The organism is Staphylococcus sp. HMSC070D05, from assembly GCF_001815595.1.
Lineage (GTDB): Bacteria > Bacillota > Bacilli > Staphylococcales > Staphylococcaceae > Staphylococcus > Staphylococcus hominis.
Map to the genome: position 1 here is coordinate 57,672 of NZ_KV821148.1, position 40,713 is coordinate 98,384.

Genomic DNA, 40,713 nt, shown 5'->3' on the forward strand with positions numbered 1-40,713 from the left:
TCGCAAAGTATACAATTAACCCTGCGATTACACATGGTATTTCTGACTATGTTGGTTCAATCGAAAAAGGTAAATTAGCTGACTTAGTTCTATGGAATCCAGCTTTCTTCGGTGTAAAACCTGAACTTGTTGTTAAAGGTGGATTGATTAATTCAGCTGTTAACGGTGATGCTAATGCCTCTATTCCAACATCAGAGCCTATGAAATATCGTAAAATGTACGGTCAATATGGTACTAACAAACAACACACTGCGATTACATTCGTTTCTAAAACAGCATACGAAAATGGTATTTATAACCAACTAAACTTAGAACGTATGGTTCGACCAGTCCATGGTATCCGTAATCTTACTAAAAAAGATATGAAAAATAACGATGCAACACCTAAATTAGATGTTGATCCACAAACATATGAAGTATTTGTAGATGGTGAAAAAATCACAAGTGAACCAGCAACTGAATTACCATTAGCACAAAGATACTTCTTATTCTAGGAGGTACTCAGATGATAGTAGAAGACATTCAAGGCAATATCGCTAACCTTTCTGCAGAAGAAAAACAAAAGCATGTAGAAAAAGTATATCTTGAAAACTCTGATCTGGTTAAACGTATTCAACGTGTCACAACAGATCACGGTAATGAAATCGGTATTCGTTTAAAACAACCTATCGATTTACAATATGGCGATATTTTATATCAAGATGACAACAATATGATTGTAGTAGATGTAAACTCGGAAGATTTACTTGTCATTAAGCCGCGTAACATACAAGAAATGGGAGATATTGCGCATCAATTAGGTAATCGTCATTTACCTGCGCAATTCACAGAAACTGAAATGCTTGTACAATATGACTACCTAGTAGAAGATTTATTAAAAACGCTAGGTATTCCCTATAGCCATGAAGATCGAAAAGTGAATAAAGCCTTCAGACATATAGGTCATTCACATGATTGATCATTCACATTTACGACTATTTCAGTTCTGTGATTCACAATTCCCTACTGGCGCATTTAGTCATTCATTTGGACTAGAAACATATATTCAACGTCAAGCTGTTCACGATGCAAATTCATTTAAAGAATGGTTAGAACTCTTTTTAAATGAACAATTAACGTATTCAGATGGACTTGCAATGCGTTTAGTTTATAACGCTTTAAATAATGGTGATACAGAAAAAGTATTACAACTTGATCAATTAATTTATGTCCAAAGTTTACCAAGAGAAACACGTATAGGTGCAAAACAAATGGGTACACGTATGGTAAAACTGGCCATGGAACTTTATGATAGTCCATGGATTAAATGGTACCATCAACAGATGAAAGATAAACGTGCAAAACTGCATCCAGCTATTTGTTTTACAATGCTAGGACATTATTTAGGCGTCAATATTGAAACGATTATTGATTACTATCTATATCAAAACGTTGCCAGTTTAACGCAAAATGCAGTACGTGCGATTCCCTTAGGTCAAACGACAGGACAACAAGTTGTAACGGAAATGATTCCATATATCGAGCGTACACGACAACATATTCTCACATTAAACGAAGAAGACTTTGGTTTAACAGCTCCTGGTTTAGAGCTTAATCAAATGGAACATGAAAATATCAACGTGAGAATCTTTATTTCATAGGAGGTAGTAAACATGACAAATCCAATTAAAATTGGTGTGGGCGGTCCTGTAGGTGCAGGTAAAACTCAATTAATTGAAAAACTTGTACGTCGTCTATCAAAAGATATGAGCATTGGTGTGATTACAAATGATATTTACACAAAAGAAGATCAAAAAATCTTAGTGAATACTGGTGTTTTACCAGAAAATAGAATTATCGGTGTTGAAACGGGTGGCTGTCCACATACAGCAATTCGTGAAGATGCATCAATGAACTTTGCTGCAATCGATGAATTATTAGATCGTCATGAGGATATTGAACTTATTTTCATCGAATCAGGTGGCGATAATTTAGCTGCTACTTTCAGTCCTGAATTAGTAGATTTCTCTATTTATATCATCGATGTAGCTCAAGGTGAAAAAATTCCACGTAAAGGTGGACAAGGTATGATTAAATCTGATTACTTTATCATTAATAAAACTGATTTAGCAGAATTTGTCGGCGCATCACTTGACCAAATGGCAGAAGATACTAAAACATTTCGTGGCAATCGTCCCTTCACATTTACAAATTTAAAAACCGACGATGGTTTAGATAATGTCATTGAATGGATTGAACGTGATGCATTACTTAAAGGATTAGCTTAATGATGCAACATCAATTCGATTCGGAACCTTCTTGGACTGGACAATTGGATCTCACTGTTTTTAATAATGGTGAGCGTTCTGTTGCCCGTAATATCTTTTTCGAAAAAGCGTTAAAGGTTATTCGTCCAGTTTATTTAAATTTCTCTACGATTCCAACATTTTATATCGTCAATGTTGGCGGTGGTTATTTAGATGGCGATCGTTATCGTATGAATATTAATGTCGAAGAAGAGGCTAAAGTCACTTTGACCTCTCAAGGTGCAACTAAAATTTATAAGACGTTAAACGATTGCGTGAAACAATACCAAACATTCAATATAGCAAAAGATGGTTATATGGAATATGTAGGAGACCCTATTATTGCTTATGAAAGAGCAAAGTTTTTCCAACATAACATCTTTAATTTAGATAAATGTGCATCCATGTTCTATACCGATATTTTAACCCCAGGCTATTCTGAAAAAGACACACCATTCACTTACGACTACATGCATTTAATTAATGAAATTTATGTAGACGATGCGCTTATCACTTATGATAATTTACGCATGCATCCAAGTGAAACAAAAATGAGTTCGGTTGGCTATATGGAAAATTATACCCATCTTGGTTCAGCTTATTGTATACACCCTGATATAACGCAAAAATTCATTGAAGATGTGTATGATGAAATTAAAGATTATACAAAACAATACGATTGCCGTATTGGTATTACACAATTACCTACACATGGTTTTACAGTACGTATATTATCTAATCTGACACAAGAAATTGAAGAAGTGCTTACACGCGTCCAAGCTTATATTGCTGATAAATTGTATCATCGCCAACTCGACTTTTTAAGAAAATATTAATAAATTAATTAAAATACACCTTATATCATGAGTATAAAGACTCGATATAAGGTGTTATTCTTTTACACTTATTTTTCTATTTTTATTTATTATCATTAAATATATATTGATAGATATCATGCGATACTTGTTCAAAATCGTCAACGTTAAGTGATAAATAGAATTTGAGTTTAGGCTCTGTTCCTGAGGGACGTAATGCGACAAATCCCTTATCAAAAATTAACCGAATCACATTTGACTTTGGCAGAGATATCACTTCAACTTTATCATTCCGTTTATTGATTCTCTTTTGACTTTGATAGTCTTCAACTGCGATCACTTTTAATCCGCCCAACGTATCTGGAATGTGTTGACGAAGGTGTTCCATTAACGTTGCAATTTCTTGTTGCCCCTTTTTTCCTTCAAATATTTTAGATGTAGGTTGATCGCGATAATATCCTACTTCCTCATATATATCCGTTAAGGCATCGTGTAATGTTTTACCTTCATTTTTTAAAATAGACGCATATTTAATGACTAACGGAACAACTTGAATCGCATCTTTATCTCTTACAAATTCACCTGCAAGGTAACCATAACTTTCTTCATAAGCGAAAATAAATGTTTCATCCTCACGTAATTCACGAATCGCCTTGGCAATAAATTTAAAACCAATTAAGACTTCCTTCACAGTAACCCCATGTTGCTTTGCGAAACGTTTCCCTAGTTCACCACTTACAATGGATTGAATCATGATTGGATGTTTAGGAAGCGTCGTATGATCGACTAAATATTTAATCATTAACGCACCAATCTCACTGCCATTAAAATAGTGAATATGACCATCATGATCTCGTTCAACGAATCCCATTCGATCCACATCAGGGTCTGTCGCAATGATTAAATCCGCTTTAGAGTATTGGGCTTGTTTGATAGCTAAATCAAACGCTTCATGTTCTTCTGGATTGGCGCTTTTTACAGAACTAAAATCAGGATCAATTTTACATTGTGAGTCAACAAGTTCAATCTTATTAAAGTGAAGATGGCTTAGCACCTTCGGAATAATAGGTGTTCCTGTACCATGTAAACTCGTATACACCACATTTAAGTTTGATGGAGGTATGTCACCAATCAATTGGTTAATTTCCGCAAAATAGTACTGATTAATATCTTTTGGTAAAGGTAAAATATTTTCTTTAATTAACGTCTCATTTAATTCAATGTCTAAATGAAGTGGATCATCTAATTGTTCAATATACTTAGCCACTTCAAGTGAGGCGACATCGTCGAGCTGTGCTCCATCAGCACCATATACTTTAATGCCATTATAATCTTTAGGATTGTGACTAGCTGTAATCATAATGCCTGCAGATGTTTGAAGAAACCTCACTGCATAAGATAACTGCGGAGTCGTTTGATATGTATCCGATACATATACTTTAATATGATGAGACGCTAAAATATGCGCGATAATGTCTGCAAATTCTGCTGATAAATGACGAATGTCATAATGAATGACAATGGAAGGTTGTGCCATATTATCTTGTAAATAATATGCAATTCCTAAAGCTAGACGTTGAATGGTATATCGATTTAAACGTCCTGGACCTAAACCAAATTGACCACGAATACCTGCTGTTCCAAAGGAAAGTATCGTTTCAAACCCTTCTTGTTGAAATTGAGATGATTGTCGGTCATAGAATGATCCTACGAGACTATCTGCTTTGTGTGTTATCCAATTGTCTTTCATCCAATACTCCTCTCATACATGATGTATGTCATATTCTTTTCTTTAGTATAATCGATATCTATTTATGTTTCACATGATACTTATCTTTTTTTTAATTAAAATTCTATCTTCAATAATACAATGCAAAAACACCCTCACTACGATAAGTAAGGATGTTTTTAATTGTAATTTATAGCTATTTACGATTGAAATTGATAGCTTTCATGTCCTTTAGCGAAACCTTCTACTGTATAAATCATTGATCCACCTTCTGAATTATTCTCAATATCATTGGTACATATTAACAATTGATTTGTACCTGGAATAAATTGCGGATGCGTAGAACGCAACATTTTCCCTTCATCACGACCTGGCATCAAGATTTGACCAATAGGATACCCTCTTTTATTAAAGACAAGAACTCGGCCTTGTCCATACATTGCAACATATAAGTTGTCATCACTATCAATACAAACAGAATCAGGTCCTTCATGACCAGTGAAATAATACGGTATGGTTGCTCCAAACGGTGCAATAGTCACACCATCATCTTCTAATTGAATACGGTGAAGTCGATTCGTCGTTGTTTCAGTTATCCACAGTACTTTTTCATCAGTACTAAGTGCGATACCATTAGCAACAGAAATATTTTGTATCACGGGTGTCACCGTTTTAAAATCAGGAGAAACGTAGTAGACGCCACCTTTAGGATTCGTTGAATACCCTCTAAAGTCGGTGAAATAAAAACCACCTTTACTATCAAATACCATATCATCAATACAATAATCTGTATTGATGTCTGAAATAATGTCTTCAAAGTATTCTCCATGTTCATCTGTTGCGAAAATACCACCTGTAGATTCAAAGTCACCTAAGTAACATGTAAACAGTCGTCCATCTTTATGAATTTTTACTGCGGCTGGATTTTGTTTTTTTGATTGAAACGCTACAGAAATATCTTTACTTGGCAGATTAACTTTAAAAATCTTTCCACCAAATACTTCACATAAAAATAAGTTATGTGCTTTATCAAAAATAAGTCCTTCAAGTTGAAGTCCTTCATCTGAAATTTTTAACCATGGTTCAGCTGTAACTGTTTGTAATTTACTTTCAGAAACAATAGGAACCGCACTTTTAGACTTACCACTATACGTTAATTTAGGTAATTTATTATTTGACATATTAAATCAGCCTCCTTATTCCATTCTTTTACATATTTTATTATACGCTTGAAACATTCTAAACTTAATCTTACTATATGTAATCGTTTTCAATAAGTAAAATGATTATCCTTGTATAGGTCAATTGACTGATTTATGAGCGCAAATATTGAAAGAAGTTATAATTTTGATAAAATATTATAATGTCGATTTTTATATAAATAACAATTTAGATACGTTTAACATACAGATAAATTAACTTTTAGAGGAGAATCAGAAAATGGATTATAGAGTGTTATTATATTATAAATATACAACAATTGATGACCCTGACACATTTGCTACTGAACATTTAGCATTTTGTAAAGAACATAACTTAAAAGGTAGAATCTTAGTATCTACAGAAGGTATCAACGGTACATTATCAGGTACAAAAGAAGATACTGATAAATATATTGAACATATGCATGCAGATGAACGTTTTAAAGATATAACATTCAAAATTGATGAAGCTGAGGACCATGCATTCAAAAAAATGCACGTACGTTCTAGAAAAGAAATTGTTGCTTTAGGTTTAGAAGATGATGTAGATCCACGTGTGACAACTGGTAAATATTACTCACCTAGTGAGTTTAAAGCTGCATTAGAAGATGACGATACTGTTATTTTAGATGCACGTAATGATTATGAATTTGACTTAGGTCATTTCCGCGGTGCCATTCGTCCAGATATTACACGCTTCAGAGATCTACCAGATTGGATTCGTGACAATAAAGAAAAATTAGATGGTAAAAACATTGTGACGTATTGTACGGGTGGTATCCGTTGTGAAAAATTCTCAGGCTGGCTTGTAAAAGAAGGCTTTGAAAATGTAGGACAATTACATGGCGGTATTGCTACGTATGGTAAAGACCCAGAAACAAAAGGTGAGTATTGGGATGGCAAAATGTATGTCTTCGATGAACGCATTAGTGTCGATGTGAACCATGTAGATAAAACAGTGATTGGTAAAGAACACTTTGATGGCACCCCATGCGAACGTTATATTAACTGTGCAAATCCAGAATGTAATAAACAAATTTTAGTATCCGAAGAAAATGAAGCAAAATATCTTGGCGCATGTTCATATGACTGTGCCAAACATGAACGTAATCGCTACGTTGCAAAACACCATATTAGTGATGAGGAATGGAATCGTCGTTTAGAAAACTTTAAAGATGTCCCTGAACATATTCACGCATAATGACATGTACCCTTTATAAGTATCAACCTACTTTTAAAGGGTACTTTTACATACCCACTGTGCTATAATAACTTAAATTGAAACTTACCTAAGGTGATTGTTATGAAGAAGCACAGTAAAGATTACTTCCATCTTTTTTATAGTCAGCTATTCGCAAATACTGGAGACGTGTTAACCGTTGTCGGCTTAATTTCGGTAGTGTATAGTATGACCTCAAAAACGACTGCCGCTTCTATGATTCCAATTATTTTTACTTCCGGTCTCTTTGTTAGTAGCTTTATTTCAAATTATATTTATCAGTATTTTACTCAAAAACAAGTATTATGGATTTTCCAAGGACTTAAACTTGTGAGTCTATCCATCATCGCAAATCTACTTATATTCGAACAATCTCCAATATTTATTTTTATTCTACTATTTATAAATGCTCTATTTGATGGATTTACTAATCCAATTAAGAATACGATGATTCCTTTTATTGAAAAGAAAGAATACTTAACGTCAGCGAACGCCTTAATGAATATGATGAGTAGTATGGTTCAATTGTCGACATGGGCATTAGGTGGATTTCTGATGAGTCTGATTGGCGCTAAATATTTATTTTTATTTGCGCTTGTACTAGAAATTCTATCTTATTTCTTTGTTATTCAACTTTCAGAACGACATATTTATAATAGTGAAAAAGAAAATATATTAAATAGCTTTAAAACTGTATTACGTCATAACTATTCCAATAAACTGAGTTTATATCTAAATCTATCTACAATTTTCGAATCTGTCGCAATATCTATTTGGGTTGCTGCCATTATTCTTACATATACGAGAACCTTTTTACATGTCGATGATTTTTGGTTTGGACTCATCAATGCTGCCTTCTTTAGTGGGACGATTATTGCTGGATTATGGATGAATGATAAAGATCAATTTTTCACAAAAATAAGTTACCCTGTTATTATTTACATTCCGCTCATATTAGCTTTGATTAATGTCAGCTTTATCCTACATCAATCTGTGTTACTTGCTTTACTCATGTCATTATTAATGGGAATGTTCGAAGATTCACGCTATATTTCTTTAAACTCAGTTGTACAACGTGAAGTACCAAAAGAAGTCCTAACATCCACCTATATACTGAATAATTTATTAAGCAGTGTATTTTTCTCACTTGGTACTTTAGGTATTTCACTTATTGTAGATAATCAAGGAGTAATATGGGCCTATGTAATTAGTGGCGTTGCTTATGTGTTAACATTTGTTTTAGGTTTATTTTTTAAAACAGCGATTAAAAATTAATATACGAGGAGACGACGATATGTGTACAGGCATTACATTTCAAGCCAATAATGGAGATGTTATTTTTGGAAGAACGATGGATTACGATTATCCTTTGAACGGCTTTCCTGCAGTTCAACCTCGAGGATACTCCTTTAAATCGCATGTCGACTATAAAGGAGAAACATTATATGCCTTTGCAGGTGCTGGTTCTGATATGGAGGGGTTTGTTTTTGGAGATGGCGTCAATGAACATGGACTTGCCATGTCCAATCAATACGATCGTGGATATGCGTCATATGCGACAGACATTCGTGACGGCTATATCAATATTTCTCAAACAGAAGTGCTTGTCTGGGCGCTTGGCTATAACAGAAATATTGAAGAACTTATTGAAAATGCGAAACAAATTAACGTTGTAGCCTATTCATATAGTGATATTAACGAAGTTCCTCCATTACATTATCATTTATCTGATGCGACAGGCAGAACTGTGGAAGTGACATTTGTTGATGGTCGCATCGTCGTGATAGATAATCCAATTGGCGTGCTCACAAATAACCCAAATTTAAATTGGCATTATGAAAATTTGAAACACTTTATGCATGTGACACCATATAACATTGACAATACATTTTCAAAACAATTGAACTTAGGGAATATGAATGGCACATTCGGTTTACCTGGAGGTTATACATCTGGCGAACGTTTTGTTCGAGCAGCTTATCTTGTTCATCACTTATTACCAGATAGCGATGTTCATCCTATCTTAGATGCATTTAGAATTTTAGACCATGTGAGTATACCAAAAGGCGCTGTTCGCCCTTCAGACAATGGATTTTATTATACGTTATATCAAACTGTTTTTAATTTAACGACAAAAACACTCTATATTAAATATTATGACTCGAATACCATTATAGAATTGCAACTCACCAATGACTTAATACATAGTGACGATTTGATAGTCTTTTCAAGAAAGAATAGAGGGTTGTATACTGAAAAAGTGAATGACTAACATATTTTTAAATCTAATAAAGTACCTCTCTTACATCAAATTGTAAGAGAGGCTTATTATTTTTTCACTTTTATCATTCTTTATTTTATCTATAAACTAGTCCACCATCAGTTAAAATGGCTTGTCCAGTAATATAATCTGAATCTGATGATGCTAAGAATGACACTAAAGAAGCCACATCTTTTGGTTCTTGATAACGCCCGAGTTTAATTGCTGATGAGAACTGTTCAAATGCTTCACCAGGTTTTAGATTACTATCTAATTTAACCATTTCAGCATCAATACGATCCCACATTTCAGTTTTAGCAACTCCAGGACAATAAGCATTCACCGTAATACCTTTTTCAGCTAATTCTTTCGCTGCAGTTTGAGTGAGAGAACGTACTGAATGTTTAGTAGCACAGTATGTACCTAATACCTCATAAGATTCATGTCCTGCAATACTGCATGCGTTAATGATTTTACCTTTACTATTTTGCTTAATAAACTGTTTTGCTGCCGCTTGAATTCCAAATAACGTTCCATATACATTTATATGGAATAATTTATCCAATTCATCTTCTGTAATATCTAAAATAGGTGATACCGCATCTACACCAGCATTATTTACAAATACATCAATTTGACCAAATTCTGCCACTGCAAATTGAACCAATTCTTCTTGCTCTTTTTTCTTAGAAACATCACTATGAAATGCTACCACGTTATATCCATTCTCTTTAAATTCTTGTTCTGTTTTTTCTAGAGCTTTTTGATTAATATCTTGAATCACAATATTAAATCCATCATTGGCTAAACGTTGAGCAATTCCTTTTCCTAATCCTGCTGCTGAACCTGTAATGACTGCTGTTTTTGTCATAATACCACTCCTTTTACATAATTATTTTACCCCTCTAGTTTAATTTTATTCTTAATTTTAAATAATTCACAAACTGTTCATATATCTTTTACGTTGTCTTATATCATTATTTGTTTAATGATGTAAATAAGTGTTTATACCTTACTTATTAAACTGTAAAAAATTAAAGGAGATGTCTTATGAATATTTTAGTAACTGCATTTGATGCATTTGGTGGAGAAAACGTAAACCCGGCATTAGAGGCTGTAAAACAATTAGATGAGACTATTGGTGAACATACGATTACAAAACTAGAAATTCCCACTGTTTTCCATGAATCAAAAGATGTGATTCAACAAGCATTAGAACAAGATCATTATGATGCAGTCATATCTGTTGGACAAGCGGGTGGACGTTTTAATATTACACCTGAACGTGTAGGCATTAATATTGATGATGCACGTATTGCGGATAATAAAGGAAATCAACCCATTGATGTTGCCATTCATCCAGATGGCGCGCCAGCCTATTTTTCAAATCTTCCTATAAAAGCAATGACCGAAGCGATTAAAAAAGCGGGTGTTCCAGCAAGTTTATCGAATACCGCAGGCACATTTGTCTGCAATCATGTCCTTTATCAATTAGGCTACCTTGCAGATAAGTTTTATCCTAACTTACTATTTGGCTTTATCCATGTTCCCTTTATTCCAGAACAAGTCATAGATAAACCTAATACACCTTCGCTGTCTTTAGATACGATTACAAAAGGAATTACAGCAGCAATCCATGCGATTTCAGACCACCCGGATGTTAAAGTAGCTTTAGGAGAAACACATTAGAAAATAAGATAATTAGTGATATGTAAGATACAAATTCTATAATTAAAATGATTCTTTTTGTCTACAAAACATATAATTTGTAGACTTGTTTATTTTGAAAATAAAAATTACCGTGTATTATTAATAAGTGACAAATATAAATTGAAAGAGGTTTTAAATTTGAGAAAGCATCTGCTTTTGTCATTCGTGATGTGTGCGTCTCTCCTATTAACTGGATGTACACATGATCAGCATCAACACAAAGAAGTGAAAGTATCTCTTGCACGAGAATTTAACCCGAGCCAGTTAGATGCACAAGCGTTTGATGTTCCGATGCCTGTCTACAGTGCAATATATCAACCTCTTGTTACATATGGAGAAAATGGAAAGATTGAGCCTGGTTTGGCTAAATCTTGGAAAGTCTCTAATAACGGAAAAGATTATACATTCCACTTAAAACACCATATTAAATTTAATGATGGTTCAAACTTTGATGCGAAAGCAGTCAAATTTTCAATTGAACGTGCGAAAGCGACAGATAAGACAAATCCTATGGAAACATTAGATAAACTGAAGTCGGTTACTATTAAAGATAACTATACTGTAGATATTCATTTGAAAACGCCATCAAATCAAGTATTAAATGAATTATCACAAATACGTCCGCTACGTATCATGAGTCCACATGCGGTAAAAGATGGTAAAACCACTGGAAAATTTGAAAAAGCGATTGGTACAGGACCATTCAAAGTAGCAGATTCAACAAATGAGACTGTGACTTTTAAACCGAATCCTTATTATCACAACCATCATCCATTGGATTACAATTTAATTTTTCAAACAATTGAAGATAGCGATTCGAGACATCTTGCAATGGAAAGTCATTCTATTGATATTACAGGAGGTTCACTAGGACATTTGACTCCTCAACAAATCAAGGAATCATACCGTAATCAAGATTTAAAGGTAAAACAATATCCAAGTACAGAAACACAGTTCATGGCCTTTAATCCAGAGGTCTCATTACTTCAAAATAAAAAGATGCGCGAAGCGATCAGTAAAGCGATTAATACTGATCACTTATCATCAAATAAGAAACTTAAAGGATTATTCCAAGACGGCGTAGAATTCGTGAATGATACAAATCAACACACCCATTCATATAATCCTACTCAAGCGACACGCTTATTAGAACACTTAGGCTATAAAAAAAATGATCGGGGCTACTTTGAAAAAAATGGACGAGACCTTTCTTTAAAATTAGCGCTACAAACTGATGAATTTCCTGAATGGAAAACAAAAGCAGAAATTATGCAACAAGATTTGAAAACCGTAGGTATTCATTTGGATATTAACGTTTTAGATGCCCAAACGTATTATGAAACACTCACTATCCGAAAAGATTATGATCTTATTTTCTATCGTTCTTATACGAATGCGCTCATGCCATATAACTTTTTAAATGCACGCTTTAAGCAAGACGGAGATAAGCCTGGTATGTTCGCAAACGATGTTCAGCTAACAACAATGCTTAACCGCTTCTCAACCATTACCAATAAGGATGATCAACAACGTGCATTTAATCACATCTCACATCGCATCAATCAACAGTATCTTGAAGTGCCAATTGCTTATCCAAACGAAGTGTTTGTTACAAGTCCTAAAATTAAGCAATTCGAATTCTCAGGACAAACGGATGCACCCATTAATTACGATAAATTGAAGGTATCTCATCATGATTAGTATGATTAAACATTTCCTTAAACTTATATTATATTTCATTATTATTTCGTTTATCTTATTTGTGCTACTTGAACATACAACTGGAAATCCAGCGATTCAATATCTACATGAACATGGTGTGGCACAAATCACAGATGAACGAATTAAGATGGCTCAAGATAAACTTGGATTAAGCCAAGCATTGCCTATTCGTTATTTACAATGGTTAGGCCATGCATTTACAGGCGATTTAGGCACGAGCTTTAGTAACGGCGAGCCTGTCACTGACCGTATTGCTAAAGCCGTTGCTCCTACCTTGAAACTTATTTTTATCTCAGCCATCATCTTATTTCCACTTGGCTATATTATTGGCTATCTCTGTGGGAATTATCCTAAGAAAAAGTGGTCTATATTCATATTACGTGCGTCTCAAGTGGTGACATCACTACCAGAATATTGGTTAGCCATTATTTTTATTTACTATTTCGGTGTGAAATGGCATCTTCTCCCTTTTGTAGGAAGCTATAGCTTTGAATACTTTATTCTACCTATCGCTATTTTAGTTTTAGTGGAAGGAAGTCATATGATTTTACTTAGCAGCCACCTATTTGAACGTACACTTCGTAATGAAGCGTATCAACTCGCCATGTTACGTCAATTTAAATTAAAAGATCGTATTTACGTACAAGTTAAAGACATCTTAGCGCCATTACTTACGATTACAATTAATAATTTTATTCGTTTATTCAGTCGAGTCATTATTTTAGAAGTCATTTTTAGTATTTCAGGGTTAGGAAAATTGCTTATTATTAGTATTAATCTTCGGGATTATCCACTCATTCTAGGTATTCTAATGATGATGATTACAATCATTATGATATTGAATTTCCTGGGTGATATTTTACTAGAAAAAAGTGACCCTCGTTTGAATATGTCGAAAACGTTAGGAGGGCGAGTAACGTATGAAGATTAAACATTTCATATGGCCTATTGCAATAATCATTTTAACTGTACTCGCTTATGTCCTATATGATAAAGCAAATCAAATTCATCAATCTCAAGCATTACGTCCCCCAAGTTTACATCATTTACTTGGTACGGATGATTTGGGTAGAGATTTTCTAACACGACTATTTGTAGGTAGCTTGATTACACTTGGTCTTACTGCATTCATTATGATAGGGACAATCGTGCTTGGACTGATCATTGGTCTTATTTCAGCTATAGTAGGTAAATGGTTAGATTCTATCATTATGGCACTTGCAGATATGTTAATCGCTTTACCAGCTATCATTATCGCGCTTGTCGTCCTTGGTTTTGTTAACAATTCTGTAGTAGGATTATGTCTTGCACTCATCATCGGCTGGCTCGGTCGCTATTTGCGGTATTTCAGAAATTTAGCACGTGACACGATGACACAACCGTTCGTTAAATTTGCGCCACTTAGTGGGATGTCGAAGTCCCAAGTTACAATACATCACATTGTGCCACATCTCATCAGCGACATTATGGCACTTGTTACTGCAGATTTTGGTAAGTTAATGTTAAGTATTTCCGGTCTCGCCTTTATTGGTTTAGGAGTAAAACCCCCTATTCCTGAATTAGGCGCCATTTTACATGACGGTAAAAGTTATTTCTATTCTGCGCCCTGGTTATTTATCTTTCCAGGTGTCTTATTAGGAGGGTTCGCACTCATATGTCAAATACTCAATCGTCGTCACCTACATTAGATACAGTCCTTTATATCAATGATGTATCTGTTTATCACAAACATGAACCATTACTTAAACAGATACATTTAAAGATTGAAAAAGGAAGCTTTCATTGTTTAATTGGAGAAAGTGGGAGTGGTAAATCTTTACTTACACGTACTGTACTGAATATGAAAGAAGATGATTTAACCTATCGTGGTGAGATTCATCTCGATTTAACGCAAACGGATGCAATGTTCCAAGATGCGAATCGCAATTTTTTCCAAAATGTTCGTATCAAGCGACACTTTGATGCATTGTTTGACTCTATGTCATCTTCATTAACACGTGATCAACAAAAAGCATTTGTATTACGTCAATTTAAACATCTCGGATTGGACCAACCTGAATCCATTTATTATCAGTATCCTTTTGAATTGAGTGGTGGTATGGCACAACGAGTTGCACTTGTCATGGCTATTGTAAGAGAAGCACAGTTTTTAATTGCAGATGAATCGACTAGTGCGCTAGATCAACACAATCGTCATAGTTTAATGGCTCTACTGCATCATGTAGTGACAGAACATGATATGACAGTGCTATTTGTAACTCATGATTTAAACTTAGTCTTAAACTATGCAACACATATTAGTGTCATGCTAAACGGAAACATTGTAGAAACAGGGCGTGCTTCTGATATTTTACGTGATCCTCAGCATGCTTACACGAAGCAATTGATTGAACTAGCTAATAGGAGATATCAATATGTTACAGATTAAACAGTTAAATAAAGCTTTTTCTAATAAACAGATATTTAAAAATTTTAATTATACATTAGAGACACACGATCATTTATTGATAAGTGGCGTAAGTGGAAGCGGAAAGTCTACTTTGGCTCAAATTATTGCAGGATTAGATTCAAATTATCAAGGTACACTCATATATAACGATTTAGAACTTGACCATACTTCACAACACAAATGGATGAAACATATCCAATATGTGCCTCAATATCATTCGAGTACACTTGATCCAAATAAAACAGTTCATTGGATATTAAAACAACCTTTAATTCATTTTCATTATCCTAAGGCTATACATGAGGACAGAATAAAAGAAGTCATGTCGCAATGTAAGTTAGAATCACAATTACTTGGTAAAAAAGTGAGTACTTTAAGTGGTGGCCAATTCCAAAGGCTATGGATAGCAAAAGCTTTGCTTGTAGAACCAGATGTCTTGATTTTAGATGAAGCAACAACAAATTTAGATATGGTGAACGAAGATATCATCTTACAAATGTTAAGAGAATTTCAACATTTACAGTTAATTATCATTACACATGATTCATATTTATTGAAAGCTTTACCTGGTAAACATTTAAATATTGGTTAATTCAAAATAAAGAGTGGGACAACGAGTTTTGTCTCACTCTTTTCATAAATAGTTCAAATATTTTATAAAGTAAGTTGTAGGTTGAAATCAGAGTATGTTATGTTCAAGTTGCAGTATACGTAGTTCAAATAAAAACATTAGAGGTGATACAACCATGACTCAACAAGGTATTACAGAAACACGTATGCATTCAGATTCAAATCTTGACTCTCATTATCAAAAAGATAATGAACATTATCCTAAAGGGAACCGCTTCTTAAATGTTCTTATTTTTATAGGATGGATGTTACTTGCTCAGATTCCTATTGTTCTTATTTTATTTATTACTAATTTTTCTGCAAAAATGGATATTACAAGTGGAACACTAGCAACACTATTATTTATGATGTTAGCCGCTGTCGTTATTTGGCTGGTTAGACGTTATTATCAACGGCATACATATGAGCCAATTAAACCGTTTAAACGCAAAGATATTATGATTAATATCGGATGGGCACTATTACTTCGCGTTATTGTCATTGGAATGAGTTTTCTAATGATGGCAATAACAGGTCAAGCACAGACAGAAAATGATAAGGCATTACTTGGTAACTTTCAAGGCGCGAAACCTTCTCCCGATCAACTTGGACAAGCGTTTCCTGTCATTGTATTTGCACTCACCCTTACGTTTGTAGCTCCCTATTTAGAAGAATTAATTTATCGAGGTATCTTTAAAGAGACACTATTTAAACGTAGCAGTTTTTGGTTACCATTTATTTTATCCTCACTTATTTTCGCTTCTCAACATGGTATTTCAAATTGGGTAGCCGTTTTAATGTATATCACGATGGCGATGATTTTTTATCTCGCTTATCATCGTCGTCATAACGTCAGAGATAGTATGATGGTTCATATGATTCATAATGGCGTGACGGGTATTGTGATTATTGTGAGTTACTTTATCGCAATGTTTAGCTAAAAAAGTATACTAGTTAAATTAAGTCGACAACTATCTCGCCAAAAAAAGAGGAGTGGAACGGAATTCATTTTGAATTCGTCGGCTCACTCCTTTTTTAATTCATTCGATTATTCTATATCAATATGATTTGAATCCTCATTAAATGTTTCAGTTTTAATATTTTTATCTTCCAAGAAATTTGCAATATCTTGTTTTTCTTGATCATTTACAATGTCTTGATCTTTATTCACTTGCTCAATATCATTAAAAATAGATGTATCATCATCCGATTTTAACGAGATTTCTAAACTTTTTTGCTCTATGCGATTGGCTGTTGAAATATAACGACTTATTTTATCAGTATAGATCACATAATCATTATTTGGCATCTGATTATTTTGAATGTATTGTGCAAAATTTGTATCATTCTCATTCTCTAATTGAACAAGTTTTTTTAATTTATTTACTTCTGTATTGGATAATTTTTGATTGGAATATAATTTCATTTTATATGTATTCATCGTATCATTGATTTTTTTATCAATGTTACTATACGTTTTAATATCTTTTTTAATCGTTTTTTCAGAAGTCTGTACATGTCGTACTGACGTTTTTTCAAAAACATGATCCGGTATTTTTGTATCTGGTTCTAGACTGATATCTTGATCATCAGAACTCTTATTTTCTTCTGTTGAATGTTCTTCTTGTGTTTTCGCATTGTCCGAAGGGTCACTATCCTCTTTAGACAATCGATGACATCCCACTAAGCCAATAGATAATATGAGAATAAGTGTCACTATCACTATCTTTTTCATAACTTTTCTCCTTAACGACGTTTATTTATCTTTACTTTAAGTATAGAACAATTACAACTACTTTTGAATGCGTTATAAGTTGCTACCTTTATATGGCGTACGGCACATTAACAGAACAATAATCACAACGATATAGCCTATCGTAGAGACGATAGATGTTTCAAAACCAAACTGTCCTCCTGTAAGCACCATATTTTTAAAACGTAAAACATATTGAAAGACGTTATAGTCAGTTTCTTTTGTAGTGATATAAACGATTTGAAAGACATTCCAAAAGAAATGCAAGGTGATACTCGCCCAAATGGTGTTAAATCGATACGTTGCTATACCAAACATCATACCAACTAAAGTGCCACTAACTAACAATAAGAAGAAACTTGTCACATTTAGAGCACCATTCAATAAATGAATGACACCAAAGAACAGTGAAGTAACGATGATTGCTATTCGAATGTTTGTTTTCTTTTCAATATAGCCCATTAAAAGACCTCGACACACCATTTCCTCGACAATAGCACCAGCTGCAGCTTGCATAAAAATAATGTAACTCAAGTCGTGTATCGTCTTACTGATTGAGTTAAAATGATGTACCTTAAAATCTCCCGGTATAAAAATAAAATAAATCGCATATACTACGCACGGTAATGCAATCCCTAAAATCAAATAAATCGGATGAAATACAGGTTTTGTCATTCGATATGAAGATAGACCCTCTTTAAATACATGAGTAATTATCCATCTTACGACGAGAAATGTAAGTAAAATATAAGTGATACTCGATAAAATCGTTCCGATTCCATAAAATGGTATAATTGTATCAAATAATAGCGCGATTGTTTGAGAAATAACCATAATGATTATCGCTAAAAGAAACATACCAACAATTTTTATTATTTTCATTGTTATTCTCCAATATAAGTGATGTATATAAATTTATCATAGCATAGAAAAAAGAGTAAGATTGAATTGACAATGAATTCATTTTCCTACTCTCTTAATATTAAAAATCATTTTCTTTTTGTTATTTTAGATATATATGTAGAAGCTTTATTTTTGTCGTAAATCGTTAAACCAGTAATATCTTTTACATTTTTAGATGGTACAAGCAAGCTTACGATATAACCTAAAATAAAAGCAACTAAAAATGAAATAATTGATACGTAAAATGGTGAGTTTCCTCCACCTATTCCATGAAGTAAATAAGCGATAATTACTCCTGCAAATAGTCCGACAATGACACCAAATGTATTTGCACGTCTTGTGAATATCCCAACTGCAAATATTCCAGCTAACGGCACACCAAATAATCCAGTAATAAGTAAGAATAAATCCCATAAATTATTAGAATCTGCTGCAATTAAATACATCGAAATACCATAGCTTAATAAACCTGCTATCACAATAATTAATCGAGCAAATTTCACTTCTGATTTATCATCCCTTTTTCCAAAGAAGCGATGTTTAATATCTTCAGAAGTACATGCTGAAATTGAATTTAAACTTGATGAAATTGTTGATTGTGCTGCAGCGAATATTGCTGCAATAAGTAATCCACCAATAAATGGGGGCATTTCAGTCAAAATAAAATATGGAACAATTGATGAGGTATTAAAACCTTTAGGCAATGTTTCTTGATGCTGATAAAATGAATACATCATCGTACCCATGCCATAGAAAATAGGCGCTGAAATTAGTGTTAAGACACCATTTGTCCATAATGATTTTTTGGTTTCTTCCATAGATTCTGATGCTTGATAACGTTGTACTACATCTTGGCTCGCTGTATATTGATGTAAATTATTAAAAATATTTCCCAGGAAAATAATTGGGATCGCCGCTGCTGCTGAGTTAAGTTTCCAATTATCTGCGCTAAGAATTTTTTTATTCGCAATAGCATCATGTACAATTGTGCCAAATCCACCTTTTATTTCAAAAGCACCGATGATAATGATAAGCAGTGCTCCACCAAGTAAAATGACACCTTGGATAAAATCACTCCAAACGACTCCTTCGAATCCACCTAGAAATGTATATAAAATACATAAAATACCTACTAAACTTGCTACAATGTATGGATTAATATCAGATACAGCAGTTATTGCTAAAGTTGGTAAATAAATAACGATTGCAATACGTCCTAAGTGAAAAATAATAAATAATAATGATCCAATTAAACGTATACTTGGTCCAAATCGTGCTTCTAAATATTCATAAGCTGAAGTTACATGTAATTTTTTAAAGAATGGAACATAAAAAGCAATTAATATTGGAATGATTGCTACAATTGCAATATTTCCTGCTATATAGGCCCAATCAGTTAAAAAAGCTTTTTCAGGTGTAGACATAAACGTAATTGCACTTAATGTAGTCGCATAAATAGAAAAACCAATTGCCCACGATGGTAAACGTCCGCTTGCTTTAAAGAAACTATCAGTATCTTGGCTTGCACGTTTAGTAAAATAGGCACCTACCAATAACATTGCCACAAGATAGACGATAACTGCTATCCAATTCCATAACCCAAATCCTATATGTTGCATAAGGAACACCCCTTGTTTATATTCTGTCGTTTAAATTGTGTCGTAATTACAAGCTATAAGTTTCAATTAATTGATTTAATTCTTTACGATTTGCTTCATTAAATGGTGAAAATGGACGTTTAGGTACTCCACCATCTATGCCTCGTGTTTTTAATATTTCTTTTAAAGTAGGGTAAATACCCATGCTTAAAACTGTTTCAATAATATTATTAGTATCATGTTGAATTTTATAAGCTTCTTCAACTTTACCTTCACGAGCTAAATCATAAATTTGACGTGCACGACGGCCATTCACATTATATGTAGAACCAATTGCACCATCTACTCCAGAAATAACTGCTTGAACTAACATTTCATCAAATCCAGACAAAATCAACTTATCTGGAAATGCTTTTCTAATTCTTTCAAGTAAGAAGAAATTTGGCGCAGTATATTTTACTCCTACAATTTTTTCATTATTAAACAATTCTTCAAATTGGTTGATACTAATATTTACACCAGTCAAATCCGGAATGGCATAAATTATCATTTTATTTTGCGTTGCTTCAATAATATCGAAGTAATATTGCTTAATCTCTTCAAAAGAAAACGGATAATAGAATGGTGTTACTGCTGATAATGCATCATATCCTAAATTTGTGGCATACTTTCCAAGTTCAATGGCCTCATTTAAATCTAGTGAGCCTACTTGAGCAATTAATTTCACATCATTTCCAACCGCTTCTTTTACAACTTTAAAGATTTGTTTCTTTTGTTCTTTACTAATTAAGAAATTTTCTCCAGAACTTCCATTTACATATAAACCGTCTAATTGTTCAACTTCTATTGCATTCTTTGCGATTTGTTTTAATCCTTCTTCTTTAACTTGACCATTTTCATCAAATGGGACAAGTAATGCTGCATATAATCCTTTTAATTGTTCTTCCATTCGAAATCCTCCAATATATGATCTGAATTTTTTATAATTTTATTATTAATTCAACAGCAATATATTCTATTTATATTTCGAATTGTAAACGCTATCATATTTTTATACAATACTATATGAAAAATATTAACAAATAATTCTAAATTTAATGAAAATAATTTTCAAATTAAAACTAGAGGACTAAAAATGATTTATAGTAGTTATAAAGAAAACTAAGGAGGTTTTTTATATGTATAAAATTGCAGTTGATATCGGGGGCACTAATATAAAACTTGCAGTAATTAACAATGAATTAAACATTATTGATTATAAAACCATTGCTACTCCAGACAATATTCACATTTTAATAACGAACGAAATATACTTAATCATTGATGCATTTATAAAAAAATATCAGCTTAAAAATCCTCACATTGGTATCTCAAGTGCTGGCGTTGTAGATTCAACTCGTGGAGAAATTGTTTACACTGGACCAACTATTCAAAATTTTGATGGCACAAATTTTTTAAATGTTTTCAAGGAATTGTCCTCAAATATAACTGTTTACAACGATGTAGATGCAGCATTACTTGGGGAGCTTTCTTTGCATAATTATGAAGAAAATAACATCTTTTGTCTTACTTTAGGAACAGGAATTGGCGGTGCATTTTATAATAAATCTATTGGAATCTATCAAGGTGCACGTCATCGAGCAAATGAAATTGGTTATTTGCTTTATCGTTCTTCCGATGACAAAACATTTGAACAAAGAGCTTCAACTTCAGCGCTAAAAGATTTAATGCTATTACATCACTTTAAGTATGACACTAACGTACCAAAATTATTTGAATTAGCTGAAGAAAATGACACTGTAGCAATCAATATTTTAGAAGAGTGGAGCCATTCAGTAGCTGAAGGTATCGCTCAATTACAAATTATCTATGATCCTGAACTTATCTTGATTGGTGGAGGTATCTCTTCTCAAAAAGATACACTATTAAAATATATTAAGCCTAAAATTCATTATTACCTTCCGCCTCATTATGGAATAGCACGTCTTCAGACGACTCGAAGCGGTAATAATGCAGCTTTGTACGGTGCAATACAATAGTAGTTATAAACATGGAGGACTACGCATTCTAGTCCTCTTATTTATTTGCTCCCATGGTTTAGAACAACTTGACGTGTTTGTTGATAGAGTTTATGTATGTAAGGATCTCCAAGAAGAATGTAACTCACAAGATCTAATAAAAAGTGAGTTGCAATTTGTGAATTAATAAATCTTGTATCATTATTATTGGACTGTGCAGACGTAATCAGCACTAAATCTGCATTTTTAGTAATTGTGCTTCCTTCAAAATTAGTAATTACAACAACATAAGCGCCTTGATTTCGTGCTATTTTAGCCGCATCGATAAGCTCACTTGTTTCCCCACTATTTGAAATTGCTACAAACATATCATTCGATGATAATAATGACGCAGAAATCTTCATTTGATGAGCATCTGTGGATACTAAACCTTTTATACCCATACGCATGGCACGATAATAAAATTCACTTGCTGTTAAACCTGAACTCCCTAAACCTGCGAAATTCACCTGTATACATGTTTTTAAATTATGTGCTAAGCGTTTAATTTTTTCCTCAGAAATAAACTCTCCAGTTTATTGAATGATATTTTGATGATAACGATGTATAAGTTGTACTAATGGTGCATTTTCTACAGATTTCTCTGATTTTTCATGTTGCAAACTAAACTTCATATCTTGAAAATTATCGTAATTTAATTTGTTACTGAAACGCGTTATTGTAGCTGGCGATGTTTCAATTGCATAAGCCAATGAATTAATTGTTGAGAAACTATCATCAAGTGGATGCTTTTGTATATATTCTATAATTCGTTTATCTGTTTTTGTTAATAAATGACGACAACGCTGAACTCTATTTTCAAATTTCATTTTACAATCATCCTCTTTACTCAATTAAATAACTTATGTCTAATTTATTATAAATGAAAATATTTTTCAATTTATAATTTTAAATTGATAATAATTTTCTTAATGTTATGATATGAGTAAATCAATTCAACAGTATTGTATAAATAACCACAAACTCGATATATTCTATTTATAAATATAAATGTTACGGAGTGAATGATATGTTACCACAAGGATTAATCGTTTCTTGCCAAGCTTTACCTGAAGAACCTTTACATTCTTCGTTCATTATGTCAAAAATGGCTTTAGCTGCTTATCAAGGCGGTGCAGTAGGTATACGTACTAACTCTATAGAAGATATTGTAGCTATTCGCAAGGAGATCAATTTACCAGTTATCGGAATTGTTAAACGAGATTACACTAACTCAAGTGTGTTTATAACTGCAACTTCAAAAGAGGTAAATGAACTCATTGAAAGCGGTTGTGAAGTTATTGCTTTAGATGCTACTAAACAAAAACGTCCAAAAGAATCTCTTGAAGAACTTGTGAAATATATTAGAGAAAAAGCGCCTGGTATTGAAATTATGGCTGATATCTCAACGACTGAAGAAGCTATTTATGCAGATCAATTAGGTTTTGACTATATTGGAACCACTCTAAGAGGGTATACATCTTATACAAAGGGTCACATATTATATGAAAATGACTTTGAATTTTTAAAAGAAGTACTTAATCAAGTAAACACAAAAGTCATTGCAGAGGGTAATGTCATCACACCTGAAATGTATAAAAAAGTGAGCGAACTTGGTGTTCATTGTACAGTAGTTGGTGGTGCGATTACACGACCTAAACAAATTACCGAACGATTTGTCAAAGCAGTAAAAAATCATTCATAAACCTATGGAGGCGTTTAGATGATGAAATTGATCAATTTAAAAAACAAATCTATCGCAAGTGATTATGTGGCAGTTGAGTTATTAAAGTTAATACAAAGTACGCCGACAGCTACTCTTGGATTAGCGACAGGTAATACAATGACAGAGATTTATCCACGATTATCTGAATTATTAACGGCAAATCGTGTGAATTTAAATGATATTAAAACATTTAACTTAGATGAGTATGTGGGTCTTAATTCATCACACCCTCAAAGCTACTACACATATATGCATGAGCTTTTATTTAATCATAACGAATGGAATGAACATAACATCTACATTCCAAGAGGAGACGCATCTGATCTTGAAGACGAAGCACATGCTTATGAACAGCGTCTATCCTCTATAGGACAACCCGATATTCAATTATTAGGTATTGGAGAAAATGGTCATATCGGTTTCAACGAACCAGGTACATCTTTTGACAGTCAAACACGAGTTGTAGATTTAACTGATTCTACGATTAAAGCAAATAGTATTCATTTTGATACGATTGATGATGTTCCAAAACAAGCCATTTCTATGGGATTACAATCGATTATGCGTGCAAAACGCATCATCTTATTAGCTTTTGGAGAACGTAAACAAGAAGCTATTGATCGTTTAGTGAATGGTTCAAAAACTGAAACATTACCTGCCTCTATTTTACAAACGCATCCGAATGTAGATATTATTATTGATGATGTCATATTTAATTATTTAAACCACTAAAAAGGACAGAACGTTCGAGTTCTGTCCCTTTTAATATATTTAACTTTACTTCCTATGGATGTTTAAATAATTTTAAAAGCAATGAAATAATAATACAAACTATCGCAATAATTGCGAAAGTAATCAAGAAAATTAAATCAGTTTGAGTGAATTTCACACTGATATCTGACCAACTTTTAAAAGAACTATTATAAAGCGCATTGACCACCACAACTGCTAATAAAGCAATGACCGATAACCATCCTAAAGTAGTAAAGAAATTTTTTGCACTTGGAAATCTCAAATCATTTTGCATTATCTATCCCTCCTTTACTTCAACTTCATATATTATGTAGATTTACTATGTATATACACTAAATCTCATATATATAAACCTAAAAAGATAAAGAGATACTAAATTATTCATTTTTCACTATACGGGGAGTCTTAAAAATGATGAATAGCACCTGCTTTAATTGTTGTATCCACTTGTATATGGTCGTCAACAATTACGATATCTGCATCTTTCCCTATGCTTAAGCTTCCTTTTTGCTTATCAATATTAAGCGTAATGGCTTGATTTAAACTTGCCACTCGCCATAAGTGGTCTAAACTATCATGCGTAAATTGAATTAAATTATGCAGTCCTTCATTCATTTTTAAAATACTGCCTGCAAGTGCGCCATTTTCTAAACGTGCTTCTTTCCCTTTAACAATCACATTTTGTCCACCTAAATCATACTCACCATCTTTCATACCTTTGGCACGCATGGCATCTGTAATTAAATACATGTGAGTATATCCTTTTTGTTTATATGCAATATCTACAGCAGCAGGATGTGAATGAATACCATCACCAATAATTTCAGTGTTTAAACTTTGATTGGTCCAAGCGGCACCAAATACACCTGGATTACGATGCTCAAAAGGTGTTGCAGCGTTGTAAAGATGCGTTACATGTTTCGCACCTCGTTCTACTGCTTCATTTGCTTCTTCAAATGTGGCGACAGTATGGCCCATTGAAAAAATAATCTCATCACGCAATTCATTTAACGTGTCATGAGCGCCTTCGACTTCTGGCGCAAAAGTAATGATTTTAATTAATCCTTTCGCTACTTCTTGAAAATGTCGAATTTTGTCAACAGTGGGACGCTGTACATATTTAGGATTTTGAGCACCCACTTTATGTTCAGAAATAAATGGTCCTTCTAAATGTACACCACCGATTTCAGCTGCTTCACCTAACGTTTGATTTTCATAACATGCGACAATGTTTTTTAATGCTTTTTCAATATTCTCATCAGATTGCGTCATCGTTGTTGCTAAAAATGTTGTTGTCCCTTCAGACAATAATTGTTTAGCTAAATGATTTAAGCCGTTATACGATGCATCCATTGCATCTTCTCCATAGCCACCATGAATATGAATATCGATAAAACCTGGTAACACATGCTTTCCTGCTACATCTATTTGATTTAAATGACCTTTATAATCACCTTTTTGAATATCACTAATTTTGCCATTTTCTACGACAAGATACCCTTTTTCAATAACTTGTGCTTCCGTATAAATTCTTCCATTTGTAATGACATATTGAGCCATGATACCCCTTCTTTTCTATAAAATTTCTTATCATTTCAAAGATATTATATCATTTCATATTGTCATCATTAGGCAATTTCTTCTTTTGGAAAAAATTTTCAAATTTAATGTTAACCTTCTTTAAAATAATATATAAACGATTAAAATGAATTTTGAAAATATTCATAATTATATGTATAATCAAAACAACTATTTTATAAAGGGATGACTTAATTAATTCATGAATGACAAACGTAAAAGAAATAACAGACTGGTTTATATCATTTCAGTGTCTATTATTATTATTATCACTGCAATTGCTGGTATATTTCCTAAGACATTTGGTACACATGCTCAAACGATGTACGATTTTATTTCAAATACTTTTGGTTGGCTTTTCTTACTTATTATATTTATTTTAGATATTTTTCTAATTTCTTTAGCTGCTTCTAGATATGGTCGGTTCAAATTAGGAGACGATAATGAAGAACCTGAATTTTCTTTCATGTCATGGATTGGCATGTTATTCTCTGCGGGTTTAGGTGTAGGCATAGTCTTTTGGGGTGTAGCTGAACCACTCACACATTATCTTCACTCACCGTTTCCTGGAAAAGCGCCAGATCAATCTCCTGAATCCGCAAGACTTGCTATGGGTTATACCTTTTTTCATTGGGGAATCTCACAATGGTCTATTTTTGCAATGGCTGGGCTTATCGTCGCATACTTTCAATTCCGTAAAAAACGGGATGGTTTAATTTCTACTGCTATGGAACCTGTCTTTGGTGAAGCCTACAAACGTCCTTTTCGAAATATCATTGATATCTTAGCAATTATTGCTACCGTAATGGGGATAGCAACATCAATTGGACTTGGTATTATGCAAATTAGTGGTGGGTTAAATCATGTCTTCCAGGTACCAAATAACAATATCACTAAAATTTCGATTACAGTATTAATGATGATTATTTTCATTGGATCTGGTATTACAGGTCTAGGACGAGGCGTAAAATGGCTGAGTAACCTTAATATTATATTAGGCGCTTTATTACTTGTCTTCATGCTTATCTTCGGGGATTTAAAATTTATCTTTGAATCTTACACACTTGCTATCGGGGACTACATAAGACACTTTGTCGAATATAGTTTACGTATTGATCCGTATACAAATAACAATGCTTGGATTCAACAATGGACTGTCTTCTATTGGGCATGGGTTATTTCTTGGTCACCATTTATTGGAGGTTTCGTTGCACGTGTATCACGCGGTCGCACCATTCGAGAATTTATTATGTGTGTGCTTATAGTACCTCCACTCATTTCATTCGTTTGGATTTGTGGCTTCGGTGGTATGGCTGTCAAAATTGCTATGGGTGGCGATAAAATTGCTAGTCTTGTAGATAAAGATTATACGGTTGCTTTATTTGAATTATTATCAAAATTTCCATTATCTGATATTACAAGCGGTCTTGCCATTTTGTTAATCTTTTTATTCATTGTCACAAGTGCTGACTCAACAACACATATTGTTGCTGGAATGGCTACTGGAGGCAGTGAAAATCCAAAAATAAAACACAAAGTCATTTGGGGTTTACTTATTGGGGCTATTTCAGTCGCAATGACCATTGCAGGTGGATTAACAAGTCTACAAACAGCCTCTGTTGTAACTGGCTTACCATTTTCGATTATTCTATTATTGATGACGATATCTATGATGCGTGCGTTACGACGAGAACATACAAAACATTTCCAAATGTCATATGTTAAGGATGATAAAGATTACTCTATTCCACTCGAAAAACGCGAAAAGAATAGTAAAACTCTAAATAATGATCATTCGGAAAAATCATAAACATACAATTATATGTATTTAATTGACTCATTACTATGTAGTATGAAACTCTAATAACAAAAATAAAAACGTTCTCCCTATTTGTTAGTGAGAACGTTTCTTTTATCTATATATCATTACCCATCTATCTCAAATCCCATATCTTCAATCATTTGGTAATCGAGTTCATTAGGCTGTCCGCCTGTCACTAAGTAATCGCCTACAAAGATAGAGTTAGCCGCTTGAAGTGCAGTTGCTTGAAGTGAACGTAAATTGACTTCACGACCACCCGCAATTCGAATTTCTTTTGTGGGATTAATTAGTCTAAACAGAGCTAAGATACGTAAACACTTTGTTGGAGATAATAAGTCTAACCCACCAAACTTGGTACCTTTAATCGGATGTAAGAAATTTACTGGAATACTGTCTGCATCAATCTCTTTCAACGCAAATGCCATATCGATAATATCTTCATCTGTTTCTCCCATTCCACAAATCACGCCAGAACAAGGTGAAATGTGATGTGCTTTCATCATCTCAACTGTATTCACACGGTCTTCATATGTATGTGTTGTCACAACTTCATCGTGATAACGTTCACTTGTATTTAAATTATGATTATACCGATCGACACCAGCTTCTTTTAACTGTGTTGCTTGTTCATCATCAACCAAACCTAAACACGCACAAATTTTAAGTTGTGGATGAATAGCTTTAATATCTTCTACCGTATCACAAATATGATTTACTTCTTTATTCGAAGGACCACGTCCACTCATTACAATACAATACGTCCCAATTTTATGGTCTGTCGCGACTTGTGCTCCTGCTTTAATTTGTTCCTGATCTACCAAAGCATAACGCTGTTTTTCTTTCATTTTGACAGATTGCCCACAGTAACCACAATCTTCCGGACAAATGCCACTTTTCGCGTTGAGAATCATATTAAGTTTTACTTTTTTACCATAATAATGCTTTCTTACTATATAGGCTTCATTTAATAATTCAAACGTATCAATCGTCTCGTCTTGAAATAGACTTAGACACTCTTCTTTAGTTAACGCTTCTCCATTCAATACACGTTCTGCTAGATTTAATGTCATGATGTTTGTCACTCCTATCTTTTAAAATATACTAATAAAACTCATAATTGTAAACTTTATATAATTATAAGTTTACATTATTCCTTGATTAAATCAAAGGATGTTTTAAAAAGAAATGGTCTATGAATATAACCTCAGACAACCCGAAGTGTAACTTGTAACCATTAGATATTTGAATAACTCATAAAAAAACTTGAGCCTACATATGTAAAATACATATATTAGGCTCAAGCGATTTAATATAACTATTTATTTTGTAATACGTGTACCAATTTTACCTTCTAGCGCATCATTCAAACCTGATAAAGAGGTAATTAACACACTACCTTTGGGATTCTTTTCAATAAATTGAAGGGCTGCTTCTACTTTTGGCAACATACTGCCTTTCGCAAATTGATTATCGGCAATATATCCTTTCATATCATCGACTGTAACGTCACCTAGTCCTTCTTGATTGTCTTTTCCGTAATTAATATAAACATAATCAACGGCTGTTAAAATAATTAATTGATCCGATTGTAAATGAGCTGCAAGTAATGCACTTGTCTTATCTTTATCAATGACTGCATCGACACCTTGATAACGATCTTGTTTCTTAACAACTGGGATACCGCCACCACCCGCTGCAATCACAAGCGTGCCATGTTTAATGAGTGTTTCAATACTATCAAGTTCAACAATATTAATAGGTTGAGGAGAAGGTACAACGCGACGATATCCACGTCCTGCATCCTCAATAAATGCATACTCTTTTTCTTGTCTCATTTTATCTGCTTGTTCTTTTGTATAAAATAAGCCAATAGGTTTCGTTGGATGTTGAAACGCTGGATCATCGTTTGCTACTTCGACTTGTGTCACAAGTGTCACGACGTCTTTATTAATCCCTAATGCATGTAATTCATTAAGTAAGCTTTCTTGCATCTGATAACCAATATACGCCTGACTCATTGCGCCACATTCAGGGAATGGGAAAGGCGGGCCTTGTTCATGTTCCGCTGCATAATTTAACCCTAAATTAATACTTCCCACTTGTGGTCCATTCCCATGACTAATGACCACTTCATATCCTTTGTTGATTAAACCGACTAATGATTGAGCTGTTCCTTTTACAAGCTCTAATTGTTCTTTCGGTGATTCTCCTAAAGCATTACCACCTAATGCGACCACGATTTTAGACATCCATAGGTCCCCCTTTTTCTCTATTCGCCTAAAGTTGCCACCATTACTGCTTTAATCGTATGTGCTCTGTTTTCGGCTTCTTGAAAGACAACAGAACGATCACTTTCGAAAACCTCATCTGTGACTTCCATTTCATTCAAACCATATTTTTCTTTAATTTGTTTACCAATTTCTGTTTCTGTATTATGGAAAGCAGGTAAACAGTGTTCAAAAATGGTATGTGGATTGCCTGTTTTTTCTATTAATTCTTTTGTTACACGATAAGGTTCTAATAATTTAATACGTTCTTCCCAAATATCATCGGGCTCACCCATCGACACCCACACATCTGTAGCAATCACATCCGATCCTTTCACCCCTTGGTCAATATTGTCAGTCACTAAAATAGTCCCGCCATTTTTATCAGCCAATGATTGGCATGTTTCTAGTAACTCATCTTTAGGTCTTAACTCTTTCGGACACACAAGATGAAAAGTCATCCCCATAATCGCTGCGCCTTGCATCAATGCATTTGCCATATTATTACGTCCATCACCAATATATGTGAAATGAATGTCTTCATAAGGTTTTTTTAATACTTCTTTTGCAGTTAAAAAATCAGCAAGCACTTGTGTTGGATGATCTTCATTCGTTAAACCATTCCAAACCGGCACACCCGCATATTCTGCAATTTCTTCAATAGTACGTTGAGAAAATCCGCGATATTCGATACCGTCATACATACCACCTAAAACACGAGCCGTATCTTTAGCCGTTTCTTTTACTCCCATTTGTGTACCTGTCGGCCCAAGATACGTCACATGAGCACCTTGATCATAAGCTGCTGTTTCAAATGCACAACGTGTGCGTGTAGAATTTTTTTCGAAAATTAAAGCAATAGTTTTACCTTTAAGTTTTTGTTGTTCAATACCAGCATATTTTGCACGTTTTAAATCTTCAGAGAGATTAAGTAAGAATTCCATTTCTTTTTTTGAAAAATCAAGTAATGTTAAAAAATTTCTATTTCTTAAATTTTGCATCTTGATCCACTCCTTTGTCAGAAATTTAGTATTTAAAACCCAATACACATAATGGGTATTGATAGTACAATATGTGTAACTTTTTATTATATTATTACACAAAAAATATAAGATAGAAATTCAAAACATATAACAAAAAAACTTCTTTGCCATATTTTGACAAAGAAGTCACTCATATTTATGCTGTTTTAACTTTTCTTTTTGCTTCACGATCTATCATATCTTGTTTTGTAACAATTGGATATTTTTTGAATGCAAGAGAACCAAGGAAGCCTGCTAAACCACCTACAATGGCCATTACAATACCATAGATAATCACTTTCATTGGACTATTAAAGCCAAACATCACTAAGAATCCTGCAATTGGTGTTGCTGTCCCTGTTGCATCATTGATCATACCAGATAAAGCGATAATTAACCCTGCAGCAGCTCCTCCAAAGAAGTTTGTCACATACACTGGTATCGGATTAGCAGAGACAATATCAGCTTGAGATAACGGTTCAATACTTACTGAAATTGTTGATTTACGATCCCCTAATTTTAAACGATGGAAAAGCGTACCATTCATAAATGCCGAACTAAATGCAGCCATAGCACCAATGGCCATTGGCACGCCAGTTAAACCAAGTAATGCGGTTAAAGCCATTGAACTTAACGGTGCTGTACCTACAACGGTAATAATGCCTCCAAGAATAATCCCCATAATAATTGGATTTGTATCCGTACTACTTTTAATAATGTCACCAATTTTTAGTAATGTATTATTCACTACTGGCGTTAAACCCGTCGCAATTAAACGTGCAAGTGGTGCAAGAAGAACGATTGAACCAATAAGATCTACACCATCTGGAACATATTTTTCTGTATATTTCATAAGATAACCTACAATATACCCAGCAAAGAAGCCTGGAAGTAAGTCTAAACCACCACAAGCAGCTCCAATAACTAATGCATACACAGGTGAAACACCAATAGCTAAGGCAGTTAACCCAGCAGCAGCGACACCACCAAGACCTCCTGCAGCGTCACCTAGTTGTTCTAAAAATTTAATACCAAATACTTCTCCACCTACATATTTGTTAAAAGCTTCTACTAAAAATGTCGCAATAGCTGCGTTGGCTAAAGCTCCCATCGCACGCATACCACTAGGTGCTTTATATGTAAATAACGTAAAAATCACTAAGACTAAAACTAAAAACAACGTACCAATTAATAAATCCATAGTCTACTGTCATCCCCTTATATTTAATTTAGATGTGAGGTATGGCTTCAAATCGAACAATATCTCACTACTTACTTTCTTCCTTAGTAGACAGTTTACTAAAAAACGAAATATATTTCACGGAATTTTTTGAATTTTTAAATTAAATTGGAAAATTTGTTTATTTTTTACTTAATTACTTCGAAATATATCTATCTTATACATTATGAAATGATCGATAAAATGATATAAATATACAAATGAAATAATCTGATAAAGTAAATATCCTAAAACGACCGTAATTATAACAATTTTGTTAACACTGCCCATATTACCCTACTCTATTGAATAAAATGCCTTCTGAAGGGTAAATACAAATGTGAAGAAAATTAAATCAACTTTTAAAATAGATAAAGAAGAGCGGAAATGCTCAACCAAAGGAGGACTTCACTATTATGAAATACGTAGTAGTCGGAACATCACATGCTGGTTATGCTGTAATCGAAACATTATTAATATCAGATCCAGAGGCGGAAATCGAAGTATTTGAAAGTGCCGAAGCACCTTCATTCTTATCTTGCGGTATTCAAAGTTATTTAGAAGATGTTGCACCATCATTGCAATCCTTACATTATGCAGATGCAGAATCATTAAAAGAACAAGGTGTGAACTTGCATCTTCAAACAACGGTAACGGATTTAAATACCCAAAATAAAACTGTAACTATTAGAAAAGATGGCCATACTTCAGAAGTCTCTTACGATAAATTATTCTTAAGCCCAGGTGCTGTACCAAACGAACTACCAATCAATGGCATCAATGATTACAATAATGTCTTATTTATGCGTGGTGAAGAATGGGCCGACAAAATCAAAGAACGCATGCAACATGCGAAGAAAGCCATTGTAGTCGGCGGCGGTTATATCGGTATCGAAGCAGCCGAAGCCTTTACCAAAGCCGGCATTGATACAACACTTATGGATGACCACGATCGTATTATCAACACTTATTTAGATAAAGAATTTACAGATATTCTAGAGAAAAACATTGCCGAACACGGCTTAAAATTTAAAGGAAATGCAAGCGTTAAAGCCTTGAAAGCAGACGAAAATAACAATGTTACAGCCGTAGTCACAGATGACGGCGAATACGAAGCAGATACAGTATTATTTGCTGTCGGCGTTAAACCTGCAACAGAATGGTTAGACGGCAAAGTTGAACTCGGCAAAAAAGGCATTATCAAAATCAACGACCGCTTAGAAACATCAGAAAAAGACGTTTATGCAAGTGGCGACGCAACGCTTATTCCATTCGCGCCTATCAACGAAGACCGCTATATTGCACTTGCAACTAACTCTCGTCGTCAAGGTTACGTAGCAGCACGCAACATGGCAGGCAAAGACATGAAGATGCCACGCGTTTCAGGCACATCTGGTCTTTCTTTATTCGATTACAAATTCGGTCAAACAGGTGTACATGAAACAGAAAAAGACAGTTACGACGGCAACTTAGGAGCAAAATATATCGAAGTACCTGTGCGCCCTAAATTTCGTCAAGACGATACAACAGTTCATCTTAAAATCATGTTCGATGAAGATACACATCGCATTCTAGGCGGACAAATTATGAGTACGGAAGACTTAGTAGAATCTATCAACACACTATCGGTTGCAATCAATGCAGGCTGGACATTAGAAGAACTCGCATTAGTCGACTTCTTCTTCCAACCAGACTTTAACCGTCCATGGAACTACTTGAACATCCTAGCACAACGCGCATTAGGCGACGATGTCTTCCCTAAAGACAAACAACTCTTCTAAACCCTTATGGACAAAAACCAGAATAAGTATATATATTCAGGGTATATATAAGTAATAGACATCTAAATAATAATTAATAGGAGGCTGGTGTAGATGTTCAAAAATATATTATTACCCTATGATTTCGAAAATGATTTTAGTGCTATCCCTGACTATTTAGAAAAAGTCACCGATGAAGATTCAGTTGTTGTAATTTATCACGTTGTAACAGAAAATGATCTTGCAATTAGTGTCAAGTATTATAATAAGCATAAAGAAGATATTATTAGAGAAAAAGAAAAAAAACTCACTCCATTTTTACGTGAATTAGAAAAAAGAGATATTCAATATAAAATAGATGTAGATTTTGGGCATATTAAAGATACAATCTTAGAAAAAATTACTTCTGGAGATATAAATAATGGTGAATTTGATTTAGTAATTATGAGTAATCATAGAGTCGATTTGAATATTAAACATGTTTTAGGAGATGTTACACATAAGATTGCTAAAAGAAGTTCTGTCCCAGTACTAATTGTTAAATAAACATAAGAAGTAAGAAATTTATTAATTCAAAAAGCCTAAATACTCTCTCGATTTGTGAGAAAGTATTTAGGCTTTTTTATTTTTTTAATTTTGGTTTGTGATTTTTTAGATTATTTTTTGATTAGTCGTTCTAAAAAAGATTAGACACGCATTTATGCCGAGAAAATTTATTGAAGTTGAGAAGAACTCTTAACTAAACTTGTAGACGAATGTCGGCATAGCATGATTTATTAAGCCGACCATTCGACAAGTTTTGGGATTGTTAAGGGTTCCGAGGCTCAACGTCAATAAAGCAATTGGAATAAAGCAACAATAATTGAATAAGGTGAGCTATTTTACTGAAATTTATTTTGTTAATAAGATCCATGTTAAATGTCCTAGGATAAAAATAATAACAATCGTTAATATAGAACTGATAAAGGTTATTATTTTTATTTTTCTTTTACTGAATTCTGGACTTTTATAAATTGAAAAATAAAACATAACGAGAAAACCGAAGAACATCGCATACATGAGTATTAGAGAATCCCAATTAATATCCACGTAGCCTCCGCACATTAATCCGTAGGTTCCTAAAATTGTAAAAAATAAAAGAATTTGATTTATGAAAGTTGCCATTTACTAGCCTCCAAAATAAAACAATTAGAATAAAGCAATAATTTTTATTTCGAGCATTTTTCACATAGTACTTTTTGATTTTTTGCCCAACTTTTTAGGTTTGTTATTCCGTTAAGATTTTTTGAATTTGTGTGTATTGTTATATTTTCGTTTTTGTCGATTTCCTTATCACAATTACTGCACTTTAATTTTTCAAGAAACATAAAATGACCTCACTTTTTGTGATTTTTGAAACGAGTTGAAAACGAGTTTCTTCTTGTCTTGATGATTAGGTGCTATCTTCTCGGCTAATTCTATTCCAAGTTGATTACATTGTGCTGGTGTTACTTCGCCAGGCTTAAATGACTGGATAACCACATGACCTTCGTTGCCACCCGTTTTTCCATACAGTTCACGTGTCGCTTTGAAACTTCCCTTGGCATAGTCTATGTCACCATTTAAGCCACTTTTTTCTTCAGCCCGTTTTTCAGCGTAATTAATAGTCCGTGACGTTGATTTCGTTGAACTTATTTTAGCTGTGGCCATTTGTATCACGTTCTTTCATTTCTTTATAAGATGTATAGCATTTAATAACATCTATAAAGGCTAAAAGTAAAAAAAAGATACTTGCCCAAAATTGATGTGCATAAAAAATAAAATAGCTAATCATAATTAAACAGACAATAAATAAAATTAGACTTAAAATCATATTTATTTTAGGACTTTCCATATTTCATCCAACCTTCTACGTAATTCTTCGATATTATATTCTAATGCTTCATAATTCGGCGCCTCATATTGATATTGGTTACAATATTTAGCAATTTGATTAGCATTTGATCCTAGCTTGCTTAAATCCTTAGCTATCGATTGTCGCGTTTCTTTATCAAATTTTGGTGCGACCAATCGACTTCCCTGTGCCTTTTTCTTAACGAAAGCAGGCACACTCATATTTAAAGTTTCCGCAGATTGTTGTAACTTTAAATATTCGTCTTTGTTCACTCGAAAACTAATTTGTTTACGCTCCTTACGGTTAGGTTTACGGTTTTTACTAACAGCATCGTTGCTAGCCACAAATGTGTTTCGTTCACTCATTCATTCCCACCACGCTTTCTTCGAAAGTTATTACTTGAATAACCTAAGCATATAAAATATGTAAAGGTTATTAAAGTAATATAGTGGTTTGGCAAGCACTGGCTTTGCTAGCCACATACGTGGTAGCGTCGCCGGCTTGTTGGGGAATATCCCCAAGCCCCTTAAGATTTTTTCTGCGAAAAAATAAGTGGCTAGATATTAGCCACTTATTTTATATAACAATATTTCTAAATTCAATTTACTCTTTATCAGATTTTGTTATTTTAGCATTATTATCTTCTAGTAGTTTTTTAAATACTGAATCGGCTCTACCTACGAAAGAGAATTTTTGAGGAAAAGACATTTCTATTATAATTTTATCTCCTGTATCAGTATAGTTAAAATTTTTCATAATAATTCCTCCTATTATATTTAAAAATAACTAAACAAATTATAATTAATATAAAATAATATATTAAACAGACTAATATTGAAAGTAATATTGTATTATCAGAACTATTGTATTTTGAAAAAATAAACTGTGATAAATCAATATTATAAATATAGTACTTTTATTAATATTAATGACTTTAAGGAATTACCAAAGAAAATAAAAATGTTGAAAGGATGACTTTAAATTGAATAAGTTCTTTTCGCTAATGATACTAATAATTCCAATTTTTATGATATTGCTTTTTTTAATTAATGATATAGAAAAATCTTTGTTGATAACTTTAGTAATCTTAATAATTACAATAGCTCTGCTTTTTTTATAAAGAGGAAAGACAATAAATGATATATTATACAAACTTACTACCTATAATCAGTAATTATGTGAACAAAAATAAATATCTTAAAATGTTATTTGAAATTATGATTACGTTAAAGTTTATATACTGAAATAATTAACAATACACATTACTGTGTATTGTTTTTTTATATTGTAAAATAGACTTTATTAAATTACTAAGGTACCCTTAGTCGTCTCAAAATAAAACTCAATCCTTTTATGGATTGAGTTAGACAGACTATTTTACAATGATAACGGGAATTTTTGAACGTTTAGCCACTTTGTGACTGACGCTACCCAATACCATTTCTTGTAAACTATTTAGACCACGAGACCCTAAAACAATTGCTTGATATTTACCACTATTAGCAACTGAAACCACTGTTTCTGCAGGAAGACCATGTGCAATTTTTACTTCATAATTTACATTATGTTCTACAAATAGTTCAGTTATACTGGATAATTTGTCTTCTCTTTCATTTGTTAAACTATGTCCTTGTTTACCATGTAAAACATCTGTTTTCGATTCTTCAACATTTACAACTGTAATTAAAGTAACTATAGTATTTTCATCTATAAAGTTCAAAACTTCCTGTGCTGAACGTAAACTATTTTCTGACCCATCGGCTGCTAATAAAATTGATTTATACATAAACAACACTCCTTAGTTTAAATGATTTTCATTTAGTTTGCTTAATTCTGAGACTATTTTACGACTATCTGAATTTAGTTTTTCTACATGAACAATGTTATTTTTTTCTTCGAACTTCCTTACCATTGTATCAATAGCATCTACTGCTGAATCATCCCATAAATGAGCATTATTAAAGTTTAATTCTATAATACTATTTTCAATATTAAAGCTAATTTGATCCATCATAGAGTCAATAGAAACAAAAAAGATTTGACCTTTAAAAGATAAACGGTTAGTTTTACCAAACTTCTCAGATGTTACTTCTACTTTTGATATTTTAGTAGCAAAGAATAAAGCACTGAAAATAACACCTACGACCACGCCGAGAGCTAAGTTATGTGTCATCAGTACAATTATCACTGTAAGTATCATAACAACTGCATCTGTTTTTGGTGCTTTTTGAATATATTTAAAAGAATTCCAATCAAATGTACCAATCGAAACCATAACCATAATACCTGCTAAAATTGGCATTGGAATTTGAACAACAAGTCCTCCAAGAACAATAATCATGAATATTAAGACAACACCAGCAGAAAAAGTAGATAATCTACTGTTTGCACCTGATTTGACATTGATTACAGATTGTCCAATCATGGCACAACCTCCCATACCACCGAATAATCCTGTAATCATATTAGCAATGCCTTGGCCACGAGATTCTCTGTTTTTACTACTATAAGTGTCTGTTGCATCATCTACAATTTTAGCAGTAAGTAAACTTTCTACTAGACCTACAATAGCCATAGATAGCGAGTATGGAAAAATGATTTGAAGTGTTTCTAAATTAAAGGGAACATTAGGAATTAAAAAGTGCGGTAAAGCTTGCTTAATATTTCCTAAATCACCAACAGTTCTCACGTCAGAACCTGTATACATATAAAGAGCAGTCAATACGATGATAGCTATTAATGGTGCAGGTATTGCTTTGAAAAATTTAGGGATTATATATACAATGAGTAATGTTACAATTACATATATATAAGTTGAGATTGAAATACCGAAGATATGTTCTATTTGGGACATGAAAATCATAATACCTAATGCATTTACAAAACCTATCATGACGGAATGAGGTATAAATTTCATTAAACGCCCCACTTTGAGAAGGCCTAAAACTAATTGAATTACTCCCATTAATATCGTGGCAGCTAAAAGATATTCTACACCATAATCTTTCACAAGTGGTGTAACTAATAAGGCAACAGCCCCTGTTGCACCTGATATCATTGCAGGTCTACCACCAACAATAGCAGTAACAACAGCGATGATAAATGAAGCATACAAACCAACCATTGGATCTACGCCAGCAATAATTGAAAATGCGATAGCTTCAGGGATTAAAGCTAAGGCAACCACGATACCGGCAAGTATATTTTTACCTGGCTGGTTAAACCATTCATGTTTTAATTTTTCAACCATAACTTACTCTCCTTTTTATTTAATTATATTGTAAAGTATAACAGAAAAGTTTCATATGTGTACCCTTTAATGAAACTTTCCTGTTATACTTTAGCTATAGGGTGGTGCAAGTAAATGAAATACGGTTATATCAGACCTGTTACAATAAACGATGATTTAAACGAACAAAAAAAGAAAATAGAAACCTATACAAAAAAAATAGTTGAGGAAAGTCATGCTAATAATAAAAAAAGAAATGAATTAGACCTTCTTTTAAAAAAGAAGTTGGTCTCGGGGGATGCAGTATATATTACAGATTTATGTATACTTGCAGATTCTACGAAACAATTAGTAGATATATTAGATTATCTTTCACAGAAGGATATATCTTTATATGTAATTAATTTAAACCGATATATTTATAAAAATATTCAAGGAGAATTTTTAGAAATACTACATGATATTACAGACTTTCAAAGTGATGTTGTTAAATTTAGGACACGCGTTGGATTAGAAAATTATACAAAAGAAGGAAAAAAGTTAGGCAGACCCAAACGAGATGATAAAAATCTTAGAGATGCTATAGAAATGTATATGAGCAAAAATTACACTCTAGATGAAATAAAAGAAAAAACAAACATAAGTAGAGCAACTTTATATCGTCATCTAGATAAATAAGAGATAGTAAATGTTGTTTCAAGATATAGAACATAATATAATACTGTCGATTAAAGAGGAAAGTAAAGTGATCTTTAAAACATTAAATATTAGTGAGAAAGTTTTTTTATTAGTACTCGAAAATATAGAAAGACAAGACTTAGCAAAAACATAGAAATATTTTATAATAAATACTTTCCAATATAGTGAACTACAAGATATGCTGAGTTAACGAAAAAGAAATGTAAAAAAATTCCTCTATGTCAAATACATTAAATTCAACTTTTATTGATTATGTATAAGATATACATTTTAACTACCTATAATCTTTTCTTATGTCAACAGTTTCATAATATATATTGATATACACTACTGATAATAGGTTTTAATTAATATTAAGCGCATACTTTTTATGGATAGAATATTAGTATTACATATTTTTTGGGGTTCAAGAATATGCCCCGATTTTATATCAAATTTGGAAGAAAAAGCATAA

The 40,713-nt window shown here is 33.0% G+C and carries 40 protein-coding genes and 3 pseudogenes (1 of these 43 cut by a window edge); 23 read left to right on the top strand and 20 right to left on the bottom strand.

Annotation, left to right across the window (positions count from 1 at the left end):
* The 5 genes in view from ureC to HMPREF3046_RS08105 are tightly spaced (at most 12 nt apart) and all read left to right on the top strand, a layout consistent with a single transcriptional unit that may run on beyond the window.
* Positions 1-494, top strand: the 3' portion of a protein-coding gene (gene ureC / locus HMPREF3046_RS08085) for an urease subunit alpha (protein ID WP_070718452.1). It extends 1,222 nt beyond the left edge of the window; the window shows 494 of its 1,716 coding nt (coding positions 1,223-1,716); the start codon falls outside the window, past its left edge; the stop codon is at positions 492-494.
* Positions 495-505: 11 nt separating this feature from the next.
* Positions 506-958, top strand: coding sequence for an urease accessory protein UreE (gene ureE / locus HMPREF3046_RS08090; RefSeq protein ID WP_002449547.1), 453 nt, complete (start codon positions 506-508; stop codon positions 956-958).
* Positions 951-1,640 carry an urease accessory protein UreF gene (locus HMPREF3046_RS08095; protein WP_070718453.1) on the top strand — a complete coding sequence of 230 codons (690 nt, stop codon included), beginning with the start codon at positions 951-953 and terminating at the stop codon, positions 1,638-1,640. Before ureE ends, HMPREF3046_RS08095 begins: the two co-directional genes overlap by 8 nt.
* Before the next feature lie 12 nt (positions 1,641-1,652).
* The gene (gene ureG, locus HMPREF3046_RS08100; RefSeq protein WP_070718456.1) at positions 1,653-2,267 is read left to right on the top strand and encodes an urease accessory protein UreG; all 615 of its coding nucleotides are present in this window, start codon (positions 1,653-1,655) and stop codon (positions 2,265-2,267) included.
* The gene (locus tag HMPREF3046_RS08105; protein ID WP_070718460.1) at positions 2,267-3,121 is read left to right on the top strand and encodes an urease accessory protein UreD; all 855 of its coding nucleotides are present in this window, start codon (positions 2,267-2,269) and stop codon (positions 3,119-3,121) included. Before ureG ends, HMPREF3046_RS08105 begins: the two co-directional genes overlap by 1 nt.
* Before the next feature lie 82 nt (positions 3,122-3,203).
* On the opposite strand, the gene HMPREF3046_RS08110 is transcribed toward HMPREF3046_RS08105, so the two are convergent.
* Both HMPREF3046_RS08110 and HMPREF3046_RS08115 read right to left on the bottom strand, forming a co-directional pair.
* The gene (locus HMPREF3046_RS08110) at positions 3,204-4,850 is read right to left on the bottom strand and encodes a phospho-sugar mutase (RefSeq protein WP_070718463.1); all 1,647 of its coding nucleotides are present in this window, start codon (positions 4,848-4,850) and stop codon (positions 3,204-3,206) included.
* 179 nt (positions 4,851-5,029) lie between these two features.
* Positions 5,030-6,010: an SMP-30/gluconolactonase/LRE family protein gene (locus tag HMPREF3046_RS08115; RefSeq protein WP_070718465.1), complete on the bottom strand. Its 981-nt coding sequence runs from the start codon at positions 6,008-6,010 to the stop codon at positions 5,030-5,032.
* A 259-nt stretch (positions 6,011-6,269) separates the two neighbouring features.
* On the opposite strand from HMPREF3046_RS08115, the gene HMPREF3046_RS08120 reads away from it, so the two are divergent.
* From HMPREF3046_RS08120 to HMPREF3046_RS08130, 3 genes are all read left to right on the top strand, one after another.
* Positions 6,270-7,232, top strand: a complete 963-nt coding sequence (locus HMPREF3046_RS08120) for an oxygen-dependent tRNA uridine(34) hydroxylase TrhO (protein ID WP_070718468.1) — start codon at positions 6,270-6,272, stop codon at positions 7,230-7,232.
* Positions 7,233-7,334: 102 nt separating this feature from the next.
* Positions 7,335-8,525 carry an MFS transporter gene (locus HMPREF3046_RS08125; RefSeq protein WP_070718471.1) on the top strand — a complete coding sequence of 397 codons (1,191 nt, stop codon included), beginning with the start codon at positions 7,335-7,337 and terminating at the stop codon, positions 8,523-8,525.
* A gap of 19 nt (positions 8,526-8,544) precedes the next feature.
* Positions 8,545-9,522 carry a choloylglycine hydrolase family protein gene (locus tag HMPREF3046_RS08130; protein ID WP_070718474.1) on the top strand — a complete coding sequence of 326 codons (978 nt, stop codon included), beginning with the start codon at positions 8,545-8,547 and terminating at the stop codon, positions 9,520-9,522.
* Positions 9,523-9,607: 85 nt separating this feature from the next.
* On the opposite strand, the gene HMPREF3046_RS08135 is transcribed toward HMPREF3046_RS08130, so the two are convergent.
* The gene (locus HMPREF3046_RS08135) at positions 9,608-10,381 is read right to left on the bottom strand and encodes an acetoin reductase (RefSeq protein WP_002488197.1); all 774 of its coding nucleotides are present in this window, start codon (positions 10,379-10,381) and stop codon (positions 9,608-9,610) included.
* A 179-nt stretch (positions 10,382-10,560) separates the two neighbouring features.
* On the opposite strand from HMPREF3046_RS08135, the gene pcp reads away from it, so the two are divergent.
* From pcp to HMPREF3046_RS08170, 7 genes are all read left to right on the top strand, one after another.
* Complete coding sequence (gene pcp, locus HMPREF3046_RS08140) at positions 10,561-11,199, top strand: pyroglutamyl-peptidase I (RefSeq protein ID WP_070718478.1); 639 nt, start codon at positions 10,561-10,563, stop codon at positions 11,197-11,199.
* 159 nt (positions 11,200-11,358) lie between these two features.
* Positions 11,359-12,921 (top strand): nickel ABC transporter substrate-binding protein, encoded by a 1,563-nt coding sequence (locus tag HMPREF3046_RS08145; protein ID WP_070718485.1) that lies wholly within the window; start codon positions 11,359-11,361, stop codon positions 12,919-12,921.
* On the top strand, positions 12,914-13,873 hold the full coding sequence (locus tag HMPREF3046_RS08150) for an ABC transporter permease (RefSeq protein ID WP_070718490.1): 960 nt from the start codon (positions 12,914-12,916) through the stop codon (positions 13,871-13,873). The genes HMPREF3046_RS08145 and HMPREF3046_RS08150 overlap by 8 nt, the downstream gene beginning before the upstream one ends.
* Positions 13,863-14,630: an ABC transporter permease gene (locus tag HMPREF3046_RS08155; RefSeq protein WP_070718493.1), complete on the top strand. Its 768-nt coding sequence runs from the start codon at positions 13,863-13,865 to the stop codon at positions 14,628-14,630. Before HMPREF3046_RS08150 ends, HMPREF3046_RS08155 begins: the two co-directional genes overlap by 11 nt.
* Positions 14,597-15,370, top strand: coding sequence for an ATP-binding cassette domain-containing protein (locus tag HMPREF3046_RS08160; RefSeq protein ID WP_070718496.1), 774 nt, complete (start codon positions 14,597-14,599; stop codon positions 15,368-15,370). The genes HMPREF3046_RS08155 and HMPREF3046_RS08160 overlap by 34 nt, the downstream gene beginning before the upstream one ends.
* A complete protein-coding gene (locus HMPREF3046_RS08165) occupies positions 15,357-15,983 on the top strand; it encodes an ATP-binding cassette domain-containing protein (RefSeq protein ID WP_070718500.1) in 627 nt (208 codons plus the stop codon). The genes HMPREF3046_RS08160 and HMPREF3046_RS08165 overlap by 14 nt, the downstream gene beginning before the upstream one ends.
* A 154-nt stretch (positions 15,984-16,137) precedes the next feature.
* Positions 16,138-16,941 (top strand): CPBP family intramembrane glutamic endopeptidase, encoded by an 804-nt coding sequence (locus tag HMPREF3046_RS08170; RefSeq protein WP_070718503.1) that lies wholly within the window; start codon positions 16,138-16,140, stop codon positions 16,939-16,941.
* Between the two features lie 107 nt (positions 16,942-17,048).
* On the opposite strand, the gene HMPREF3046_RS08175 is transcribed toward HMPREF3046_RS08170, so the two are convergent.
* From HMPREF3046_RS08175 to HMPREF3046_RS08190, 4 genes are all read right to left on the bottom strand, one after another.
* Positions 17,049-17,735 carry an NDxxF motif lipoprotein gene (locus tag HMPREF3046_RS08175; RefSeq protein WP_070718504.1) on the bottom strand — a complete coding sequence of 229 codons (687 nt, stop codon included), beginning with the start codon at positions 17,733-17,735 and terminating at the stop codon, positions 17,049-17,051.
* A gap of 72 nt (positions 17,736-17,807) precedes the next feature.
* Entirely contained in the window at positions 17,808-18,635 is an 828-nt protein-coding gene (locus tag HMPREF3046_RS08180; protein WP_070718507.1) for a CPBP family intramembrane glutamic endopeptidase, read from the bottom strand.
* Between the two features lie 107 nt (positions 18,636-18,742).
* Positions 18,743-20,275, bottom strand: coding sequence for a sodium:solute symporter family protein (locus tag HMPREF3046_RS08185; protein ID WP_070718508.1), 1,533 nt, complete (start codon positions 20,273-20,275; stop codon positions 18,743-18,745).
* Positions 20,276-20,321: 46 nt separating this feature from the next.
* A complete protein-coding gene (locus tag HMPREF3046_RS08190; protein WP_049434697.1) occupies positions 20,322-21,203 on the bottom strand; it encodes an N-acetylneuraminate lyase in 882 nt (293 codons plus the stop codon).
* 229 nt (positions 21,204-21,432) lie between these two features.
* On the opposite strand from HMPREF3046_RS08190, the gene HMPREF3046_RS08195 reads away from it, so the two are divergent.
* Positions 21,433-22,293 (top strand): ROK family protein, encoded by an 861-nt coding sequence (locus tag HMPREF3046_RS08195; RefSeq protein ID WP_002454701.1) that lies wholly within the window; start codon positions 21,433-21,435, stop codon positions 22,291-22,293.
* A 41-nt stretch (positions 22,294-22,334) separates the two neighbouring features.
* Here HMPREF3046_RS08195 and HMPREF3046_RS08200 read toward each other — a convergent pair.
* Positions 22,335-23,141: pseudogene (locus tag HMPREF3046_RS08200) on the bottom strand (MurR/RpiR family transcriptional regulator).
* Between the two features lie 200 nt (positions 23,142-23,341).
* Between HMPREF3046_RS08200 and HMPREF3046_RS08205 the strand changes: the two are divergent.
* Both HMPREF3046_RS08205 and nagB read left to right on the top strand, forming a co-directional pair.
* Positions 23,342-24,016, top strand: a complete 675-nt coding sequence (locus tag HMPREF3046_RS08205; protein ID WP_070718512.1) for an N-acetylmannosamine-6-phosphate 2-epimerase — start codon at positions 23,342-23,344, stop codon at positions 24,014-24,016.
* Between the two features lie 21 nt (positions 24,017-24,037).
* Positions 24,038-24,769, top strand: coding sequence for a glucosamine-6-phosphate deaminase (gene nagB, locus HMPREF3046_RS08210; protein WP_070718552.1), 732 nt, complete (start codon positions 24,038-24,040; stop codon positions 24,767-24,769).
* Between the two features lie 52 nt (positions 24,770-24,821).
* Here the strand turns inward: nagB and HMPREF3046_RS08215 are convergent, their stop codons facing one another.
* Together HMPREF3046_RS08215 and nagA are read right to left on the bottom strand one after the other, a co-directional pair.
* The gene (locus tag HMPREF3046_RS08215) at positions 24,822-25,064 is read right to left on the bottom strand and encodes a hypothetical protein (protein WP_002449323.1); all 243 of its coding nucleotides are present in this window, start codon (positions 25,062-25,064) and stop codon (positions 24,822-24,824) included.
* 131 nt (positions 25,065-25,195) lie between these two features.
* A complete protein-coding gene (nagA, locus tag HMPREF3046_RS08220; protein ID WP_070718515.1) occupies positions 25,196-26,350 on the bottom strand; it encodes an N-acetylglucosamine-6-phosphate deacetylase in 1,155 nt (384 codons plus the stop codon).
* 220 nt (positions 26,351-26,570) lie between these two features.
* Between nagA and HMPREF3046_RS08225 the strand changes: the two genes are divergently transcribed.
* Entirely contained in the window at positions 26,571-28,178 is a 1,608-nt protein-coding gene (locus tag HMPREF3046_RS08225) for a BCCT family transporter (RefSeq protein WP_070718519.1), read from the top strand.
* A 116-nt stretch (positions 28,179-28,294) separates the two neighbouring features.
* Here the strand turns inward: HMPREF3046_RS08225 and bioB are convergent, their stop codons facing one another.
* The 4 genes from bioB to HMPREF3046_RS08245 all read right to left on the bottom strand — a co-directional run bounded on the left by bioB (position 28,295) and on the right by HMPREF3046_RS08245 (position 32,638).
* Positions 28,295-29,260 carry a biotin synthase BioB gene (gene bioB, locus HMPREF3046_RS08230; protein ID WP_070718525.1) on the bottom strand — a complete coding sequence of 322 codons (966 nt, stop codon included), beginning with the start codon at positions 29,258-29,260 and terminating at the stop codon, positions 28,295-28,297.
* A gap of 249 nt (positions 29,261-29,509) precedes the next feature.
* Entirely contained in the window at positions 29,510-30,439 is a 930-nt protein-coding gene (arcC, locus tag HMPREF3046_RS08235) for a carbamate kinase (protein ID WP_070718528.1), read from the bottom strand.
* 20 nt (positions 30,440-30,459) lie between these two features.
* Positions 30,460-31,458, bottom strand: coding sequence for an ornithine carbamoyltransferase (gene argF / locus HMPREF3046_RS08240; protein WP_002454693.1), 999 nt, complete (start codon positions 31,456-31,458; stop codon positions 30,460-30,462).
* Positions 31,459-31,636: 178 nt separating this feature from the next.
* Positions 31,637-32,638, bottom strand: a complete 1,002-nt coding sequence (locus HMPREF3046_RS08245) for a PTS sugar transporter subunit IIC (RefSeq protein ID WP_256278228.1) — start codon at positions 32,636-32,638, stop codon at positions 31,637-31,639.
* Between HMPREF3046_RS08245 and HMPREF3046_RS11550 the strand changes: the two are divergent.
* From HMPREF3046_RS11550 to HMPREF3046_RS08255, 3 genes and pseudogenes are all read left to right on the top strand, one after another.
* Positions 32,598-32,681: pseudogene (locus tag HMPREF3046_RS11550) on the top strand (hypothetical protein); the annotation flags it as partial. The gene HMPREF3046_RS08245 and the pseudogene HMPREF3046_RS11550 sit on opposite strands and share 41 nt — an antisense overlap.
* A 433-nt stretch (positions 32,682-33,114) precedes the next feature.
* The gene (locus tag HMPREF3046_RS08250; protein WP_070718532.1) at positions 33,115-34,479 is read left to right on the top strand and encodes an FAD-dependent oxidoreductase; all 1,365 of its coding nucleotides are present in this window, start codon (positions 33,115-33,117) and stop codon (positions 34,477-34,479) included.
* A 93-nt stretch (positions 34,480-34,572) separates the two neighbouring features.
* Positions 34,573-35,004, top strand: a complete 432-nt coding sequence (locus HMPREF3046_RS08255) for a universal stress protein (RefSeq protein WP_000475805.1) — start codon at positions 34,573-34,575, stop codon at positions 35,002-35,004.
* An 879-nt stretch (positions 35,005-35,883) separates the two neighbouring features.
* On the opposite strand, the pseudogene HMPREF3046_RS08265 reads toward HMPREF3046_RS08255, so the two are convergent.
* From HMPREF3046_RS08265 to HMPREF3046_RS08285, 6 genes and pseudogenes are all read right to left on the bottom strand, one after another.
* Positions 35,884-36,147: pseudogene (locus tag HMPREF3046_RS08265) on the bottom strand (relaxase/mobilization nuclease domain-containing protein); the annotation flags it as partial.
* A complete protein-coding gene (locus HMPREF3046_RS08270; RefSeq protein WP_070718546.1) occupies positions 36,134-36,331 on the bottom strand; it encodes a hypothetical protein in 198 nt (65 codons plus the stop codon). The gene HMPREF3046_RS08270 and the pseudogene HMPREF3046_RS08265, both read right to left, overlap by 14 nt.
* On the bottom strand, positions 36,313-36,696 hold the full coding sequence (gene mobC, locus HMPREF3046_RS08275; protein ID WP_070718549.1) for a plasmid mobilization protein: 384 nt from the start codon (positions 36,694-36,696) through the stop codon (positions 36,313-36,315). Before mobC ends, HMPREF3046_RS08270 begins: the two co-directional genes overlap by 19 nt.
* A 238-nt stretch (positions 36,697-36,934) precedes the next feature.
* Positions 36,935-37,087 carry a hypothetical protein gene (locus HMPREF3046_RS11375; protein WP_017175576.1) on the bottom strand — a complete coding sequence of 51 codons (153 nt, stop codon included), beginning with the start codon at positions 37,085-37,087 and terminating at the stop codon, positions 36,935-36,937.
* Positions 37,088-37,703: 616 nt separating this feature from the next.
* Positions 37,704-38,117, bottom strand: coding sequence for a universal stress protein (locus HMPREF3046_RS08280; protein ID WP_002447403.1), 414 nt, complete (start codon positions 38,115-38,117; stop codon positions 37,704-37,706).
* A gap of 12 nt (positions 38,118-38,129) precedes the next feature.
* Entirely contained in the window at positions 38,130-39,581 is a 1,452-nt protein-coding gene (locus HMPREF3046_RS08285) for a SulP family inorganic anion transporter (RefSeq protein WP_002447402.1), read from the bottom strand.
* A gap of 114 nt (positions 39,582-39,695) precedes the next feature.
* Between HMPREF3046_RS08285 and HMPREF3046_RS08290 the strand changes: the two genes are divergently transcribed.
* Entirely contained in the window at positions 39,696-40,238 is a 543-nt protein-coding gene (locus HMPREF3046_RS08290) for a recombinase family protein (RefSeq protein ID WP_002447401.1), read from the top strand.
* Positions 40,239-40,713 lie beyond the last annotated feature (475 nt).

Coding starts and splice junctions, on each gene's coding strand:
- HMPREF3046_RS08215 (WP_002449323.1), bottom strand. CDS start 25,064: ATGCAAAATGATTTGAGATTTCCAAGTGCAAAAAATTTCTTTACTACT.
- HMPREF3046_RS08185 (WP_070718508.1), bottom strand. CDS start 20,275: ATGCAACATATAGGATTTGGGTTATGGAATTGGATAGCAGTTATCGTC.
- HMPREF3046_RS08160 (WP_070718496.1), top strand. CDS start 14,597: ATGTCAAATACTCAATCGTCGTCACCTACATTAGATACAGTCCTTTAT.
- HMPREF3046_RS08130 (WP_070718474.1), top strand. CDS start 8,545: ATGTGTACAGGCATTACATTTCAAGCCAATAATGGAGATGTTATTTTT.
- HMPREF3046_RS08290 (WP_002447401.1), top strand. CDS start 39,696: ATGAAATACGGTTATATCAGACCTGTTACAATAAACGATGATTTAAAC.
- HMPREF3046_RS08190 (WP_049434697.1), bottom strand. CDS start 21,203: ATGGAAGAACAATTAAAAGGATTATATGCAGCATTACTTGTCCCATTT.
- HMPREF3046_RS08205 (WP_070718512.1), top strand. CDS start 23,342: ATGTTACCACAAGGATTAATCGTTTCTTGCCAAGCTTTACCTGAAGAA.
- HMPREF3046_RS08195 (WP_002454701.1), top strand. CDS start 21,433: ATGTATAAAATTGCAGTTGATATCGGGGGCACTAATATAAAACTTGCA.
- HMPREF3046_RS08165 (WP_070718500.1), top strand. CDS start 15,357: ATGTTACAGATTAAACAGTTAAATAAAGCTTTTTCTAATAAACAGATA.
- HMPREF3046_RS08155 (WP_070718493.1), top strand. CDS start 13,863: ATGAAGATTAAACATTTCATATGGCCTATTGCAATAATCATTTTAACT.
- HMPREF3046_RS08135 (WP_002488197.1), bottom strand. CDS start 10,381: ATGACAAAAACAGCAGTCATTACAGGTTCAGCAGCAGGATTAGGAAAA.
- HMPREF3046_RS08150 (WP_070718490.1), top strand. CDS start 12,914: ATGATTAGTATGATTAAACATTTCCTTAAACTTATATTATATTTCATT.
- ureE (WP_002449547.1), top strand. CDS start 506: ATGATAGTAGAAGACATTCAAGGCAATATCGCTAACCTTTCTGCAGAA.
- HMPREF3046_RS08105 (WP_070718460.1), top strand. CDS start 2,267: ATGATGCAACATCAATTCGATTCGGAACCTTCTTGGACTGGACAATTG.
- ureG (WP_070718456.1), top strand. CDS start 1,653: ATGACAAATCCAATTAAAATTGGTGTGGGCGGTCCTGTAGGTGCAGGT.
- HMPREF3046_RS08280 (WP_002447403.1), bottom strand. CDS start 38,117: ATGTATAAATCAATTTTATTAGCAGCCGATGGGTCAGAAAATAGTTTA.
- pcp (WP_070718478.1), top strand. CDS start 10,561: ATGAATATTTTAGTAACTGCATTTGATGCATTTGGTGGAGAAAACGTA.
- HMPREF3046_RS08170 (WP_070718503.1), top strand. CDS start 16,138: ATGACTCAACAAGGTATTACAGAAACACGTATGCATTCAGATTCAAAT.
- nagB (WP_070718552.1), top strand. CDS start 24,038: ATGAAATTGATCAATTTAAAAAACAAATCTATCGCAAGTGATTATGTG.
- HMPREF3046_RS11375 (WP_017175576.1), bottom strand. CDS start 37,087: ATGAAAAATTTTAACTATACTGATACAGGAGATAAAATTATAATAGAA.
- HMPREF3046_RS08115 (WP_070718465.1), bottom strand. CDS start 6,010: ATGTCAAATAATAAATTACCTAAATTAACGTATAGTGGTAAGTCTAAA.
- HMPREF3046_RS08095 (WP_070718453.1), top strand. CDS start 951: ATGATTGATCATTCACATTTACGACTATTTCAGTTCTGTGATTCACAA.
- argF (WP_002454693.1), bottom strand. CDS start 31,458: ATGCAAAATTTAAGAAATAGAAATTTTTTAACATTACTTGATTTTTCA.
- HMPREF3046_RS08270 (WP_070718546.1), bottom strand. CDS start 36,331: ATGGAAAGTCCTAAAATAAATATGATTTTAAGTCTAATTTTATTTATT.
- HMPREF3046_RS08285 (WP_002447402.1), bottom strand. CDS start 39,581: ATGGTTGAAAAATTAAAACATGAATGGTTTAACCAGCCAGGTAAAAAT.
- HMPREF3046_RS08125 (WP_070718471.1), top strand. CDS start 7,335: ATGAAGAAGCACAGTAAAGATTACTTCCATCTTTTTTATAGTCAGCTA.
- arcC (WP_070718528.1), bottom strand. CDS start 30,439: ATGTCTAAAATCGTGGTCGCATTAGGTGGTAATGCTTTAGGAGAATCA.
- nagA (WP_070718515.1), bottom strand. CDS start 26,350: ATGGCTCAATATGTCATTACAAATGGAAGAATTTATACGGAAGCACAA.
- HMPREF3046_RS08110 (WP_070718463.1), bottom strand. CDS start 4,850: ATGAAAGACAATTGGATAACACACAAAGCAGATAGTCTCGTAGGATCA.
- HMPREF3046_RS08175 (WP_070718504.1), bottom strand. CDS start 17,735: ATGAAAAAGATAGTGATAGTGACACTTATTCTCATATTATCTATTGGC.
- HMPREF3046_RS08120 (WP_070718468.1), top strand. CDS start 6,270: ATGGATTATAGAGTGTTATTATATTATAAATATACAACAATTGATGAC.
- HMPREF3046_RS08225 (WP_070718519.1), top strand. CDS start 26,571: ATGAATGACAAACGTAAAAGAAATAACAGACTGGTTTATATCATTTCA.
- mobC (WP_070718549.1), bottom strand. CDS start 36,696: ATGAGTGAACGAAACACATTTGTGGCTAGCAACGATGCTGTTAGTAAA.
- HMPREF3046_RS08250 (WP_070718532.1), top strand. CDS start 33,115: ATGAAATACGTAGTAGTCGGAACATCACATGCTGGTTATGCTGTAATC.
- HMPREF3046_RS08180 (WP_070718507.1), bottom strand. CDS start 18,635: ATGAAAATAATAAAAATTGTTGGTATGTTTCTTTTAGCGATAATCATT.
- bioB (WP_070718525.1), bottom strand. CDS start 29,260: ATGACATTAAATCTAGCAGAACGTGTATTGAATGGAGAAGCGTTAACT.
- HMPREF3046_RS08255 (WP_000475805.1), top strand. CDS start 34,573: ATGTTCAAAAATATATTATTACCCTATGATTTCGAAAATGATTTTAGT.